Consider the following 55,013-nt stretch of genomic DNA (forward strand, 5'->3'; position numbering starts at 1 on the left):
CTGCTGCTGCCCATGGTGACCACGCCGAACTCGGTGTCACTCACCCAACCGACGACCGGTTCGCCGTCGAGCAGGTCGGGATCCGGCCCCGTCCACCCCTCGGGCATCCCTCTCACCACGCGCTCCGCCTGCGAGCCGTCGCCGAAGGGGCCGCCGCCCGGTGAGCGGGGTGCGCAGCCCGCCAAGACGAACAGCCCTGCGATCGCCAGGCCGGCCGCCGCCACCCGCGTCGCCCGTCGCCTGCCACCGCGATCCGATGTCCTCATGTCGTGATTGTGTCCTGACGAGGGTGTCCCTCGACAGCGGGGGTCGGTTCGTGACCGACTCGATGCGAACAGCCCGCCGCACGTCATGATCCGCCCCGCGTGCGTCTCCTCGACGGGAGGCAGCATGTTTTCGAAGATCAGCGCCGCGGTTCACGGGACGTTCGGCGGTCGCCGGCGCTCCGAAGAGGCCGACGCGCACGTTCCGAACGAGCGCGAGGAAGAGTTCTGGCGCCTCGTGCACGGCGGCCCGCCCCAGGACGGACCGCCTCGGCACGCGGACGCATCGCTCGCGTCAGGCGCGCTCGACGCCTGACGTCATCTGGACCCCGCCAGCGCCGCCTCGATCCCCGCCGCGAGGTCGTCGTAGGCCTCGAGCTGCAGCATCTCGTCGTTCACGAAGAAGGTCGGCGTCGACTGCACGCCGAGCGAGACGCCGTCGATGCGGTCGGACTCGACGCGCTCGAGCGTCGCGGGGTCGGCGACGGATGCGTCATACGCCTCGAGGTCGAGCCCGAGCTCCTCGGCGAACTCGCGGAAGAGTGGCGCCCGCGACTCGCGCTGCTCCCCCCATTCGGCCTGCGTCTCGAACAGCTTGGCGTACATCGGCTCGAACGCGCCCTGCTGGGCGGCGGCCTCTGCGGCGACGGCGGCATTGCGCGAGTTCAGGTGCCCGTCGAGCGGGAAGTAGCGCGTGACGAAGGTCACCTCGCCGGCATAGTCCTCGCGCAGCTGTTCGACGAGCGGGAAGAACGCCCCGCACGCCTCGCACTCGAAGTCGAGGAACTCGACGACGGTCACCCCGCTCGCTCCGGGTTCTCCGAGTACGTGGCTGTCGGCGCGCACGGTCGGGGCCGAGGCATCCGACGACGAAGACGACGACGACGACGAAGATGACGAGTCGCCGACCGCCGGCGGCGCCGTCTGCGGCCTGAGCAGGGCGAAGGCGAGCGCGACGATCGCGATGAACGCGGCGATGAGGGCGACGTTCGTCCAGACGATCCGCTTGCGGCGGGATGCCTCGGTGACGCTCCCGCTCGTCGGGGGCTTCGGGTCGGGCGTGGTCATGGGAGTGTTCTCCAAGTTCGGTGCGAGGTGAGGTCGGGTCTGCGCGGCGCGCGAGGGGTGCGGCGCGCCGCTATCCGCGCGGGCTCGCGCCGAGCAGCTCCTGCATCAGCGCGATCTCGTCGGACTGGGTGGCGACGATGCGTTCGGCCATCGCGACCGCATCGGGGTGCGCACCGTCGGCGATCTCGGCCTCGGCCATCGCGACGGCGCCCTCGTGGTGCACGATCATCTGCTCGAGGTAGAGCCGCTCGGCCTCGGCGCCGGCAGCCGCTTCGAGCGCGGCGAGATCGTCCTCGCTCATCATGCCGTCGCCGTGATCCATGCCGCCCATGCCGACCTCCTCCTGGCCCCACTCGGCGAGCCAGTCGCGCAGCTGGTCGATCTCGGGCTGCTGGGCCGCCATGACGCCCTCGGCGAGCGCGCGCACCGGCTCGCCGAGCTCGGGCTCGGCGAGCAGCAGCTCGCTCATCTCGACGGCCTGCTCGTGGTGCGGGATCATCATCGTCGCGAAAGCGACATCGGCGCCGTTCGCCCCGGCCGCCGACGCGGCCGAGTCGGTCGCGGGCGTCGAGGCCCCCTCGCCGTGGTCCATGCCCGCCATCGAGGTGTCGGCGCAGCCGGCGAGGGCGAGGGCGGTGGCCGCCGCCGCGGCGGCCGTGATCAGGAGCTTTCGTGCAGTTCGCATCAGTGTTCTTCCGTTCGTCGGGGTCGATCAGGTGACTCCCCGCGGGCATGGCGAAGCCACGCCCGCGGGGTGGGCGCCGGGTTCGGCCTAGGTCCGGCTGATGGAGAGAACGGTGAGATCGGGTCGATGCAGGTGCAGCGGGATGACCCGGAGGAAGGTCGTGACGCGCGCGGCGCCGCGGTCGAGCAGTCGACGGAACACGGCCGGCCCGCCGGCGATGAGCGCGAACGCGATGAGCACGAGCAGCATCACGCAGCCCACCACCATGAGCGCGCAGTCGCGCAGCGCACTCATGCAGTCCTCGTCGCAGGCGACGGCACCGCCGACCGGGGCGATGAGAGCCGGGATCTCGGGATGCTCCGCCGTCGACGCAGAGACGAGAGAGGCATGCGAGGCATGCGTCTCGACCTCGTCACCGGCGCTCGTGGCGGGCGCGGCATGCGGCCCGTGCGAGACCGCTGCGGCGGTGCCGTGCTCGGCGACCGACCCGGCGGTGTGCATCGCGAGCAGGCCTACGAGCACTGCGGCCACGCCGAGCAGTGCGACGACGGCGCGACGCACGGCGCCGATGCGGGAACGGCCGGATGCGCGGGCCGTGCTCGACGACATCGCACCTCCTGGCAGGTCACTCGCTGGTCGCGCGGCAGTACCGCGGACGAATACCCCCCGAGCGTACTCCAGCTCCCTCGACTGCGGGCTGGGAATCCCCCGGATGCCAGGCCCGCGCCGCCCGCGCTACTCGGCGTTCGCGAGGAAGGGCTCGTGCCGGTACTGGCCCTGCTCGAGGATCGCGACCGTCGCCTCGGGCACCTCGACGAAGGCGCCCGGCAGATCGCTGAGCGGCTCCGACACGATGACCCGCGCGTTCTTTCCGAACCCCCGCAGCCGCGCCTGCTCGGGATACATCTCCTGCAGCGTCGCCATGGCGATCGAGTGGAACAGTGTTCGCGTCCGCCCCTGCGAGGAGTAGCGGAACGCCCAGACCATCGCACCGTCGGAGACCGCGACCGTGCCCTGCATCGGGAACTCCACGCCGTGCGCGTGACCGACCTCCTCGACCTTGCGGATCGCCGCAGCCATGCCCGCGACCGGATCGTCGCGGAGGCCCAGGGTGAGCGCGAGGTAGAAGAGCACCTCGGAGTCGGTCGTGCCCCGGATGAGCGGGTAGAACTCGGGGGCCACGGCGAGCGCGAGGTCGCGCCGCACGAGGTTCATGCCGGCGAGGCTGCCGTTGTGCATGAACAACCAGTTCTCGTGACGGAACGGATGGCAGTTCGTCTGCTGGATGGGCGGCCCGGCCGCCGCGCGCACGTGCGCGAAGAAGAGCGGGCTCTCGATCGCGTGCGTGATCTCGCGCAGGTTCTCGTCGTGCCAGGCCGGTTCGATGCTGTGGAAGAACGCCGGAGGAGTTCCGTCCACGGCATCCTTCGGATACCAGCCGACGCCGAAACCGTCGCCGTTGACCGTCTCGGCGCCGAGCGGAGAGTTCAGCGATTGCGCGACGAGCGAGTTCTGCGTGTCGAGGATGAGTTTGGACAGTTGGATCGGCTCACCCGAATACGCCAGCCAGCGACACATGGTGCTCCCTCCCCAGGAGGTTACGGATGCCTCTGGGTCGAGAGTACGCCGATTCGCCGCCGCACGGCAGGGCTGTCCAGAGGTCCGTCGTTCGCTAGCCTGTCGGCATGGCCGACGGCGACGCACCCGAGTACTTCCAGCCCGAGTCCCGCGAGGCGTGGCGCGCGTGGCTGCTCGCACACCACGCACGGGCCGAGGGCGTCTGGTTCGTCTCCTGGCGCACGGCCACGGGGCGACCGCGCATCCCCTACGAGGACGCCGTGATGGAGGCGCTCGCCGTCGGCTGGATCGACGGCCAGGCGAAGACCCTCGACGACGAACGGCACGGCCAGTGGTTCGCCCCGCGCAAGCCGCGCAGCCCGTGGGCGGCGACCAACAAGGCGCGCGTCGAGCTCATCGAGGCCGAGGGCTACATGCAGCCCGCCGGTCGCGCCGCGATCGAGGCCGCCAAGGCGAACGGCATGTGGAGCGTGTTCGACGACGCCGACCGGCTCATCGAGCCCCAGGAGCTGACCGCCCTCCTCGACGCCCACCCCGCCACTCGGGCCAACTGGCAGTCGTTCCCGGCATCGGTGCGGCGCTGGGCGCTCTCGCAGATCGCCCTCGCGCAGCGACCCGAGACGCGAACCAAGCGGATCGAGGAGATCGCCCGCAAGACCGCAGCCGGCGAGCGCCCCGGCCCGCGCTGACGGTCTGGCATCCACGGCGCCGGATCACCCGGCTCCGGCCTATCCCTCGGCCGGCTCCTCGCCCGCGGGCTCCGCTCCCTCGGGGGTGATCGGGCAGACCGCGAGCTCCTGCATCTTCGTCGTCGCCTGCTCGAGCGACCACGGCAGCTCCACGAGCGGCTGCTCGCGACCGTCGAACGCTTTCGCCTTCGACCCGATCGAGGCGAGGGCGAACGCCGTCTCGCGCACGAACGCCGCGCCGGAGGTCGAGTTGTTGAGCGCGACGACGACCGTGAGGCCGGTCTCGGGATCGGTGAAGGCGGCGGTCAGCGAGCCGGCCGACTCGCCGGCGGTGCCGCGCATCGGGCCGTACTGCGCGCCACCGAGGCCGAACTGCTCCCAGACCGGCGCGTCTCCCCCGAGGTGCTCGGTCGTCCAGAGCTCGCGGGCGCTGCGCTCCCCCACGAGCGCGCCCGTTGCGAAGGCCTCGCTCAGCCTCCGGGCGTCGTCGAGGTCGGAGATCGCGCCCGCCGCAGCGGCGCCGATCGAACTCGACTGGGCGGAATCGTCATGGACCACCGTGCAGTCGGTCTTGCCGTCGCCGCCGGTTCCCGCCGCATAGGCGCCGAGCGCGCCCTCGTGGCCGGTGTCGGCGGGCGCCGGGATCTCGGTGTCGTCGAGGCCCAGGGGCTCGAGCACGTACTCCTCGGCGAGTTGGTTCCAATCGCGGCCGGTCGCCTCCTCCAGGGCGCGGGCGAGCAGCAGCACACCCGTGCGCGAGTAGGACCAGGCTTCGCCGGGCTGGCCCGTGCGCGTGGTCGCGAGGCCGCCGGCGAGAAGCTCGTTCGGCGACCAGACGCGCTCGGGGTTCGCGACGAAATGCGCCTCGAGCGCCGGGTAGTAGTCGGCGATGCCGGAGGTGTGGCGGCACAACTGCTCGAGAGTGATGCCGTCGAGTCCCGGCACCCTGTCGACGTATTCTGCGACGGAATCGTCGAGCGCGACGGTGCCCGCATCGACGAGCTCAAGGAGGATGAGGCACGTGATCTCGGAGGTCACCGTCGTGAGGTGGAACTCGGTCTCGTCGGTCACCGGGCGGGACTTCTCGCGGAAGTCGACGGTGCCGGATGCCCCGGTCCAGCCGCCGGCCCACGGCGCCCACACTCCGGCGACGCCGCCGCTCGATCCGCTGAGCGCGATGGCCTGTTCGAGCACCTGGTCGAGCTGCTCCACGACCTCGTCCCCGTACGCGGCATCGACGGGATCGAATCGGCTCGCCGGGTCGACGGTCCCCCCGGTGCATCCGGCGAGCGCGAGCACGGCGATGATCGCCGCGAGTGCCGAAGCTGCTCGCCGCCTGCCCCCAGAACGGTCAGCCACCGTGCCCCCTCAGCCGTGTGTCCGCTGAAATTGTAACCCGCGATGCGGGATTCACCCGGCCGGCAGGCGGCGACGGAGCAGCGGAGACGCCCCCTCAGATGGTTAATGTCCGGACGCGCCCGAAAGGTTCCCGAATCATCGGCCCGCGCGCGCCGCAGCCCGACCGCCCGCCGGCCGGGGTCGCGAGGAGGCGGGCGCTCAGCGGGCGGCGGTGCCGATCTCGCGGGCGGCACCCGCCATGAAGCGCTCGACGTTGCGGTCGACGATGATGTCGCTCGGCCGCAGCGGCCGCTGCAGGTAGAGCCCCTCGAGCGAGGTGAGCCGACTCAACGCCACGTACGTCTGCCCGGGACTGAACACGCGCGGCCCGAGGTCGACGATCGCGGTGTCGTAGCTCGCGCCCTGAGACTTGTGGATCGTCACCGCCCAGGCGAGCCGGAGCGGGAACTGGGTGAACTCGGCGACGATCTCCTTCTCGAGCTTCTTGCGCGCCGCGTGCCAGGTGTAGCGGTACTTCTCCCAGGTGACGGGTTCGATCTCGTGCTCCTCGCCGTCGATCTCCACCCGCACCTCGCGCTTCAACGAGGTGATCGTGCCGATCGTGCCGTTCACCCAGCGCTGCCCGTCGGGCCCGATCGCCGTGTCGTTGCGGAGGAACATCACCTGCGCCCCGACCTTGAGCTCGAGCCGCTCGTCGGCCGGGAACGCCCGCCCGCCGAAGTCGCCGTTCACCTCGGCCGCGTTCGCCTTCGACTTGCCGGGCAGGCGCGCCAACTGCGTCGCGTTGATGCGGTTGACGGTGCTGTTCGTGGTCGCGAGCGTGATCGCACCCTGCTCGGGCAGCGGGCGCCTGGCGCCCACCCCGTTGAGCACGCCCGCCATCTCGGCCGTCACCCGCCCGTGCCGCACGGCGTTCAGCAGCTGCTTGAACTGGTCGTCGTGCTGGCGGTGGATCTCGCCGAGCTCGAAGATCTTGAGGTCGGCCTCGCGCCAGACCTTCGCGTCGAAGAACCACATCGAGTCGTAGGTGTCGGCGAAGTAGGCGCGCTCGTCGGCGTCGCCCGGTACGGGTGCGAGCTGGTACGGGTCGCCGAAGAGCACCACCTGGGCGCCGCCGAACGGCTCGAGCGGGCGCTGCCTCGCCTGCCGGAGCGAGCGGTCCATCGCGTCCATCAGGTCGGCGTTCACCATCGAGACCTCGTCGATGACGAGGGTGTCCATCGCGTTCAGGATCTTGCGGACCGCGTCGTTCTGGTCGATGTCGTGATCGGCGATGACGCCGATCGGCAGGCGGAAGAGCGAGTGGATGGTCTGCCCGCCGACGTTCAGCGCCGCGACCCCGGTCGGCGCGCAGATCACGATCTGCTTCTTCGTCTGCCAGTTGAGGTGGTTCAGCAGCGTCGACTTGCCGGTGCCCGCGCGACCCGTCACGAAGACGTGCTCGCGGGTCTCCTCGATCGCCTGGAACACCGCGGCCTGTTCGCGGGAGAGGGTCACGTTCTGCACGGCGGTCTTTCGATGGGCGGATGTCTCGGGGCCGGCGCCGCACCTGGGTGGGCGCCGCGCGGCGGCGCTCCCACTGTAACCGCGTACGGGGGCGACCCGGGGCCGCGGCGCCGACTCCGTGGCATCCGAGACGCCCGTACCGGCTGTGGAGATCCTCAGCTTCCCGCCGTCGCGAAACATAGACTGTGCGGGTGGGGAACGCAGGCGAGGTGCAGAGGCGGGTCTCGCTGCTGGCCGTCGCCGGGTGGGCCGGGCTCGCCACGCTCCTCATCGCCGCCTTCCTCGCCGCGCTCGGCGGGCTGAACCAGTCGATCTACGGCGCATCGAGCTTCGTGAAGGGCTACCTCGAGGCCATCGCCGACGACGACATCGCGACCGCGTCGACGACGCCAGGGGTCGCGCTCGACGACGCCACCCTCGAGGAGCTCGGGCTGCCCGCCGACATCTCGACGGCGATGCTGCGCTCGGGCGTCGTCGCGTCGGCGCCCGAAGACATCAGCATCGTCGACGACGTCACGCACTCCGACGGCAGCCACTCGGTGACGGCGAGCTACCGCCTCGGCACCGAGATCGCCGAATCGACCTTCGAGGTGCGCCCCATCGAGGCGCTCTACGGCGTGCTCGCCCGGTGGCAGTTCTCCGACAGCCCGCTCGCCGTGATCGACGTCACCGCGGCGCACAACCCGCTCTTCACCGTCGGCTCACTGACCCTCGACACCCGCGCGACGAAGACCGGCGACGAGCTCGCCGCGTTCACGCAGGTCGCCCCGTACCTCGCGATCGCCCCGGCGGTGTACGAGTTCTCGTACGACTCGCCGCTGCTCGCCGCCCCGCACGTCACCGTGCCGGCGAGCGCCGCCGAGCAGGTCGCCGTCACCGTCGACGCCCAGCCGACTCCGGCGTTCGTCGAACGCGTGCAGACGAAGGTCGACGAGTACCTCGCCGCGTGCGCCGCGCAGCCCGTGCTGCAACCGGCCGACTGCCCCTTCGGCATCGAGATCGACGACCGGGTCACGAGCGAACCCGTGTGGACCATCGTGACGACCCCCCAGGTGACCCTGACCGCCGGCGAGGACTCGTTCGACATGCCGCCCACCGAAGGCGTCGCGCACATCTCGGTCGAACTGCAGGATCTCTTCGACGGCCACTACTACACCCGTGAAGAAGACCGCCCGTTCACGCTGGCGCTCGCCGCGACGATCCGCCCCGACGGCTCGATCGCCATCCAGCTGCAGTAGGCATCCGCACCCTGCTGCTCAGCTCTGCTGCTCAGCTCTGCTGCTTGTGCAGGAATTTGGGCGCCATGGTGCCCTGGGAGCCGGGATAGGGCCCATTTTCCTGCAGAAGCAGCGTGAACGGTCGGGATGCCGCGGGTGGATCAGCGTTCGCTGTCGCGCGCGGCGATCGCGGCGAGCCGGGCGTTGTACTCCTCGAGCTCGGCGTCACCGGTGCGGTCGGCATGGCGATCGCGGCGCTTCGACTCCTTCTCGTCGCTGCGCGACCACTGGAACGCGACGGTGATCGCGAGCGCCACGGTGGGGATCTCACCGATCGACCAGGCGATGCCGCCGCCGAGCTGCTGGTCGGCGAGCGCGTCGGTGCCCCAGCCCATCGCGCCGTACCAGTCGGCGAGCAGCAGCCCCGTGCCGGTCATGATCGCGAGGCCGAAGAACGCGTGGAACGCCATCGTGCCGAGCAGCAGCAGCAGCCGGAACGGGTACGGCAGGCGGTACGGCACCGGGTCGATCCCGATGAGCGACTGCACGAACAGGTAGCCCGTGATGAGGAAGTGCACGATCATCCACTCGTGGCCGATGTGGTCGAACATCGTCCAGCGGAAGAGCGGCGAGTAGTAGAACACCCAGAGCGAGCCGGCGAAGAGCACGGCGGCGACGATCGGGTTCGCGATGATGCCGGCGAACTTCGAGTGCACCGCGAGCATGATCCACTCGCGCCCGCCGCGGCTGCCGTCTTTGCGCGGCCTGATCGCCCGGGCTGCGAGCGTGACCGGTGCACCCGGCACGAGCAGCACGGGCACCGCCATGGTCAGCACCATGTGCGCGAGCATGTGCGCCGAGAACAGGTACTGCTCGTAGACGTTCACGCCGCCGTTGGTGACGTAGGCGAGCAGCAGCAGGCCCGACACCCAGAGCACCGTGCGGTAGACGGGCCACTTGTCGCCGCGCTTGCGGAGACGGCGGGCACCGGCGAGGTAGAAGAAGATGCCGAAGCCGCAGGCGAGCAGCCAGATGAGGTCGGGGTTCCACTCGGTGAAGTAGCGGAACGTCTCGGGCCACGGCGGCAGCGGCTCGCCCGTGAGGATCTCGGCGGGCGTGCGCGCGAGCTCCCCCGCCTCCTCGGAGACCGGGGTCGCCGTGCGTGCGAGCGCCGCCGCGACGCCCGAGGCGAGCCCCATGAACGCGAGCTCCGCGACGACGAGCCACCAGAAGTAGGTCTTCGCCGGTCGAGGAGCGCCCGACGAAGGAGAACGCGACTCGAGACCCGCACCCCGCGACATCCGCCCGATCAGCCACCGCCGCTGCGCGGCGCCGAACAGCCCGAGCGCGATCAGCGCCGCGACCTTCACGACGACGAGCGCGCCGTACGGCGTCGCGAGCTGGTCGAGGGTGCCGATGCGCAGGGCCGCGCTCGCGTACCCCGAGACCGCGACGACGATGAAGCAGATGAGCGCGACCGTCGAGTAGCGGGCGAGCACGACCGGCAGCCGCTTCGCGCCGAGCTCGCGCTGCAGCAGCACGATCGTGACGAGGCCGCCGAGCCAGACGGCCGCGAAGACGAGGTGCAGGCCGAGCCCGGTGACGGCGGCGGCGTGGCCCGCGGCGCCGGCCGCGTGGCCCTGCTGCGCCATCGGCACGAGCGAGGCGACCGCGAGCACCGTCACGAACACGAGCGCCGTGTGGTTGCGCACCGCGAAGCAGAGCACCGTGACGGCGGCCGCGACGAGCGTCGTGATGAGCCACGACTGCCCGAGCTCGATCGTCGTGACGAACTGGCCGAGCTTCTGCCCGAACGCGTCGCTGAGATCGAACGGCACCGCCGTGACGAGGATGAAGGTGAACAGCCCGGTCGCGGCGCTCGCGACCGTCATCACCGCGGCCGAGGCGGCGGCGACGTCGAGAGCGAGGTCGAACTCGCGCTTCTTCGGGCTCAGCGCCCAGACGGCGAGCACGAGTGCGCCGATCATGCCGGCGGCGCCGAGGTTCACGAAGAGCTTCGACACAGGCACGCCGTAGCGGGCCAGCGGCCCCGGGTCCTGGATCAGCTGTTCGGCGGCGCCCCCGCCGAACGAGAGTGCGGCGAAGGTCGCCAGAAGGGCGACGGCGGTGAGCACGGCAGGACCGAGCACTCGGACGGAGCGGGGCACCGAACCAGCCTAGACGGCACAGGCTGGATGCCTCGTGGGCGCCCTCGCGCACGGGGCACTCCGCAGCATCCCCATCGCGTTTCAGGAATTCGCACGCACGTCAGGTCGACTCCGCCCGAATCGTCCTGATCAGCGTGCGTTGTCCTGAATCCCTCGCAGGAACGGCGAAGGGGCGCACGGCTCGCGCCGCACGCCCCTTCGGAAGACTCTGGTTACTTGGCAGCAGCCTTGAGCTTCGAACCGGCCGAGACCTTGACCGAGTAGCCGGCCGGGATCTCGATGGTGGCACCCGTCTGCGGGTTGCGGCCGGTGCGCGCAGCGCGGTGCGTGCGCTCGACGGCGAGCCAGCCCGGGATGGAGACCTTGGTGCCCGAGCCCACGGACTCGGCGAGCGCCTCGAACAGACCGCCGAGCACGGCGTCGACGGTGGCCTGGCTCTGGCCGGTCGACGCAGCGATCTTCGCGACGAGCTCGGTCTTGTTCAGCGACTTGTCAGCCATTGAATGTCCTCCTCGGACGTTCGCTGTATGTACAGCACTTTGTTGAAGATTCGGGAACGAGCTTGCGCCGCCCCCGTGGCCGTTGAGGCCGCCTCGAATGTAACAGAGATCCGCGGAATCTCGCGGATTTCCGGGCCTTTCGCGCACCTTGCCCCGGCGTGTCGCGCGTCGGGAGACCCCGAAACGGGCCGCAAGCGGCCAGGAGACGGCGAAAGGGGCGCCCCGGAGTGATCCGGGGCGCCCCTCTCGTGAAGCGTGAAGCTACTGCTTACCAGCTCGACTTGGTGATGCCGGGCAGTTCGCCACGGTGCGCCATGTCGCGGAAGCGGACACGCGAGACACCGAACTTCGTGAGCACGCCACGGGGGCGGCCGTCGATGGCGTCGCGCGAACGCACGCGGATGGGCGAGGCGTTGCGGGGCAGCTTCTGCAGGCCCACGCGAGCGGCCTCGCGGCTCTCGTCGGTGCCGTTCGGGTCGACGAGCGCCTTCTTCAGCTCGAGACGCTTCTCGGCGTAGCGGTCGACGATCACCTTGCGCTGCTCGTTGCGAGCGATCTTGCTCTTCTTCGCCATGATTTAGCGCTCCTCTCGGAAGTCGACGTGCTTGCGGATCACCGGGTCGTACTTCTTGAGCACGAGACGGTCGGGGTTGTTGCGACGGTTCTTGCGGGTCACGTAGGTGAACCCGGTGCCGGCCGTCGAACGGAGCTTGATGATGGGACGGACGTCCTGCTGCTTCGCCATTAGAACTTCACCCCACGAGCCTGCATGTCACGAACGACCGCCTCGATGCCGCGAGCATCGATGACCTTGATGCCCTTGGCGGACACGTTGATCGTGATGTTGCGACGGAGCGACGGAACGAAGTACGTCTTCTTCTGCACGTTCGGGTCGAAGCGGCGCTTCGTCCGGCGGTGCGAGTGCGAGATGTTGTGCCCGAAGCCGGGAACGGCTCCAGTCACCTGGCACACTGCTGCCATTGGTTTCCTCCAATACCGAGGGGCGGATGCCCCTCCCAAGGTCTCTTGTCTGCTGACGTTCCCACGCCGAATCCCGCGATTTCTCGCGGAGCAACGAAGGGGATTGTCGCGGTCTGGGCAGTGGATGTACCCAGCCAACGAGCCAGTTTAGCAGAGTGGCCGGTCGCAGCCGAATCGAGCGGATGCCGCGAGTGGAGGCCGCTCGGTCGACTCCCCCGGCCGACGGCGGCCCCGAGACATCCGAACCGGACTCAGGTGGCCGACGCCGACGCCGACGCCCGCTGCTCGCGGAGCACCGACCGCCGCGAGAGCACCGCCGCGACGAAGAAGCAGGCCGCGCCGATCACCGTGCCGAGGTTCGCCCACTGCTCGCTCAGGAGTTCGCCGGAGCTGCTCACCGGGTATGCGCCGATCGCCGAGACGCCGAAGGCGATCGAGCCGAGCAGATTCAGTCCGGTCCCGTGCCAGGTGCGTGCGTCGCGGTCCCACAGCGCGCCACGATCCTTCGTCGCGATGACCGCAAGCGCGCTCGAGACGAGGAAGGCGATCGAGCCGAACGCGTCGGGCCGCCAGCCCGCGCCGACGGAGTCCGGCTCCCGGATCGCGGCGACGAGCGCCTGCGCGGTGCTCACGTTGAAGAACAGGGTGCCGGCGAACTGCACGGCCGCGGCGAACCAGTCGGCCCGGTCGACCGGGTTCATGCCCTTCCTCGGCGGGCGGCGCCCGCTCAGGCTGAGCTGGATGAACCCGGCGGTCGTGAACAGCAGCGACCCGATGAAGAAGGTCGCACCGACCCCGATCGCGCCCGCCCACGCCGCGTAGGCGGGCAGCGGCCCGACGAAGAAGCAGATCGAGCCGAGCGCGAAGCCCCACGCCTCACGGCGCAGCCGACGATCGGCGACCGGTTCCGACATCCGCTTCCCTTCTCGGCTGGAGACTAGTGGTGGAACCCGGGCCGGGCGCCCTCTGCCGGCATCGGCGTCTCGAGCGCGTCGAGGTACTCCGTCTCGGATCGGATGTCGCGGAGCAGATCTTCGGCGAGATCCATGCTGAGCCCGTTGCGCACCACGATGCGTTGCACGATGCGATCGCTCAGGTCATCGGGCATGGGGTAGGCGGGAACGAGCCACCCCTTCTGCCGGAGGCGGTCCTGCAGGTGGAAGAGGTTCCACTTGTCGGTGTGGCCCGCCTTCAGCCGCCAGGCGAAGACCGGGATGTCGCTGCCGTCGCTCACGAGCTCGAAGGCATCGATCTCGGAGATGGCCTTCGAGAGATACAGCGCGACGTCCTGCGAGGCCTGCTGCACCGCCGTGTAGCCGGCGACGCCGAGTCGCAGGAAGAGGAAGTACTGCAGCAGCACCTGCGCCCCCGGCCGCGAGAAGTTGAGGGCGAGCGTCGGCATCGAGCCGCCGAGATAGCTCACGCGGAAGACGAGTTCCTCCGGAAGGACCTCCTCGCTGCGCCAGACGACCCAGCCGAGACCCGGGTAGACGAGGCCGTACTTGTGGCCCGAGGTGTTGATCGAGACCACGCGCGGCAGCCGGAAGTCCCACTCGAGCTCGGGCTGCAGCACCTTCCAATGGGAGCGCGCGCGGTGATCGACTACGTGATCGAGCTCGACGACGACGTCTGGATCGGCGTCCCGCCCGGCTTCCCCTACGCGCAATGGGACGACGCGGCCTCGTGGGCGGCCGACCTCGCCGCGGCGACCGTGCCCGACGTCGCCGAACGGCGCGCGCGCTTCGAGGCCGCCGCGCTCGACGTGGCGGGCGTTCACCCGCCCGGCGTCGACCACGTGCTGTGGTTCGCCCCGACCGACGGCAGCACGATGGGCATCGCGTTCCTCACGGTCGCCGATGCGGCCGGCGAGACGGTCGACCTCGAAGCACTCGCCAGGCACGAGCTCGACTCGCAGACGCCTCCGCAGTTGACGCGGCATCCCTCGCAGGTGTTCGGCACCGTCGTGCAGTCGGCGACGACGATCCGGCTCGCCGACGTCGCCACCGGCGGCGACGGTGCAGACCGACTCGGCCCCGAGGCGGGAAACGTCTCCGGGGTCGCGGGAAGCATCCGTACCGTCGCCGCCGCGCACGACGCCGTCTTCATGCTCAACGCCGTCGATGAAGATCTGACGACCCTCGGCATCATTCAGCCCGAGTTGGTCGCCCTCTTCGAGCGGATCCGCCTGCTCGACGGCCCCGACGAGATCGCGAGCGCGGTGCGTCGGCTCATGGGGCGACGACTGAGCGCAGGGCGTCCGCGAGCGCGAGAAGCCCTCGCGCGCCTGCAGCCGAGACGCAGCGACGGCGGGTGCCGGAGGCCACGAGGCATCCGTCACCCGCCGTCTGCGAACCCGCGGCGGTCCGCTCTCCTACTCGGTGAGCGAGTCCACGTACTCCCGGTTCTCGTCGATCCAGGCCTCGACGACGGGGCCGTAGTCATCGGTGTCGGCCTCGTTGAACATCGCGTTCTCGAGAGAGAAGAGCAGCTCGGAGTCCATCTCGAAGTCGGCGAGCCACATCGCGAGGGTCGGGAAGCGCTCCGCGAACGTCTTGCCGCCGAATGCGTGGATGCCCTCGGCGTCGCCGAGCGCGCCCTCGGGGTCGGCGAGGTCCTTGAGCGGGAACGCGTCGTACGCCCAGTGCGGGCGCCACAGCGTGACCGCGATGTTCTCGCCGTTCTTCGTCGCCGCCGTCAGCTCGGAGAGCATCGCCGGGGTGGAGCTCGTGAGGTACTCCATGCCCTCGAGGCCGTAGCTCGGGATGACCTCCTCCGTCGTCACGCGGTTGAGGCCCGAGCCGGGCTCGATGCCGACGAGCTTGTTGCCGAAGGCGTCGGCGTTCGCGGCCAGCTCGTCGAGCGAGTCGATCGGGGCGTCCTCGTTCACGGCGATCGTGAGCTTCGCGTCCTCGTTCCACGCTCCGAGGTCGACGAGGTCGTCGCCGTACTGCTCGATGTAGTCGGCGTGCGTGATCGGCAGCCAGGTGTCGAGCGTGACGTCGTAGTCGTCGGTCGTGAGGCCCGAGTAGACGGGTGCGGGGTCGGCGTACTCGAGGGTCACATCGTAGCCCTGCTCGGTGAGCACGGCCTTCCAGAGTTCGCTCGCGGCGATGCCCTCGTCCCAGCCGTTGAACACGGCGATCGTGAGGTCCTTCTGGTCGCCGTTGTCGAGCGTCTCGGCACCGGCGCCGGCGGCGCAGCCGCCGAGTGCGAGTACCGAGACCGTGCCGAGTGCGAGTGCTCCGGTGAGCGTGCGCTTCTTCATGTGTTCCTTTCCTCCCGTGTGCTGTGGCACGGGTGTTGGGGAGCGCCGCGCGATTCCGCGCGACGAGTCGGGTGCCCGGTTCGGGCGGTCATTGGGCGACGGATGCCACGGGGCCGGCCTCGTTCGCAGCGGGCGCGGCGGCGGGGCCGGACGTGGGGCCGGTCGCGGGCGGGGTCTGCTGCGGGGCGCGCCCCGCGGCATCCGCTCGCCTGACCCGCTTCGCACGGCGCCCGCGCAGGCCGCCCAGCGCGCCGGTGAGCCGATCGAGGATGATCGCGAGGATCACGACGGAGAGACCTGCCTCGAAGCCGAGGCCCACGTCGATCCGGGTGAGCGACTGCACCACCTGGCCGCCGAGACCGCCCGCGCCGACCATGCCGGCGATGACGACCATCGAGAGCGAGAGCATGATGACCTGGTTGACGCCCGCCATGATGCTCGGCATCGCGAGCGGCAGCTGGATCTGGCGGAGGATGCGCGACGGCGAGGAGCCGAAGGCGTGGCCCGCCTCGACCACCTCCTTGTCGACCCCGCGGATGCCGAGCTCGGTCAGCCGGACGCCCGGCGCCATGGCGAAGACGATCGTGGCGACGATGCCGGGCACGACGCCGACGCGGAACAGGATGAGCGCCGGGATGAGGTAGACGAAGGCGGGCATCGTCTGCATGAAGTCGAGGATCGGGCGGATGATCTTCGACGCCGTGTCGGAGCGGGCCGCGAGGATGCCGATCGGCACGGCGACCGCGATGGCGATCGCACTGGCGACGAGCACCAGCGCGAGCGTGTCCATGGCGTTCTCCCACTGGTCGACGCCGACGATGACGAGCAGGCCGAGTACCGTGCCGACGGCGAGTTTCCACCCCCGTAGGAAGAAGGCGAGCGCCGCGAAGACGGCGATGATCACGCCGAACGGCGGTGCGGAGAGCAGGAGGTCGACCGCGTCGTAGAGCCCGGCGAAGATGGCGCGGACGACGGCGAAGAAGCCGCCGAAGACGTCGGTCACGACCTCGATGACGGACTCGGCGAGCTCGCCGAGGGGCAGGCGGAAGTCGTTCATGCCGGGCTCCTCTCCCCCGCGGCCGGCGCGGGTGTTGCGTCGGCCGCCGCGGCTTCGGCCGCCGCCGTGCGGTGCAGCGTCGCCGTGATGACATCGACCGGGATGGTCGCGGGGGTCGCGATGATCGCCTGCTCGGCGGTGTCGGTCGGCACATTGCCGAGCGCGGCGAGCAGCGTGACCCTCGGCACGGCGCCGAGGAGCCGGCCCTGGTCGTCGACGACGGCGAGCGGGAGCTGGCTCTCGACGGCGCTGCCGAAGAGCTCGGAGAGGTGCTCGTCGACGCCGACGACGGGATGGTCGTCGCTGATGACGCCCGCGAGATCGCGCTCACCCCGCTGCACGAGCCGCAGCACGTCGCGGTCGTGGGCGACGCCCAGGAGCCGCCGGCCGTTGCCGACGACGAACACCATGGAGGTCTGCAGGTCGCGCATGGACCGCAGCGCGGCGCGCGGGCCCGCCGACGCGGTCACCACGGCGCGCGGCGCCTCCATGACGTTGCCCGCGGTGAGCACGCGCGCGCGGTCGACGTCCTGCACGAACTGGGCGACGTAGTCGTCGGCGGGGTCGGTCAGGATCTCCTCGGCCGTGCCGAGCTGCACGATGCGCCCGTCGCGCATGACGGCGATGCGATCGCCGAGGAACATGGCCTCGTTGAGGTCGTGCGTGATGAAGACGATCGTCTTGCCGAGCTCCTGCTGCAGCTCGACGAGCTGCTCCTGCATCTCGCGGCGGATCAGCGGGTCGAGCGCCGAGAAGGCCTCGTCCATCAGCAGGATGTCGGTGTCCGAGGCGAGGGCGCGCGCGAGGCCCACGCGCTGCTGCATGCCGCCCGAGAGCTCGGCCGGCATCTTGTCGCCCCAGCCGCCCAGGCCGACGCGGTCGAGGATCCGATCGGCGCGCGCACGACGCTCGGCGAGCGGCACGCCCTGGATCTCGAGGCCGTAGGCGGCGTTCTCGCGCACCGTGCGGTGCGGCAGCAGCGCGAAGTGCTGGAACACCATCGACACCCGTCGGCGTCGCACCGCGCGCAGGCGCTTCGGCGCGACATCCGTGATCTGCTCCCCCATCACCGTCACCGTGCCGTCGGTCGGCTCGACGAGGCCGTTCAGCATGCGGATCAGGGTGGACTTGCCCGAGCCCGAGAGGCCCATGACGACGAAGATCTCACCGCGGCGCACGTCGAAGTCGGCGTCGATGACGGCGGCGGTGCCGAGGGAGGCGACCTCGTCGCGACCGGCGCCCTGCGTGAGGCGCTCGAGCGCCTCGCGCGGCCTGCGGCCGAAGAACTTGGTGAGGTGACGCACCTCGAGCGCGGTCGTCTCCGGCAGCTGCTGGCCGGGGTTCGGGTTGTCTGGCATGGATCGGGCTCCCTGAGGGCGCGCCGAACACCGCGCAGGTGAAGGGTTGCGCGGTCGGTTCGGGTGCGCCGAACTCGTGGGTCACGGCCGGGTTGGCGGTGAATCGGATGCCCCGCGCTCAAGCCCGGCGCGTGGTGCGATCGTCGGGCGAAACAGGGCGTCGTCGCGTCCGGCCATCGGGGCCGGATGCCTCACCGCCGAACCATACGCTCCGATGCTCGCGTTCGGGACTGTTCCCGTTTCGAGAGTGGCGGACCGCGGACTGGGCGATCGGTCTTGCAGGACCGTCGTCCACGCTATCGATGATTCGCGGAAGAACCCAATCGAGCCGCGTTATTCCGCTCTGATCTCGGATTCAACCTCGCGCTACTTCGGCGTCGCCGCTGCCCCGGGTTCACGGGCGGCGAGCTGCGTGCAATTCGCGCAGAGCCCGAAGACGTCGACGACATGGGCCGCCTGCGTGAAGCCGTGCTCGGCTGCGATGCCCTTCGCCCATGCCTCGACCTCGTCGGCCGCGATCTCGACCGTCAGCCCGCAGTTGCGGCAGATGAGGTGATGGTGATGCCCGGTCGTCGAACAGGCTCGGTACAGCGCCTCGCCCTCGGGCGACTGCAGCGAATCCGCCTCCCCGCTCGTCGCGAGATCGCCGAGCGCCCGGTAGACCGTCGCGAGCCCGATCGGCGAGCCGCTCGCGTGCAGCGCGGAGTGCAGCGCCTGCGCGCTGATGAATCCCTCGGTCGTGTCGAGAGCCTCGCGAACGGCCTCGCGCTGCCAGGTGTTGCGTTTCATGCGATTCGTGCGCCCTCCGCGGTCTCGACGGGAATGTCGGTCCGCCTCCACGCTAGCCCTCGAAGCTTGGAGAGTCCCAGCGCGAGGAGGAAGAAGGCCGTCGCGGCGAGGGCGATCGACGGGCCGGCCGCGATCGCGAACGCGCGTGAGGCGAGCACGCCGAGCACGCCCGACGCCGCACCGATCAGGGGGGCGACGACGAGCACCCCGCGGAACGAGCCGACCACGAGCCGCGCCGCCGCTGCGGGAGCCGCGATGAGGGCGATCGCGAGGATCGCGCCGACCGCCGGAAGCGAGCTGACGACCGAGGCCGCGGTGAGCCCGAGCACGAGCAGCTCGATCGGCCACTCCCGATAGCCCATGGCGCGGAAGCCGGCCGGGTCGAAGGTCGAGAGCGCGATCTCCTTACCGAACAGCGCGACGAGCGCGACGGCCAGCAGCGCGACGCATGCCGCGAGCAGAATGTCTCCGTCGCTGACCGTCAGGATCGAGCCGACCAGCAGGCTCTCGGCCCGCACAGGCAGGCCCGGGATGAGCGCCTGCAGCAGCGCGCCGGCCGCGAAACCGCCGGTGAGCACGATGCCCGCGGCGACCTGGGCGCCCTGCCGGCGCACGCGCGCGATACCCCACATGATCACGACGAGCACGACCGATGCCGCCGCGGCCCCCGCCGGCACGCTCACGCCGAGCGCCGCAGCGGCGACCGCCCCCGGGTACGTGCCGTGGGTGAGCGCCTGCGCGAAGAACGTGCGCTTGCGCAGCACCACGAGCGCGCCGACGAACCCGGCACCGACGCCGATCACGATGGCCGCGAGCAGCGCGCGTTCGAAGTAGCCCATCAGCGCCCCTCCCCCGCCCCCGTTGCCGCTGCGGTGCCCGCGGCGCGTGCTGCGGTGCCCGCGGCGCGTGCTGCACTCGTCGCAGCGCCTCCCGCGCGACGCGGCGAACGGGGGGCGCGGGAGGCGCGTGAGGCGCGTCCGCTGAGCGCGGAGACGCCCAGCACGAGGGCGTATCCCACTACGAAGACCGCCACGATCGTCGCTCCGGCGGGCAGGTCGACACCCGCCCCCACCGACACGGCGAACCCGGCGGCGAGACCCAGCCACGCGCCGATCGCCGCGAACCCGGCCGCGACCGGGAACAGCCACCAGAGCCGCCCGGTCACGAGCCGCGCGACCGCGCCCGGCACGATGAGCAGCGCGAGCACGAGCAGCGTGCCGACCGTGCTCGCCGCCGCGACGACCACGAGCGCGATCGCGCAGTTCAGCACGAGGTCGAGGGCGAGCCCCGAGTCGCCGGCCGCTCGGCTGCCCCGCGCGTCGAACGCGCGGAAGAGCTGCTGCTTGAGGGTGAGCACGACGGCGAGCAGGGCGATGAGGCTCACGACGACGAGCGGCACGACCTGCTCGGGCGGAATGGTCAGCACGCGCCCGAAGAGCAGTGCCTCGAGCTCGCCTGCGTAGTCGTCGCTCTTGGAGACGACGATGACGCCGACGCTGAACGTCGCGGTGAGCACGATCGCGATCGCGGCGTCGGAGGTGATGCCGGCGCGATCGAGCCACGTCAGTGCGAGTGCGCCCGCGAGCGCGGCGATCGCCGCACCGGGCAGGAGTCCGCTCGTTCCGCCGACGGCGAGGCCGATCGCCAGTCCGGGGAAGACGGCGTGCGTGAGTCCGTCGCTGATGAACTCGAGGCCGCGCAGGTTCACGAGCACCCCGACGATCCCGGCGACGACCGCGAGCACGAGCATCACGACGAGTGCGCGCGCCATGAACGGAATCGAGAACGCGGTGAAGAGCGCGTCGATCAGCGACATGCCCTGCCCCTCCCCCGCGGCCAGCGCCACCTATATGCGTCACACGGCATTCAGTGGCCCTCGTGCCCGGGAACGACGAGCGTGTGCTCGTCGATCTCGACCTCGACGCCCTCGAAGCACTCCTGGACGTTGCCGAGGGTGAGCACCTCGTCGACCGGGCCGAAGGCCAGTTGCGTGCCGTTGACCAGCACGACCGCGTCGCAGACCAGTCGGGCGAGCTCGAGGTCGTGCGTCGAGACGAGCACCGCGACGCCGCGGGCCTTGAGCTCGCGCAGCGTGTCGACGAGGGCATCGCGGTTGGGCTGGTCGAGGCCGTTGAACGGCTCGTCGAGCAGCAGGAGCGCGGGGTCGGACGCGAGGGCGCGTGCGAGCAGCCCGCGCTGGCGCTGGCCGCCCGAGAGTTCGCCGAAGGGGCGCTTCGCGAGCGCGGAGAGACCCACCGTCTCGAGCGCACGCGCGACGGCGGCGCGGTCGCCCCGGCCCGGCCATCTGAGCAGCCCGAGGCCGCGATAGCGACCCTGCATGACGACCTGCTCGAGGCTGATCGGGAAGTCGGGATCGAGATCGGCCGACTGGGGGAGGAACGCCAACATTCCGTTCGCGGAATGCGATGCACGGCCGGTGCCGATCGGGACGCCGCCGAGCGCGACCTCGCCGGCTGTGCGCGGCACGAGCCCGAGCACGCCCTTCAGCAGCGTCGACTTGCCGGCGCCGTTCGGACCGATGAGGGCGACCGCCTCGCCGGGCGCGATCTCGAGCTCGAGCCCGGAGACGCCCGAACCCCCCGGGTGCGTGAAGGCCGCACCGGCGAGGCGGAGTACGGGCGAGTCGCTCATACGAGTCATCCTTGCAGGGCGGCCGGGAGCGCGGTAGGTACGACGCCCCACGACTCGAGGATCAGTCGCGCGTTGTGCAGCTGGCTGCCGAGGTAGGTCTCGCCCTCGCTGCCGGCCTCGCCCAGCGAGTCGCCGTAGAGCGCGTCGGGCCCCGAGTACACCGTGACGCCCGATTCAGCGGCGATCGTCTCCGCGGCCTTCGGCGAGAGGGATGCCTCTGAGAACACCGCCGAGACGCCCGTCGACTCGATCTTCGCGACGAGCTCGTCGATCTCGGCCGCACTCGGCTCGGCGTTGTCGTCGAAGCTCGGGATGATGCTGCCGACGAAGGTCACATCGTAGGCGTCGACGAAGTACGTGAAGGCGTCGTGGTTGGTCACGAGCAGCCGCTCGGCCGGCGGCACCTGCTCGACGTTCTCGTCGATCCACTCGTCGAGCGCGTCGAGCTTCGCGAGGTACGCGGTCTCGTTCGCCTCGAGGCTCGCGGCGTCGAGGCCGTCGATGGTCGCGAGGCCGTCTGCGATGTTCTCGACCATGCGCTCGGCGAGCTCGGGATCCGTCCAGATGTGCGGGTTGCCGTCGCCGTGGTCATGGCCCTCGTGCTCGTCGTCGGCCGCGTCGTCATGCGCGTCGTCGGCCGCGTCGTCGTGCTCGTCGTGCGCGTCGTCGTGCTCGTCCTCCGAGGCATCCGCCTCGTCGTCGTGAGCATGGTCGTCGGTGCCGAACAGCTCGATGCCGGTGCTCGCGTCGATGAGCACACCGTCGAAGCCCGAGGCCTCGACCGCGTCGTCGAGCCAGCTCTCGAGGCCGCCGCCGTTGACCACGAGCGCATCGGCGTTCGTGAGCGCCAGCAGCTGCGCCGCCGACGGGTCGAAGCCGTGCGCGCTCTGGCCGGGGGAGAGGAGCTGGGTGATCTCTGCATCGCCGCCGAGCAGTTCGCGGGTGAAGTCGCCCACCTGGGTCGTCGTCGCGACGATCTGCGGGCCGTCGGCGTTGGTGGATGCCCCGGGGCTCGCGCAGCCCGCGAGGGCGATGACGCCGGCCGCAATCACGCCGCCCGCACCGATCAGGGTGAGGGGTCGGCGGGTAACGGTTCGGGTTCGCGTGTCCATGCTTCGAAACTACGCTTATTGATAATGATTGTCAAAACCACTAGCGACCTCTTGCGCCCGAGGGCGGCTCGCTACTGACGCAACCCGAAGATTTCACCGGGCATTCCACGTCATCCTGTGCACAACACTTGGCGCCTGTCAGCGGCGCATGCAAGAGTGAAGTACGTGGATACGACGACGGCCCCGATCACGCTGCACCGATTCACCGTCGCCGACGCCGAGCGCGTGCTGTCCGGCGCGGTCGATCCGCACGACGGGTGGGAGGGCGCCTACGCCTTCACCGACGAGCCCGAGCTCCTCGCCGAGTACGTGCGCGCGGTACGGCAGAACGGCGACCCCATTCCCTTCGGCCCCTACCTGGTGCGCCGCGGCGAAGACGGGCCCGCCATCGGGGGAGTGAACCTGTTCGGCCCGCCTGACGCCGATGGCGCCGTCGAGTTCGACTTCGGGCTCGTGCCCGCCGTGCGCGGCCAAGGGCTCGCGTTCCACACCGTACTGGCCGCCGTCGAGCTCGCGCGGTCGACCGGGCTCGCGCGCATCGTGCGCGCCTCGGCCGAGGTCTCGAACCTGCCCGCGCGCCGCACCCTCGAGCGCGTCGGCTTCGTCGAGGCGAGCCGCACGCCCGACACGATCACGAGCGAGTTCCGCCTGTAGCGCGATCAGCTCGACAGTCCCCGCTCCGGGGGTCGTTTCCCGCCATCTCGTGCGCAGGCGCGCTCGGAGATGGCGAAAATTGACCCCCGGAATGCGGTACCGCGAACGGCGGCTGCGCGCGAGCGCGCAGGCCGGTGCCGATACGATGCCCCGCTGCTTCAGCAGCAGGGGTGCGAGACCCCCGCTACTCGAGCAGCAGCGCCGGCTCCTCGATGATCGACGCGACGTCGGCGACGAAGCGCGAGACGACGTCGCCGTCGACGACGCGGTGGTCGAACGAGCCGCCGATCGTCGTCACGAAGCGCGGGCGCACCTCGCCGTCGACGACCCACGGTTTCTGCTTGATCGTGCCGAGCGCGACGATGCCGACCTCGCCCGGGTTGAGGATCGGGGTGCCGGTGTCCATGCCGAAGACTCCGATGTTCGTGATGGTGATCGTGCCGCCCTGCATCTCGGCTGGCTGCGTCTTGCCCTCGCGGGCGGTGAGCGTCAGTTGCTCGAGCGCGGCCGCGAGCTCGACCATCGACATGGCCTGCGCGTTCTTCACGTTCGGCACGATGAGCCCTCGGGGCGTGGCCGCGGCGATGCCGAGGTTCACGTAGTGCTTGACGATGATCTCGTCGTCGGTCCACTGGGCGTTGACGGTCGGGTTGCGGCGCACGGCCCAGAGCATCGCCTTCGCCATGATGAGCAGCGGCGAGATCTTGATGCCGGCGTAGTCGGGCGAGGCCTTGAGCCGCTTGAGGTACTCCATCGTGCGAGTCGCGTCGACATCGACGAACACCGACACATGCGGCGCCGAGTATGCACTCTGCACCATGGCGTTCGCGATCGCCTTGCGCACGCCCTTCACGGGAATGCGGGTCTCGCGATCAGCCGGTGCCTCTGGCGTCTGGATGTTGCGGAAGACGCTCGCCTGGCTCGCCTCGCGGATGACGTCGTCGCGCGTGATGTCGCCGATCGGCCCGGTCGGCGCGACCCGCGAGAGGTCGACGCCGAGGTCCTTCGCGAGCTTGCGGATCGGCGGCTTCGCGATGACGGGCACGCGCGACTCGCCGCGCGAGCCCGCGGCCGATGCAGGGGCGGATGCCACGGGGCCGGCGCCGCGGTCGGCCGCGACAGGTGCGGGGGCCGGCGCCGCGGGAGCGACGATCGGGGGAGCAGGCGGTGTCGAGAGCTTCTCGTGCGCCCCGCCGGGCGAGGGGTGCCGGCGTCGACGCGTCGCGGTGGGCCCCGAGGTGCCGTGGCCGACCAGCACGGCGCCGCCGCCCTCCTCGGCCGCCGCGGGAGCGGGAGCAGCAGCAGCAGCAGCGGGAGCCGCAGCAGCAGACGCTGCGGGAGCCGCAGCAGCACCGGCCCCGACGCCACCCGCATCAGCGGCAGGCGACGCCCCCGCGGCATCCGTCTGGATCACCAGGATGGGCGTGCCGACGTCGACCGTGCTGCCCTCGTCGACCAGGAGCTCGGCGACGACGCCCTCGAACGCGCTCGGCAGCTCGACGAGCGACTTCGCCGTCTCGATCTCGACGAAGACCTGGTCGAGCGCGATGCGATCGCCGGGCGCGACGCGCCACTGCACGATCTCGGCCTCGGTGAGGCCCTCGCCGACATCGGGAAGTGGGAATCGGATCTCGCTCATCAGTCTTACCCTCGCAGTCGAGTCATGCCATCAGCGACATGTCTGGGTCGTGTCGTGTCAGTAGGCCAGTGCGCGGTCCACGGCTTCGAGCACCCGGTCGGGGCTCGGCAGGTACTCGGTCTCGAGCGAGGCGGGCGGGAACGGGGTGTCGAAGCCCGACACGCGCAGCACCGGCGCCTCGAGTGAGTAGAACGCCCGCTCGGCGACGGTCGCGGCGATCTCGGAGCCGACCGAGACGTGGCCGTACGCCTCTTGGGCGACGACGAGCCGGCCGGTGCGGTGCACCGACTCGAGCAGCGGGCCGTAGTCGATGGGGGAGAGGGAGCGCAGGTCGACGACCTCGATGCTCGTGCCCTCTTCTGCGGCGACGTCGGCGGCCTGCAGCAGGGTCGACACCATCGCGCCGTGGCCGACCACCGTGATGTCGGCGCCCTGGCGCACCACGCGACTCGCGTGCAGCGGCAGTCCGGCGTGGTCGAGGTCGACCGGGCCCTTGGGCCAGTAGCGGCTCTTCGGCTCGAAGAACAGCACGGGGTCGCGCGACTCGATCGCCTCGCGGATCATCCAGTACGCGTCGTGCGGGTTCGACGGGCTCACCACGCGCAGGCCCGGGGTGTGCGCGAAGTACGCCTCGGGGCTCTCCTGGTGGTGCTCGATCGAGCCGATGTGCCCGCCGTACGGCACGCGGATGACGATGGGCATCGTGACCGTGCCCTCGTGCCGCAGCGTCTGCCGGGCGAGCTGGGTCGTGATCTGGTCGAACGCCGGGAAGATGAATCCGTCGAACTGGATCTCGCACACCGGCCGGTAGCCGCGCATCGCGAGGCCGATGGCGGTGCCGACGATGCCCGACTCGGCGAGCGGGGTGTCGAGCACCCGCTTCTCGCCGAACTCGGCCGACAGACCCTCGGTGACGCGGAACACGCCGCCGAGCGGCCCGATGTCCTCACCCATGAGCAGCACCTTCTCGTCGGCGCGCATGGCGTCGCGGAGGCCCGCGGTGATGGCCTTCGCCATCGACAGGGTCTGCACGCCGCGCATGTCGCCGGCGGGCTGTTCGGGGGCGGCGGCGGGCGCGGGCACCGGGGTGGCCGAAGCGGTGGATGCCTCGGGCGTCGTGTCGCTCGTCACGCGAACCTCCTCGTCGATCCGGCCGGTCATGCCGCGTCTCCGTCGAACGAGTTCTCGAACTCGTCGAGCCACGCGTGCTGCTCGGTCATGAGCGGGTGCGGCTCGCTGTAGACGTGCTCGAAGATCGAGGCGCGGCTCGGCCCGGTCAGTTCGAGTGCGCGTCGGCGCACATCGGCGGCGACGTCGGATGCCTCCTGGTCGACCTCGTCGAAGAACGCGGCCGAGGCGCCGCGGCTCTCGAGCCACGTGCGGTACCGGGCGATCGGGTCGCGCTCGGCCCAGTAGGCCACCTCGTCGTCGGTGCGGTACTTCGTCGGGTCGTCGGCGGTCGTGTGCGCGCCCATGCGGTAGGTGAGCGCCTCGATGAGGCTCGGCCCCTGCCCCGCGCGCGCCTCTTCGAGCGACTGGCGGGTGACCGCGTAGCTCGCGAGCACGTCGTTGCCGTCGACCCGCACGCCCGGCATGCCGAAGCCGCCGCCGCGCAGCGCGAGCGGGCTGCGCGACTGCCGCGAGACCGGCACCGAGATCGCCCACTGGTTGTTCTGGATGAAGAAGACCTGCGGCGTCTCGTAGCTCGAGGCGAAGACGAGCGCCTCGTTCGCGTCGCCCTGCGAGGTCGAGCCGTCGCCGTAGTAGACGAGCACCGCGGCATCGGTCTCGGGGTCGCCCGTCGCGGTCGCGCCGTCGAACTGCAGGCCCATCGCGTAGCCCGTGGCGTGCAGCGTCTGCGAGGCGAGCACGAGCGTGTAGAGGTGGAAGTTGCCGTTCTCCTCGGGGTTCCAGCCGCCCTGGGTGATGCCGCGCAGCAGCGCGAGGATGCGCACGGGGTCGAGGCCGCGGATCATGCCGACGATGTGCTCGCGGTACGAGGGGAAGAGGTGGTCCTGCGGGCGGGCCGCGTGGGCCGAGCCGACCTGCGCGGCCTCCTGGCCCGAGCTCGGCACCCACAGCGCCAGCTGACCCTGCCTCTGCAGGTTCGCGCCGGCGACGTCGAGCCGCCGCGAGACGGTCATGTCGCGGTAGAAGCGCTGCAGCGTCGCGTCGTCGAGTGCCTCGACGAGCGGCAGGTAGGGCTCTGCTTCGGGGCTCGGGCGCAAGGCGCCCTCAGGGGTCAGGAGCTGAACCGTCGGCGCGGTGAAGTCTCTCTCGCTGGCTGCCACCGTTCCACGCTACCCGCTATGCGGGATGCCCTTCTTGTGAAGCCGGTACAAGCTCACCCAGAATCCGGAGGAGGGAATCGACAGACTCCTCCTCGCCGATCGACACGCGGATGCCCGCGGGCGGGAACGCGCGCGTCACGAGTCCGGCGTCGAAGAGCCGCTCGGCGACCTCGGCCGTCGCCTCGCCCGCCGGCACCCAGATGAAGTTGCCCTGGGCGACCGGGATGCGCCATCCCTGCTCGAGCAGCGCTTCGCGCACGCGGTCGCGGCGTTCGGCGATGACCCCGACGCGTTCGAGCAGCTCGGCCTCGGCGACCGGCTCGAGCGAGGCGAGGGCCGCAGCGGTCGAGGCGGCGGTCACGCTGAGCGGGGTGATGGTCGCCCGGGCCGCATCGAGGATCGGGCCGGGACCGATCGCGTAGCCGACCCGGAGGCCGGCGAGGCCGTAGGCCTTCGAGAAGGTGCGTAGGACGACGAGGTTCGGATACCGCCCGAGCAGGGTCGCGCCGTCGACGGATGCCTCGTCGCGGACGAACTCGATGTATGCCTCGTCGAGCAGCACGAGCAGATCGGCGGGGACCTTCGCCATGAACGCCTCGAACGCGGCGGCCGTGACGACCGCACCGGTCGGGTTGTTCGGCGAGCAGACCATGACGACGCGGGTGCGGTCGGTGATCGCCGCGGCCATCGCCTCGAGGTCGTGCCCGTGATCGGGACGGTTCGGCACCTGCACGCTGGTCGCGCCCGACACGGTCACGAGGCCCGGGTAGGCCTCGAAGGAGCGCCACGAGTAGACGACCTCGTCACCGGGAGCGGCGGCGGCCTGGATCAGCGCGGCGAGCAGCGCCACCGAACCGGCGCCGACGAGCACCTCGTCGGCGGTGACCCCGTACCGCTCGGCGAGCCGCTCGCGCAGCGCGAGCGCCGTGGCGTCGGGGTAGCGGTTGATCGTCGAGGCCGCGGCGGCGACCGCATCGACGACCGAGGGCAGCGGCTCGAACGGGTTCTCGTTGCTCGACAGCTTGAACCCGTCGGCGGGGGCGGGGCGGCCCTGGCGATACGGCGGGAGTGCGGCGATCTCGGGGCGCAGGCGAACGCCTGCCCCTCGCGGTTCCGGTGCGTTCACGCGATCCACCGTACCCCTTCGCCTCCGCTGCGCCGTCTGACAGAGTGGAGGCATGCGGTTCATCCTCAAGGTCATCGTCGTCGCCCTCGCACTGTGGCTGACGACGCTCATCGTCTCGGGTGTCAGCGTGGTGCCGTACGACGACACCGAGCTCGCGACCGTGCTCACCTACCTCCTCGTCGCCGTGATCTTCGGCCTCGTCAACGCGATCGTCGGCACCTTCATCAGGATCGTCGCGTTCCCGATCTACGTCATCACGCTCGGCCTCATCTCGTTCATCGTCAACGGCCTGCTGCTGCTGCTCGTCGACTGGATCAGCGGGCTCATGGGCTTCGGACTCGTCGTCGAGAGCTTCTGGTGGGGCGTGCTCGGCGCGCTCGTGCTCGGGTTGATCAGCTGGCTCATCGGCCTCGTGGTGCGTCCGTCGCGCGACTGAGCGGCGCGGCGACGGCTGGCGCGGGCGACGGCTCGAGTGCCGGCTCGGCCGCACCCGCCGGGTCGCGTTCGGCGATCCACTCGCTGACTGCACCGGTGCCGCCGCCCGTGAACGCGATCAGCTCGCGGAGCTCGACGAGCTTCGTCGCCTCAGAGGCGTCGATGAGTGCCGCCGTGTCGCGGTAGCTCTCGAGCGAATGCGCCGGAAGCACGCCTTCGTAGCCGTGTCCGTCGCCGAGCACGCTGCGCGTGACGGTCGTGCGCTCAGGCGACGACCGACCGGCGCCGCCGACCGCCGGAACCAGATCCTCGTCGTGGGCGACGTCGAGCACCGGCACCCCGTCGCGTGTCGGCGCCGAGTCGCCCGGGCCGCCGAGATTCACGCCGCCGATCGCATTGAGCTCGGGATCCTTCACGAGTTCGTGCACGATGATGCCGCCGCCCGAATGACCGGCGAAGTAGACCGGGTCGCCCGGCGCCATTCCGGCGGCCAGCATCGCGTCGCGGACGGCCCGCTCACCCGCCCCCGACTCGGCGCCGGCGAGGCGGAGCGCGTCGAGCGGCGAGTCGTCGGCGACGCCGTGCAGGTTCGAGACCATGTCGAAGGGCTGCTCGCCCGCGACGATCGCGGGATCGACGGTGCCGCTGATGTAGACCACCCAGCGCGGATCACCGGGTTCGCCATAGCGCTCGATGCGGATCTGCGGCCCTTCGCCGCCGGGGATGCGCGCCGCGAGGTCGGCGAAGCCGCCCGGAGCTCGCACGCTGCGCTCGGGCCCCGCGCTCGGGTGCCCCGCGGGCGCGGCCCCGTCGCCTGCGCGGTCGCCGCCCTCGGCTCGGCGCACCGAGACGGGCCCGTCGACCAGGGCCCGCGAGCCGACGAGTGCGGCGACCCCCAGCAGCATCGACGCGCTCTCGGGGGCGTTCACGAGATCGCCGAACGCCGCGGCGAGCCCGCTACCGCCGGGGAGGCGCGCAGCGCCGACCGCGAACTCGTCGACCGAGTCGACCGCGGCACGCACCGCACGCACGAACAACGGGTCGGAGAGGAGCCCCCGGTTCGCGGCGAGCCAGTCGCCGAGCGGGGTGCTGCCCCACGCCTTCGCGGCGGCCGCATCGAGGCCCGCCGTCAGGGCGACCCCGCCCGCGAAGAGCAGCCCGGCCGGCGTCGTGAGCGCCGACCCGAGCAGGTAGGCGACGACACCGCCGCCGAACTGCCAGAGTCCGTCGACGGCGCGCTCCGTCCACCCGTATCGTTCTGCGCTCGCGAGGAGTGCGGCGCGGAGCTCCTCGCCGTCGGCCTCACAACGGCGCAGCTCCATTTCGAGTTCGCGCAGCAGGGCGGCCGGTCGCGGCTCGGCCCAGCCGGTGCCGTGATCGGCACCGATCGCGTCGAGCTCGTGGCCGAGCGCGCCGGCCTGCGCTCGCGCCGCAGACACGGCGGTCGCCGCACCGCCGAGGCGGGCGGCGTCGGCGAACAGCTCATCGGTCGCGACCGCGGTCGAGCCGCCGCCCGAGATCGTGATGGTGTCGCTCATCGCCGGGCCCCCGCGACGATGGAGCGCTCCTCCGCGCGGCGCGCGAGCCGCGCCTCCTCGGCGAGCGCGGCCTCCCGATCAGCCTGCACTCGTGCCTCGGCGTCGCGCTGGGCCTGCTCGTACTCGGCGAGCTCGGTCTGCATGCGGCGGATGCGCTCGTCGAGCTCGGCGGCGGCGGCATCGAGGCGCTCCACGCCGCCGAGCAGGCGCGACCGCAGCTCGTGCAGCCGTTCGGCGTAGCGATCGGCCGCTTCTGAGCGCCACCGCCCGCCGTCTGGCGGCAGCATCGCCGCAGCCTGTCCGAGGTCGGTGCGCAGCACGGCGAGGCGCCCGCGCACGGCGACGGCGGACTCGATGCGCTCGGCGGTGGCCGTGCGGCCCGTGAGGGCGGCGACGAGGGCGTCTGGGGCATCCATTCGGCCAGACTGCCGACCGCGGCGGCGTGCGCCGGCGCTCGGAACCGAACCGTGCGCAGACCGCGCCGCATCCCCCATGTGGAGGAGCGATCGGCTGCGTCGACCTCAGTCGACGAGCACCTGTTCGAGCGCGTGGCGGCCGAGGCGTGCGATCGGGCCCGGACCCGCGCCGTCGAGCGTGTCGACGACCGAGCTGCCCCAGACGACGGCCCACCCTCGGGCGCGGCGCCAGGTCGCGGCATCGACCGGCCTGCGCCGTTCGACGTCGCGCACGAAGGCGGCCCGGCCGGCGGCGTCGAAACTCAGCCACGCCGTCGCGAGGTCGGTCGCCGGGTCGCCCGCGGTCAGGTCGCCGAAGTCGATCACGGCGGCGAGAGCACCGAACGCCTCGAGCACGAGGTTGCCCGGATGCAGGTCGCCGTGCAGCCACGTCGGAGTTCCGGACCAGACCGGTGCGGCGAGCGCGTCCTCCCAGACCTCGCGGAGGCGCTCGGCGCGGTCGCCGAGGACGGCGTCGAGCCGCCCGCCCGCGAAGCGTTGGCGCACCGAATCATCGCGCGCCGCGAGCGGCACGCCGCGGAAGGGGTTGTGCGGCGCGTCGGCGGGGGCCGGCAGGTGCAGCGCGTCGATGAAGGCGGCGAGGGCCGGCGCGAGGGCGGCGCGGTCTGCGGGGGTGCGGGTCGCCCCGTTCACGCCGTCGAACCAGGGCACGATGCTCCACGGGGCGTCGAAGCCGAGTTCTGGAGCCGGGCGACCCGATCGAACCGGCGCCGGCACCGCGACGGGCAAGCGCTCGGCGAGCACGGGCAGCCAGCGCTGTTCGTGCTCGATGAGCGGAGCGGCGATCCGGCGGCGAGGGAGGCGCACCGCATACGCGGCATGCCGCGCGTCGAGCCGGTACATGGCGTTGTCCCAGCCGTTCGCAGCGAACTCGACCGGCCCGGCCAGCTCGGGGTACTGGGTCTCGACCAGCCGCGCCACGAGTTCGGCGTCGACGTGCAGCTCGGGCGCAGGGGCATCCGCCATCTCGTCACCTTTCGCCGTCTCGGCAGGGCCCGTGAGTCCGTACCCATTCCTGAAAAGGGCATTCTCCTCCACAATGGATGCCATGACGCGAGCGGAACCCGCGGGGGACGCCGCGCAGCCCTTCCGAGTCTCGTTCGTGTGCACCGGCAACATCTGCCGGTCTCCGATGGCGGAGGTGGTGCTGCGCTCCCTCGCCGACCAGGCGGGGCTCGCCGGCGCGCTCGCGATCGAGTCGGCCGCGACCGGCGACTGGCACGTGGGTGAACCCGCCGACCAGCGCACCGTCGAGGCGCTCGCGCGGGCCGGCTACGACGGCACGCACCACCGCGCGCGGCAGTTCGACGCCGGCGACTTCCCCGAGCTCGACCTCGTGGTCGCCTTCGACCGTGGACAGGCGCGGATCCTGCGCAACTGGGCGACCGGCGCGGCCGAGCAGCACAAGGTGCGCCTGCTGCTCGAGTTCGAGCCCGAACTCGCGGGCCTGCAGGACGTCCCCGACCCCTATTACTCCGATGCGGGAATGTTCGATCGAGTCCTTGAGATGATTGAACGGTCGACCCAGGCGCTCTTCCGCCAACTCGCACCCGCTCTCAGACAAGGAATCCGATGACTTCGCTGCCTCCCCAGCCGCTCAGCCCCCTCGACGGCCGGTACCGTTCGGCGGTCGGCGAGCTCGGCGAGCACCTCTCCGAGGCGGGCCTCAACCGGGCGCGCGTGCACGTCGAGGTCGAGTGGCTCATCGCCCAGACCGACCGCGGCTTCTTCGGCTCCGCCCCGCTCTCGGAGCACCAGAAGGCGAGCCTGCGCCAGGTCGTCGCCGACTTCGGCCAGCCCGACATCGACGAGCTCGCGACCCTCGAGGCGACGACGCGTCACGACGTCAAGGCCGTCGAGTACTACGTGCGCCGTCGCCTCTCCGACCTCGGTCTCGACGCGATCGCCGAGCTCACCCACTTCGCCTGCACGAGTGAAGACATCAACAACCTCTCGTACGCCGTCACCGTGCGCGACGCCGTGCAGCAGGTCTGGCTGCCGAAGTACCGCGCCGTCATCGCGACGCTGCAGGCGCTCGCCATCGAGCACCGGGATGCCGCGATGCTCAGCCGCACGCACGGCCAGCCCGCGACCCCGTCGACCATGGGCAAGGAGCTCGCGGTCTTCGTGCACCGCCTGGGCCGCATCGCGGCGCAGGTCGAGGCGACCGAGTACCTCGGCAAGTTCTCGGGCGCCACCGGCACCTTCTCGGCCCACGTCGTCGCAGCACCGGATGTCTCGTGGCCGACCGTGTCGCAGGAGTTCGTCGAGTCGCTCGGCCTCACCTGGAACCCGCTCACCACGCAGATCGAGTCGCACGACTGGCAGGCCGAGCTGTACGGTCGCGTGTCGCATGCCAACCGCGTGCTGCACAACCTCGCGACCGACATCTGGACCTACATCTCGCTCGGCTACTTCCGCCAGATCCCGGCCGCCGGCGCGACCGGTTCGTCGACGATGCCGCACAAGGTGAACCCGATCCGCTTCGAGAACGCCGAGGCGAACCTCGAGCTGAGCTCGGCCGTGCTCGACTCGCTCGCGGCGACGCTCGTCACCTCGCGCCTGCAGCGCGACCTCACCGACTCGTCGGCCCAGCGCAACATCGGCGTCGGCTTCGGCCATTCGATGCTCGCGCTCGACAACATCCAGCGCGGCCTCGGCGAGATCGACCTCGATCGGGCGCTGCTGCTCGCCGACCTCGACGGCAACTGGGAGGTGCTCGGCGAGGCGATCCAGACGGTGATCCGCGCCGAGGTCGTCGCCGGCCGCTCGACGATCGCCGACCCCTACGCGCTGCTCAAGGAGCTCACCCGCGGCAAGCGGGTCGGGGCCGCCGACCTGGCCGAGTTCGTGTCGTCGCTCGAGATCGGCGACGAGGCCAAGGCGCGCCTGCTGGCGCTCACCCCGGCGTCGTACGTCGGCATCGCCGACGAGCTCGTCGACCGGCTGCCGTAGTAGCCCGCCGAGGGGACCGCACCCGCACCGTTTCAGGAGAACGCACGCTGTTCAGGACGATCTTGCCGAGATCGTCCTGAACAGCGGCCCGAGTCCTGAACGAGTGTCGTCCGGTACGCTGACGGGGTGGATGCCGGGCGCCAGTCGAGGGACTCCCTCCTCGACGATGTCGATCGGGAGATCATCGACCAGCTCCGGGTCGACGGCCGCCGCTCGTTCTCCGAGATCGGGCGCCGTATCGGCTACTCCGAGCCGACGGTGCGCCAGCGCTACAATCGGCTCGTCTCGCTCGGTGTGATCTACGTCGCCGGCATGTATGACGAGACGAAGATCGGCGGCATCGCAGCGCACGTCGGTATCCGGGTGTCCGAAGTGCCGGTCGCGAAGGTCGCCGAGCAGCTCGCCGAGCACCCCCAGATCAAGTACGTCGCGTGCACCCTCGGGTACTACGACATCATCCTCGACATCGCGGCACCCGATGCCCAGGCCCTCGGAAAGATCGTGCTGCAGGACCTGCGCCGAATCCGCGGCATCTCCGACCTCGAGACGCTCACCGTGCTCGAGGTCATGAAGGACACCTATCTCTGGCAGGGATTCCGCGAACCGTCGCCGCTCTCGCGCCCGGCCGAGTGATCAGCGGTTCGGGTCGCTGACGATCTGGCCGCGCGCGTCCCGGAGGCCGCCACCGCTGTAGTCCTTCGCGAGCGAGGTCACGATGATCGGCTGGATCGATGCGACCCCCGGCTGCCTGCGGACCTCGTCGAGCAGCGCGATGAGCTGCGGCTGGTCTCGACAGGTCGCCTCGAGGTAGAGGTCGTGCGAACCTGCGACGAGCGCGACGTGGTTGATCTGGTTGATCCCGACGAGTCCGTCGGCGACCGCGCGCGGCGTGAGGTTACGCACGCGGAGCAGCAGGCGCACGACCTGGTGGCCGAGCAGCAGCGCGTTGCAGAGGGCGACGATCATGACGACGTCGTCGTCCTGCAGCTTCGCGACACGGGCTCGCACCGTCGACTGCGAGACGCCGAGTTCCTCGGCGAGCGATGCGAAGGGGCGGCGGCCATCGCGCGCGAGCAGTTCGATGAGCTTGCGATCGAGTTCGTCAATCATTGCGCCAGTCGCCTCCCTCGAACCGAGGGTATCGCCTCTCGGGACTGACGACTCCGGCGACCCCGAATGCCTCACACGAGGGTGCGGGCGCGTTCGAGTTCTCGTACCGCGCTGACGAGTTCGGCGTTGTCGACCGGCATTCGGCCATCGGGCAGCAGCACGCCGTCCTCGAAGCCGATGCGGGTCTCGCAACCATCGGCGATGGCCGCCTCGACGACCGGCCAGACCGTGGCGTCGTAGCCGTGGTAGAGGATCGGGGCGGTGACGCCCGCCCCGCGCACGGCCGCGGAGATCTCGCGGCACTGGGCGACGGCCTCGACCGGGTCCTCCGTCTCGGGTTCGATGAGGATGCGCACATTACGGTGCAGCGTCGGGGAAGCGAGCAGCGCCGGGACATCCGCCATCGACCACACCGCCGACTCGAGCACCATGCCGCGTTCGAGTACGAGCTCGGCCGCTTCGGCCGCTCCCTCCTCGCAGAATGCCACCGACGCGAAGTCGGGCAGCGCGTCGGCGGGCCAGGCGGCGACGTGCGCCATCCGCTGGGCGTGCGACTCGACCGTCCAGAGGCCCGTCGTCGTGCCGATCACGATCGACGCGTCGGCCGCGCGCATCGCGCTCACCCATGCGCCGACTGCGTCGGGATGGATCGTCTGCGCACCTTCGGCGGTGAGCACGTGCGCGTGCACGACGTCGGCCCCCGCGGCGATCGCGGCGCGACTGGCCTCGACGATCTGCTCGGTGGTGCGCGGCACAGCGGGGTGTTCGGAGAGCGGTCGCCCGCCGTTGATCGCGGCTTTGAGAAGCATTTCGAAGGGCCTTTCGCGGATGAACAAGGTGGAACGGGGTGAAGCTGATGCTGATGCGATGGCGCGACGGATCACCGCCGGCGAGGGTTCTCGCCGATCGGAGGTGTGCGCCGCGGGGTTACTGCGGAGTCGTGCTCGTTACGAGGGTCGCCACGATGTCGCTCGCGCCGGTCAGGCTGCCGAGCGGGGCGCCGGCGCGGAGTTCTTCGATCAGCTCGGGCTCCTCCGCGTCGTCCTGCAGCGCGAGGTCGACCAGCCGCTCGATGACATCGAGCGCGACCACGAGCACTCCATTGGCGTCGGCGAGCACGACATCCCCGGGATGCACGACCGCGCCCCCGCACGTGATGGGGATGTTCACGCCGCCGGCGTCGATCCCATGCAACTTCGTGGTGAGCATGCTCGTGCCCCGCGCGTGCACGGTGAGCCCGAGCCCGTCGATCTCATCGACGTCGGTGACGACGCCGTCGACGACGGCGCCGGCTGCGCCTCGCGCGACGAGCTGCGCAGCGACGACCTCGCCGAGCGGGGCGTGACGACGGTCGCCGCCCGTGTCGAGCACGAGCACCTGGCCGGGCTCGATGAGGCCGGCCGCGTGGTGCAGCGCAGTCGAGTCGGTTGCGGTCGTGCGCACGGTGAACGCGGTGCCGATCACGCGACCCCCCGCTGCGACCACGCGGCGCACCTCGGGGTCGACGAAACCCTCCTCGAGATAGTGGCCGAGAGTGGGGAAGCTCAGTCGCTCGAGCTTCTCGCGGAGCTCGGCGGGGAGCGGAGCGGGCAGGTCGCCGGTGTTGAAGAACATTGGTCGCTTCCTCTGTCAGTTCACGTGGTACGCGAGGTCGATGCGGCGGTTCTCGAGCGCCGGCAGCATCCGGCGTGCGGCCGCGGTGCGCTCGGCGTCGAGTTCTGCGAACGCGATCCCCTCGTCATGCGCGTCGAGCCCCGAGACGACGACGCCGAGCGGATCGATGACGCGGCTCAGTCCCGCCGAGTCGGGGCCGACAGTCGCCGAGGCGAGGAACCAGCTCACGTTCTCGATCGCTCGGGCCCGCGTGAGCACCGACCAGTGCTCCTCCTTGCCCTTGCCCGATACCCAGGCGGCCGACAATGCGATCGCATCGACGCCGCGATCGGCGAGGCTGCGGAACAGCTCGGGGAACCGGACGTCGTAGCAGTTCGCGATTCCGATCCGCCAACCCTCGACCTCGATGATCGGCGGCAGCACGTCGCCCCGCGTCACGTACGCCGATTCCCGGTAGGCGAACGCGTCGTAGGTATGGATCTTGTGGTATCTCGCGAGTTCACCGCCGTCGGGGCCGACCGCGAGGATCGTGTTGAACGGGGTGCCCGCAGGGTTCGGCTCGTAGCCGGCCGCGATGATCGTCAGGCCGTGTTCGCGGGCGAGCTCGCGCACGAGCTCCTCGAATCGCGGCCAGATCGAGGGCAGCAGCTCGGGGAAGTCGGGCTTGTTCTCGTCGTCGGCGAGCAGCATCGCCTCTTCGGGGAAGACGACGAGTCGGGCACCCCCCGCAGCCGCCTCGGCCGTGTAGCTGCTGATGGTGGCGAAGTTCGCCTCGGGCTCGATGCCCGGGGAGGTCTGGACGACGGCTACGCGCATGCGAGGCTCCTCGATTCTGGTTCTGGTTCTGGTTCGGTCGGTACGGGGGTGTCAGCGGATCACGATCCGGGCGTCCTGCGGGCGCCACGAGAGCCGAAGAGTGTCGCCCATCGACAGCCCGGGCAGGTCGCGCTCCTTCGCAAGGCTCGAGAGGGACGCCTTCACGGTCAGCCCTCCGACGAGGAGGTGCAAGTGCCACTCCTCGCCGAGGAAGGTCAGGGTCTCGACGACACCCGCGATGCCCGCCGCCCCCGGGGCGTCCGGCCGCACCTCGATCCGCTCGGGGCGCACGAGCAGGGTGCCGGGGCGCTCGGAGGTGACCGTCTCGCCGAGCACGCCGCGCACGGTGCCCGCTCCATCGACGACGACCTCGACCTCATCACCGGCGGCCCCTTCGGGCACGGTGGTGTCGAGCAGGTTGCAGCTGCCGATGAAGCCCGCGACGAATCGTGTCTCGGGACGGTTGTAGATGTCCTCCGGTCCTGCAACCTGCTGCACGACGCCCTCCGACATCACCGCGATGCGGTCCGACATCGTCAGCGCCTCCTCCTGGTCGTGCGTCACGTAGATGAAGGTGATCCCGACTTCGCGCTGCATGCGCTTGAGTTCGTACTGCATCTCCTTGCGCAACTGCTGGTCGAGCGCACCGAGCGGTTCGTCGAGCAGCACGACCTTCGGGCGCGACACGACCGCACGGGCGAGCGCGACCCGCTGCCGCTGCCCGCCCGAGAGCTGGTCGGGCTTGCGGTCACCGAGGTGTCCGAGTCGCACGAGCTCGAGCGCCTCCCGGGTTCGGCGGTTCGCCTCATCCTTGGCGACCCGCCGAACCCGGAGCTCGAAGGCGACGTTCTCGAACACCGTGAGGTGGGGAAACAGCGCGTAGCTCTGGAACAGCATGTTGAGATCACGGTTGCGCGTGGGGACTGCCGTGACATCCGCGCCGCCGAGCAGGACGCGCCCGGAACTCGGCGCCTCGAAACCGGTGATCATCCGCATCAGCGTGGTCTTGCCGCAGCCCGACGGGCCGAGGATCGAGAAGAACTCGTTGTCCCCGATGGTCAGGTCGAGCGGCTGCACCGCGAGATGGCCGGCGAACTCCTTCGAGAGGCCCTGGATCTCGACCGCCGGGGCGATGGTCGACGTGGTCTGCGTGTTCATGATCCCAATCGCTGTTCGCTGGAACTGAGGTGCTCGGAGCCGGCCGGAGCCCGGCCTCAGGAGGCCTTCACCCGGGTCCAGCCGTCCTGGTAGAACTTCATCGCCGCTCCGGGGTCGACGATGAAATCGGCGTTCTCGACCTGCTCGTCCGAGGCGTACACCGCGGCGTTGCTCAGCAGGCCCTGGTCGGAGACGTGCTCCGCGGCGGCGGCGTTCGCACTCGCGAGGCCGCCGTCGTTCGTCGCCATCGCGGCGATCTCGGGACGCAGCAGGAAGTTGATGAACTCGTACGCCGCATCCTGGTGCGGCGCGCCCTTCGCGATCGACAGGCCGTCCACCCAAAGGCTGCCGCCCTCTTCGGGGAGCACGTAGTGCACGTCGGGGTTCTGCTCGACGATCTTCGCGGTGCTGGTGCCGCCCCACGCCTCCGAGATGCAGACATCGCCGCTCGCGACGAGCTCGCCGTAGTTCGTGGAGTTGTAACCCGCAAGGATCGACTTCTGCTCGATGAGCGACTCGGTCGCCGCTTCGATCTCCGCCTCGTCGGTGCTGTCGGCGTCGTAGCCGTTGACCTGCAGGCCGGCGATGTACGCGGCGAGCATGTTGTCGAGCATGTTCACCTTGCCCTTCCACTTCTCGTCGAAGAGCGAGTCCCAGCTCGTGATCTCCTCACCGCCCGTGCAGGCCGAGTTGTAGAGGATGCCGGTCGTGCCCCACACCCACGGCACCGAGTATTCGAGGCCCGGGTCGTAGCTCGGGTCGGCGAACTTCGGGGCGAGGTTCTCGATGCCCTCGATCTTCGACTTGTCGAGCGGCTCGATGAGTTCCTGGCCGACGAGCTGCTGCACGGCGTACTGGCTCGGTTCGACGATGTCGTAGCCCGAGTTGCCGGCGGCGAGCTTCGAGATCATGGTCTCGTTGCTGTCGAAGTTGTCGACGTTGACCTTGATGCCGGTCTCCTCGGTGAAGGCGTCGAACACCGTCTGGGGGATCTCGTCGGCCCACGCGTAGACGTTGAGCTCTGTCGATGTGCCATCGCCCGATCCGCCGGCGCTGCACGAGGTCAGGGCGAGTGCGGCGACGATGCCGACGGCCGCTGCCGTGGTGATCTTCTTCATTGCAGGGGGTTCCTTTCGGTGGGGGAGTGCAGGAAGGTCGCGGGTCGCGCTCACGAGCGCGATTCGACGAGGATGCGCCGCATCTGCGACACCCCGACGAGCAGCACGATGACGAGCGTCAGCAGGATGAGCAGGGCGCCGAGGGCGTTGATGCTCGGCGTGAGCCCGGTCTTCAGGCTCGAGTAGATCTTGAGCGGCAGAGTCGTCGACCCCACGCCGCTGAGGAAGGTCGACATGACGATGTTGCTGAACGAGGTGGTGAAGCTCAGCAGCCAGGCGGCCACGACCGCGGGGCGCAGCAACGGGAAGTACACCCGCGTGAAGGTCTGCCAGGGCGTGCAGCCCAGGTCGGTGGCCGCCTCGGGCAGGCTCGGGTCGAGCATCGCCGCAGAGCTCATGAGCACGAGGGTCGCGAGCGGGAGCGAGACGATCAGGTGCCCGAGCACGAGGGTGAGGATGCCGAGGGGGATCTTCGTCGCGCTGAAGACACTCAGCATCGCGACACCGAGCACGATCTCGGGCACGATCAGTGGAAGCGCGATCAATGCCAGGAGGCTCGCCCGGCCCCGCCCCCGGTAGCGGGCGAGACCGAGTGCGAACATGATGCCGATCGCCGTCGCGACGGTCGCGGTGATGACGGCGACGATCGCGCTGGTCTGCAGGGTCTGCATGAGCGCGGCGTCTTGGAACAGCTCGACGTACCACTGCAGTGTGAGGCCCTCGAAGCGAGTGTTCGTGCCCGCCGCGTTGAACGAGTAGACGATCACCGCGGCGATCGGAATGTAGAGGAAGACGAAGACGCCCCGGGCGATGCCGTTCACGACGCGATCCACGGTCACGCCCCCTTCTCGGTCGACGAGCGCTTGGTCCTGGATGACGATCCCTTCGTCGCCGAGCGCTGCAGCAGCAGGCCGACGAGCACCATCGAGATCAGCATCAGGATGAGCAGCAGCATCGAGGCTGCGGCTCCCATCGGCTGGTTGCGGAACTCGGTGTACAGGGTCACGATCAGGTTGCCGACCAGAGGGTCCTTGCCGCCGCCGAGCAGCACGGGGATCACGAAGACGCCCATGGTCGGGATGAAGGTGAGCAGCGCTGCGCCCAGCAGACCGGGGCGGGTGAGCGGCAGGATGACCCGGCGTTGCACGCCCCACCACCCGCAACCGAGATCCGTGGCAGCTTCCTTCAGCGAACCGTCGATCGAGCGCATCGATGCGTAGATCGGGAAGATGGCAGTCGGCAGGAACGAGTAGAGCAGGCCCAGCACGACCGCGACGTTGCTCGGGATGAGCGAGAACCCGGCGATGCCGAAGATTCCGAGCACTCCGGCGATCGGCCCGCCCGAACCGAGGATGGTGATCCACGCGAAGGTGCGGACGAGGAAGTCGGTCCAGAACGGGATGATGACGAGCAGGAGCAGGAAGCCCTGCTTGCCGGCCGGCCTCGACACGATGTAGTACGAGGTGATGTACCCGATCACGAGGCACACGGCGGTGTTCAGCAGGCCCAGCCCCAGTGAGTAGAGCAGGGTCTTCGAGTAGACGGGGTCGAGCAGCTTGGCGTAGTTGTCGAGCGTGAGCCCGTCGGTGATGCCGCCGTAGTTGTCGGCGACGGCGAAGCTGTTGCGTGCCACGATGAACAGGGGCAGGATCCCCAGCAGCACGACCGAGGCGATGCCCGGAATGAGCAGCAGGAGGGAGCCCCGCTTGGGCTTCTCCTTGCGACCCAACTGGATCGCACGTGTCATCGACGTCACTTTGCTCCTTCGCACTTCACCGCCCGGCTCGGCGGTTCACCCATCTTGATACGCGGTACTGACGAACCGCCCGGGATCGCGTCGCGGAATCCGTGGATGTGGGCGTCAATAGCGACGGAGTCCGCGATTCGCGGCAGCGGTGATCAGCGCACCTTTCAGGAAGACGCACGCGATTCAGGAAGTTTCAGCGGGAAACATCCTGACGAGCGGGTGTTTTCCTGAAACCGTTGCGCGGTGACGGCAGGGCGTTGCACGGCGCCGCCCGGCCCAGGGCGGGCATGTGGCAGGGCAGCCGTGCGCGGCTCAGTGGCGCGTCGGGCCCTGCGGAGCGGGCGGCTCGCCGGGGTTCTCGCCCTCGCCCTCGCCCTCGCCGAGCTCGGCCCGCTCGTCGGCGTTCGGCTTGATCGCCATCTGCAGAAGCGCGAGCACGACGAGCACGACGATGAAGACGCCGCCGGCGCCGACGAGGGTGATCGTCCAGTCGCGGGTCGCGACGAGGCAGATCACGCCGACGAAGATCGCGGCGATCGCGGCGCCGCCGACGTACTCGGCCGGACGCAGCCTGTCTTGCCGGCTCGGCTGGTACTCACCGGGGGACTGGGTCACGACTGCTGCTCCGCTCCTGCCGCGGCGGGGCCGTCGGCGGTCTGGTTCGCGGCCCACTTGAGCGAGAGGCCGCCGATCACGAGGAACACCCCGAGAATCACGAGATAGCCGCCGAGCAGGCCGACCGCGGTGACGGCGTCGGGCGGGAGGAGCAGGAACACGATCGCGAGGACCGCGGTGAAGGCGCCGACGAAGATCCAGTCGCGGGCCGCGGCGGTGCGGCCGCGGGAACGCAGTCCGGCGTAGAGCTCGACGAAGCCGGTGACGGCCGCCCAGACGCTCACGAGGTAGAGCAGGAACGCCAGCCCGCCCGGCACCGAGAGGGCGAGGAGGCCGGCGACGACGGTGACGACGGCGTTGATCGCGAAGAGCGAGCGGATGCCGCGGCCGACCAGCAGGCGAAGCGCCAGCGCCCCGACGACGAGGCCGGAGACGACCGCCCAGATGCCGAACACGAGCAGCCCGAGTTCGGGCGAGTGGTTCGGCGAGAAGGTGATGACCACGGCGGGGACGACCGCGAGGAGTCCGCGGACGACCGGGACGACCCAGTACTGCGGGCGCTCCGGGGATGCATCGCGGGCGGTGGCCACGGCGACCTCTTTCACATCGGAGGGGGTTACCGATCCATCCTACGCGGGCGCCGCCGCTGCCGGGTCCGCCGCCCGCTCGCCCACCCGCCTCGTTCCGCCCCTGGCCGCCGTGTCGGTCCCACCCCGCCACGTCCCGTCCCAACACCGCGCCGAATCGCCAGAAGATGCTCCATATTCACGACCGGAGAGCGGTTTCTGGCGACTCGCTTCAGTGGTGGGGGGCGGGGCCCCGGCGGGCGAGTCAGGCCGGGCCGGGCCGGCCGTGCGAGCCGAGCCGGCCGTGCGGGACGGGTGGGCCGGGCGACCCCGCCCGACCCCGTCCGGGCCCCGCCCGACCCCGCCGCTCACAGCACCCGCAGCAGGTCCTCCACCCGCTGCTTCGCGTCGCCGAAGAGCATCTGCGCGTTGTCGCGGGTGAACAGGGGGTTCGCGACACCGGCATAGCCGGAAGCCATCGAGCGCTTGAAGACGACGACGTTCTTCGCCTCCCACACCTTCAGCACGGGCATGCCGGCGATGGGGCTGCCCGGGTCCTCGGCGGCGGCTGGGTTCACGGTGTCGTTCGCCCCGATCACCAGCACGACCGTCGTCTCGGGGAAGTCGTCGTTGATCTCGTCCATCTCTTCGACGATGTCGTACGGCACCTTCGCCTCGGCGAGCAGCACGTTCATGTGCCCGGGCAGTCGGCCGGCCACGGGGTGGATGCCGAACCGCACCCGCACCCCGCGCTCGCGCAGCCGGCTCGTGAGCTCGGCGACCGGGTACTGCGCCTGCGCCACCGCCATGCCGTAGCCCGGGGTGATGATGACCGACGAGGCGTCGCGCAGCAGCTCGGCGGCATCCTCGACCGTGATCTCGCGCGACTCGCCCTCGACCTCGCCCGACGAGGTGGGCGCGGCGATGCCGAAGCCGCCCGCGATCACCGAGATGAACGAGCGGTTCATCGCCTTGCACATGATGTACGAGAGGTAGGCACCCGACGAGCCGACGAGCGCACCGGTGACGATGAGCAGGTCGTTGTTGAGCAGGAATCCCGCGGCGGCGGCCGCCCAGCCCGAGTAGCTGTTGAGCATCGAGATGACGACCGGCATGTCGCCGCCGCCGATGGATGCCACGAGGTGCCAGCCGAGCGCGAGGGCGAGTGCCGTGACGACGACGAGCAACCACAGCTCGGGCGTGATCACGTACCAGACGGTGAGCACGACGAAGGCGACGAGCGCACCGAGGTTCAGCGCGTTCTTGCCGGGCAGCATGAGCGGTGCCGACTTCATGCGCGCCGAGAGCTTCAGGAACGCGACGATCGAGCCGGTGAAGGTGACGGCGCCGATGAAGACGCCGATGAAGACCTCGGCGTGGTGGATGTCGAGGAGGGCACCGGTCATGCCGGTTTCCTCGAGGGCGCCGTTCCAGCCGACCAGCACGGCGGCGAGTCCGACGAAGCTGTGCAGCAGGGCGATCAGCTCGGGCATGCCCGTCATGGCGACGACGCGGGCCCGCCAGAGTCCGATCGCGCCGCCGACGAGCACGGCCACGACGAGCAGCACGAGCGCCGTCGTCACGTGCGGTTCACCCCACGCCCCGGCGAAGGTGGCGGAGACGGTCGCGACGAGCGCGATGACCATACCGGCGATGCCGTAGCTGACACCGGCCTTGGCGGTGTCGTGTCGGCTGAGCCCCGCGAGGCTCATGATGAACAGCAGTGCCGCGACGATGTAGGCGGCGCCGGCGATCGACGCCGGGGTCAACAGGGCGGTCGTCTCAGCCACGGTCGGCTCCAGTCCTGCCCGCCGAGAACATCGCGAGCATTCGTCGGGTCACGGCGAAACCGCCGAAGATGTTGATGCTGGCCAGCAGCACGGCGATCGCGGCGAGGATCTGCACCACGAGCACGTCGCTCGTGATCTGAACCATCGCGCCGACCACGATGATGCCCGAGATCGCGTTGGTCACGCTCATGAGCGGCGTGTGCAGCGCGTGAGCCACCTTGCCGATCACGTAGAAGCCGACGACGACCGAGAGCACGAGCACCGTGAAGTGCTGCGGCAGCGGCGGCGGCGCGATCGCGTTCACAGCGAAGAGGGCCGCGATGCCCGCAGCGACGAGCACCACCTTCTTCACGGGCGACATGGGTCGCTTGGGTTCGGGGGCGGGCGCGGCATCCTGCGCCGTCGCAGCGGATGCCGCGGCCGCGGGTGCGGCGGAGACCTGCACCGGCGGCGGCGGCCAGGTGACCGAGCCGTCGCGGGCGACCGTGACCGAGCGCTGCACGATGTCGTCGAAGTCGAGCACGAGCTCGCCGTCCTTGCCGGGCGTGAGCAGCTTCACGAGGTTCACCACGTTCGTGCCGTAGAGCTGCGAGGCCTGCGTCGGCAGGCGTGAGGCGAGGTCGGTGTAACCGAGGATCGTGACGCCGTTCGGCGTGACGATCTTCTCGCCCGCGACCGATCCCTCGACGTTGCCGCCCATGCCGGCGGCCATGTCGACGATGACGCTGCCCGACTTCATGCTCGCGACATCGGCCGCGGTGATGAGCTTCGGGGCCGGGCGCCCCGGGATGAGCGCGGTCGTGATGATGATGTCGACGTCGGCCGCCTGCTCCGAGTAGATCTCGGCGGCACGACGGTCGTAGGCCTCGCTCGTCGCCTTCGCGTAGCCGTCGGTCGACTGCTCGACCTCCACCTCGACCTTGAGGTACTCGCCGCCGATCGACTTCACCTGGTCGGCGACCTCGGGGCGCGGGTCTGTCGCGCGCACGATCGCGCCGAGGCTCGAGGCCGCTCCGATGGCGGCGAGCCCGGCGACGCCGGCCCCCGCCACGAGCACCTTCGCCGGCGGCACCTTGCCCGCGGCCGTGACCTGCCCGGTGAAGAAGCGCCCGAACGAGTGGGCCGCCTCGACGACCGCGCGATAGCCCGCGATGTTCGTCATCGAGCTCAGCACGTCCATCGACTGTGCGCGAGAGATGCGGGGCACGGCGTCCATCGCGAGGGCCGTGACGCCGCGCGCGGCGAGGGCCTCGAGCAGCTCGGGCTTGAACGCCGGGGCGAGCAGGCCGACGACCACCGCCCCGGGCTCGAGCCCGGCGATCTCGTTCTCGGTGGGCGCGTTCACCTTGAGCACGAGGCCGCTCGCGAGCGCCTCGGCGCCGTCGACGATCGTCGCCCCCGCCTCGCGGTACGCGTCGTCGGCGAACGCCGACGCGTGACCCGCGCCGGCCTCGACCACGACCTCGTACCCCAGGGTGATCAACTGCCTCACCGTCGCGGGCGTCGCAGCGACCCTGGTCTCGGGTGGCTGCTCGGTGACGACACCGATGCGCGTCATGCGGCTCTCCTTCTTCGTCGAAGCGTCCGCGTCGAGCGCGGAACTCAGCGTGCAGCACCGTCATCGCGGTGCCGGCTGAGCCGCTGCGGCGACGGTGCTGCAAATCGGCACCACGTCGGGGTGGTGCTGGCCTCAGCGTAGAGCGCTCCGGCGAACGTCGGCACGAATATCTCGCCGAATCGCCGCGAAGGAATCGCGGATCTTTCGCGTCGCGGAACTTCGCACCTGCGGCGATCGGGGCATCCTGTCGTCGACGAGCACCGGATGCCCCGCGCGCGCTCACTCGATCGCGTCGTCGACCCGATCACGCACCACCGTGCCGCCGTGCTCGGGGATGAGCTTGAAATCGGTCAGCAGCTCGCCCACCTGGGTGCCGTCCAGCCGCGTGAACAGGCGCTCGCGCAGGAACTTCGGCCCGGGCAGCCCGACCTCCTCGCCGTCGCGCAGCCGGCTCGTCGCCTTCAGCAGGTGCCGCACGTCGTAGGTCGAGCCGAACACCTCGGGCACCCCGCGGTCGATGCCGAGCAGCCGGTAGGCGGCCTCCATGCCCGTGCGCACCGAGTACTCCGTGGTGAAGATGCAGTCGCGGGTCGTCTCGGCGAACTGGCCGATGAAGGCGAAGTTCTGCGCCCCCACAGGCACCACGTCGGGTCGGTCGCCCGCCTTGCGCGGCATGAAGAAGCTCGTGACGTACGGCATCATCACCGGCACCGCGGTCGCCGCGTTCGCCGCGAGCTCGTCGATCCGGTCGACCGGGACACCGAGGTGGTAGAGCCACTCGCGGGTGATCTCCTCGCCCGTCGACTCCTGCAGCGTCTTGCCCGTGTAGTCGCCGGGCACGTCGACGAAGAGCCCGTACACCCACACCACGATCTGGTCGGCGGGCTGCTGCTTGAAGTGCGGCTGGCGGTTCACCGTCCAGCTCATGAGCCACGACGAGTCGCGTGCGGTGACGATGCCGCCGGTGACGACCTTGCCGCTGAACGGGTCGCGCTGCGCGATCTTCTCGATGTACGCGGGGATGCGCGCGTCGAGGGTCGTCACCGTGGCCGACTCCCACTTGGTCTTCTCGATGTCGCCGCAGAAGACCTCAGGCCGGCCGAACGAGGGATGCTTCGCCGCGATGCGCTGCCAGAGCGCCCACCCCGCCGCGGGCGACTCGTCGAGCTTCGCCGGGGTGTGCTGGTCGCCCTCGTCGGAGTTCTCGGTGAGGCCGCCGATGGTCGCGAGCACGAGATCGTCGGGTCCGAGATCGACCCCGCCCTCGACCCCGCCCTGCACCCAGTGGATGCGCGTCGCCCGCTTCGTGACATCCGAACCCTGCCCGTCGACACTCGCGAACGAGAAGTCGATGTCGGTGACCTGGGTGTCGAAGTGGAAGGTGACGCCCTGGTCGAGCAGCCACTTGTACAGCGGCAGCACGAGCGACTCGTACTGGTTGTACTTCGTGAACTTCAGGGCCGACAGGTCGGGCAGACCGCCGATGTGGTGCACGAATCGGTGGATGTAGAGCTTCATCTCGAGGGCCGAGTGCCACTCCTCGAAGGCGAACATCGTGCGCCAGTAGAGCCAGAAGTTGCTCTCCAGGAAGTCCTTCGAGAAGACCTCGTCGATACGCTTGTCCTCCATCTCCTCGCGCGTCGCGAGGAACACCCGCACGATGTCCTTCTGCGCGGAGTCGCTGAGGCCGAACAGGTTGTTCGTGTGCGCGTCGTGCCCCTGCTGCTCGGTCACGCGGCAGAGCGAGAAGTTCGGGTCGTCCTTGTTGAGCCAGTAGAACTCGTCGAGCACGCTCGCGCCCTCGATCTCGAGCGAGGGCACGGTGCGGAAGGCGTCCCACAGGCACTCCATGTGGTCCTCCATCTCACGGCCGCCGCGGATGACGAAGCCCTTCTCGGGCCGCTTGATGCCGTCGAGGGCACCGCCCGGCAACGGCAACCGTTCGAGGATCGTGATGCGATCGCCCGGCAGCTGCCCGTCGCGGATCATGAAGAGCGCCGACGACATCGATGCGAGCCCCGCACCGACGAACCACGCCGACTTGCCGTCGACCCCCTCGGGCTTGCGCGGACGCGCGAACGCCTCGTAGTTGCCACTGCTGTAGTACATGCTTCCCCCTTCGTCGCGCTGCGACGATGCGCAGCGCACCGCTTTCGACGCTACCTGCGGATGCCTCGCGGTGCACCCGCACGGATGTGCAGCCTCGGCGAACGCCGAGTCGTCGCGTCGAGGGGCATTCGTACAGCGAACGCGGCGTCCTAGTATCGAACGAGCGGCTCGGGAGACTCCGACCGGAGGATGCACGGGAGGTCGGCCGATGGCGGAGAGCACGGGTGCCGGATCGCAGACGCTGAGCCGGGGCATCCGCATCCTCGAGATCCTGGCCGACGCCGACCGCGCCCTCTCGATCGACGAGGTCGCGGGCGAACTCGGGGTGCACCGCTCGGTCGCCTACCGACTGCTGCGCACGCTCGAGCACCACGGGCTCGCCTCGCGCGACGCCGCCGGACGCATCGGCCTCGGCGCCGGGCTCGCCGCCCTCGCCGCCGGCGTGCAGCGCGACCTGCAGCAGCTCGCGCTGCCCGAGCTCTCGGAGGTCGCGGAGGACCTCGGCATGACGTGCCTGCTCGCGGTGCTGCTCGACGGCGATGAGGCCGTCACGCTCGTGAGCGCGTCACCCCGCCGCACCGCCGCGGTGTCGTACCGGCCGGGCCACCGGCATCCGATCACCCGCGGCGGGCCGGGCAAGGCGATCCTCATGGGCCTGCCCGAGTCGCGCTGGCCCGACGTGTCCGAGGCGCTGCGCGCCGAGATCGCCGAGAGCCGCGCGCGCGGGTACACCGTGAGCCACGACGAGGTCGTGCCGTCGCTGCGCTCGGTCGCCGTGCCCCTCACCCTGCCCGGTCAGCCCCCGGCCGCGATCGCGGTGATCCACGTGTCGTTCCCCCGGCCCGAGGCCGAGCTCGCCGAGCGCCTGCTGCTCGCGTCGGCGAACCTGAGCCGAGCCTCCGGGGTGGGCTGAGCGGCTCGACGGCCCGTGGCGCTCAGCGCGCGAGCATCTGCCCGGCGAAGAACTCGCCGAGCTCCGCGGTCGCGGTGAGCGGCAGGATGTTCGCCACGTAGCCGTCGGGGCGCACGACGACGACTGCGCCGTCGCGAGAGATGCCGCGCTCCTCGAAGATGTCGGTCGGGCACCAGACGCTCGGGCCGGCCGCGAACACCTTCTCCCAGTCCATGAGGCCGAGCGGCCCGGTCTTCGGCCGGAACACCTCGGGCGCGAGCGTGACGTCGATCTCGTCGTGCGACTGCTGGTAGACCACCTTGACGTCGAAGACGGCGTCGGCGTCGGCCCCCTCGGGGGTGAAGCGCGCGAGCGGCGCTTCGGCCGACGACATCCACGCCGCCCACGAGGCGAGCGCCGAGGCATCCGCCGTGCCGGTCGCGGTGCCGGCCGCGGCGTCGGCGAACGCGTAGACGCGCCACCGGCCGTCGGCCTTGGCGTGGTGGCCGAGGTGCACGACGTTGCCGTCGCAGACGAACGACACCTGCGACGACTTGAAGCGCTTGCCCATCGGGAAGCCCGTGGCGAGCGCCTGGTGCTCGCCCGAGCCGACGATCATCGAGGGGCCGTACTGCGTCATGAAGCCCGAGGGGAACTCGGCGGTGCCGAGGTAGAAGGTCGCGAGCTCCTGCGGGTCGGAGATCTCCTCGGGCTTGCGCGCCATGAGCGACGACCACTCGCGGTCGAAGTCGATGAGCTGCTGCGCGACGGGCTGCCGCTCGGCCGAGTAGGTCGAGAGGAGCGACTCGGGCGCGAGGCCCGAGACGACCGAGCCGAGCTTCCAACCGAGATTGAAGCCGTCCTGCATGGAGACGTTCATGCCCTGCCCGGCCTTCGCGCTGTGGGTGTGGCAGGCGTCGCCGGTGAGGAAGACGCGGGGCGCGGCATCCTCGTCGTCGGCGGCACGGTCGTCGAAGTGGTCGGTCACGCGGTGGCCCACCTCGTAGACGCTGAACCAGGCGACCTCGCGCACGTCGAGCGTGTACGGGTGCAGGATGTCGTTGGCCTTCGCGATGATCGCCTCGATGGGCGTCTTGCGCACCTCGTGGTTGTCGTCCTGCGCGACTTCGCCGAGGTCGATGTACATCCGGCTGAGGTACCCGCCCTCGCGCGGGATGTGCAGGATGTTGCCCGCCTCGGAGTTGATCGCGCACTTCGTGCGCCAGTCGGGGAAGTCGGTGTTCACGACGACGTCCATGACGCCCCACGCGTGCGCCGAGATGCCGCCGAGGTGCTTGCGGCCGATGGCCTCGCGCACGCCGCTGCGGGCGCCGTCGCACCCGGCGACGTACTTGGCGCGCACCGTGCGCTCCTCGCCGGCGCGCTCGCCCGCGGTGTACCGCACGCGAACCTCGACGGGATGGTCGCCGGCCTCGGCGGAGCCCGCCTCGTGCACGGTGAGCCCGACGAACTCGATGCCGTAGTCGGGCGTGATGCGGCCCGGCCCGTGCGCGGCGGCCTCGGCGAAGTAGTCGAGCACCCGCGCCTGGTTGACGATGAGGTGCGGGAACTCGCTGATCTTGTACCCGTAGTCCTCGGTGCGCGAGGTGCGGACGATGTTCTGCGGCTCGGCGGGGTCGGGGCCCCAGAAGTTCATGTAGCCGATGTTGTAGGCCTCGGCGATGATGCGCTCGGCGAAGCCGAACAGCTGGAACGTCTCGACGCTGCGCGGCTGGATGCCGTCGGCCTGGCCGAGCACCAGACGGCCGTCGCGTCGCTCGATGATGCGGGTGACGACGTCGGGATACTGCGAGAGCTGGGCCGAGAGCAGCATGCCGGCGGGGCCCGAGCCCACGATGAGCACGTCCATCTCGTCGGGCAGCTCCTCGGGGCGGTCGACGCCGACTCCCGCAGCGGGCTGCACCCGCGGGTCGCCGGACACGTAGCCGTGGTGGTGGAACTGCACGGGATGGCTCCTCACATCGTCGTGACGGGGCATCCCTTGGCTGATGGGTATGGATGCCTCGTGCTGTTCGATAATCGAACGCTACATTCGTTTATCGCGCGAGGCAATGGTAGATCGCGTGGGCGCGCCGCACAAGTCACGCGCTGGATGCTGCGGAGCGCGGCCTCATCCGCGGCGCCGGCTCCCTCCGCGGTGGGCGCCGAAGAAGAGCGGCGCAGCGATGCGGTCGCGCCGTCGTGCCGCCGGTCAGCGCGCGCGGTTGAACCGGCTCGCGCCGATGATCGCCGCGAGGCCGGCGCCGATCGCCGCCACGAGCGGCACCGCGACCGCGACGAGGGCGATCGTGTTGGGGCGGAATCGCAAGCCGTCGGGTCCGCCGATGTACGCGCCGATCGGCACGGCGTAGCCCGCGCCACCACCGCCGCTGCCCTCGCCCCGGCCGCCGGGGTTCTTGTCGGACTCCGGCATGTCGCCGGAGCCCTCGCCCCCGCCGAACCCGAAGGCCACGAACGCGACCGGAACGAACTCTCGTCCGTCGATCGCCGACTTCTCGCCGTATGCCACCTTCGCGCCCCACGCGGGCACCGATTCCGCCAGGTTCTCGATGAGCTTCGTCATGGGCTCGACGGTACGCGCGTTGTCTGCATGCGGCTAGACCCGCCGTGACAGCCGGACGGCGTTCGGAGCGCAAGCTGCACGACCGGCGCAGCGAGCCGATCGCGCTCGTCGGCCGCGCTCGTCAGCCGCGCTCGACGCTCGGCTCGAGGTCGGGGTCGGGGTCGGGGTCCTGATCATCGTCGGCCGACGCAGCCACGGGCGCGGCCGCCGCAATCGGCCGTTGCGCCGGCACCGAGCCGGTCACGACGGCGTCCACGGTCATCGAACCGTCTACCGGCCCGATGACGGCGATCGGCGTGGTCGGGGTCGGGGCGAGCGGTTCGACCGGCAGCCGCCCGAGCCGACGGTGCTCGCGCACGTAGGCGGGAACGAGGATCACCACCGCCCCGAGCCAGGCGAGCGGGTTGCTGAGCACGACCCCGACGAAGCCGAACATCGAGCCGAGCACGATCGCGGCCCCGACGCGCATCACGAGCTCGATCACGCCCGACACCGTCGGCACGGCGGTGTACCCGAGGCCCTGCAGCACTCCGCGCAGCACGAACAGCACGCCGAGCAGCGAGTAGGTGAAGCCGTCGATGCTGAGCATGAGGGCGGCGTCGGCGACCACGTCGGCCGAGCCCTCGCCGACGAAGAGCTGCACGAGCCGATCGCCGAAGAGGATGAGCAGGGCGCCGACCGCCACCGCCGCCCCGATCGACATCCACGTCGCCTGCACGACCCCGCGACGAACGCGGTCGGGGCGTCTGCCGCCGAGGTTCTGCGCGGCGTACATCGACGCGGCCAGGCCGATCGACGAGAGCAGTGCGATCGCGATCGACTCGACTCTCGACCCCATCGTGAAGGCGGCGACGGCGTCGGCGCCGAGCTCGTTGAGCGCGACCTGCACGGTGAGCGTGCCGATCGCGATGATCGAGGTCTGCACGCCCATGGCCATGCCGACGCGCAGGTGCTCGCGCAGCTCGCCGCGCGACACCCGCCAGTCGGTGCGGCGAAGGTGCAGCACGGGCAGGCGGCGGCGCACGTACCCGAGGCAGAGGGCGACCGAGACGGCCTGCGCGACGACCGTCGCCCACGCCGCTCCCGCCACGCCCCAGCCGAGCGGGCCGACCATGAGCACGACGAGGCCGACGTTCAGCACGCACGCGATCGTGAGGAAGACGAGCGGCGTGCGCGAGTCGCCGAGCGACCGGATCACCGCGGAGAGGTAATTGAAGAACATCACCGCGGAGGCACCGAGGAAGCTGACCTGCGTGAACACGGTCGCCTCGACGAGCAGCTCTTCGGGGGTCTGCAGCAGTCGCAGGATCGGCTCGGCGAGGAACGGGGCGCCGATCGTGAGGCATGCGCTCATCGCCGCGGTGAGCGCCGTGCCCGTCGCGACCGAGCGGCGCACCGCGTCGTGGTCACCGGCGCCGAAGGCCTGCGCCGTCGGGATGGCGAAGCCCGAGGTCACCCCCCACGCGAATCCCAGCAGCAGGAACAGCAGCGACCCGGTCGCGCCGACCGCGGCCAGCGAGTCGATGCCGAGGTATCGCCCCACGACGATCGCGTCGGCGACCTGGTAGAGCTGCTGCACGATGTTGCCGATGAGCAGCGGCGTCGCGAAGACGAGGATGACGCGCCAGGGCGCGCCCGTGGTGAGGGAGGTGGTCATGTGAACTCTCGGCGGGTCTCTGCGGAGGGGCATCAGATGTTTGCGTTGCCAACGAGCCTATCGAACCGATTCGATGACCGCAGCCCCATTCGTCGCACCAACCCCGCCAGTCCGTCACTCCAGAGCCGCAGCACCGGGCAGGGTCGGCACCCAGCACCGCACCGCCTCGCGGTACCGGCGGAACTCCTCACCGAACCGCGCCTCCAGCTCGGCCTCCTCGAGCGGGCGCACCACGAAGTTCCAGAACAGCCCACCCGCGACCGCGTACACGACGACCAGCCACGAGCCGAGCATGAGCCCGACCGCGACGCCCTGGGTGATCCCGGCCACCGCCATCGGGTTGCGCACGAAACGATACGGGCCCGCGACGACCAAGCGGTTCGCGGTCGCTGCAGGAAGCGGCGTGCCGACGCCCCGGGTCGCCATCGCGATCGCCGACCAGATGCCGAGGGCGCTCGCGAGCGCGAACACGACGGCACCGAACGGGAGGAGCCAGGTCGGCGCATCGACGGCCAGGCCCCAGCGCCGCTCGAGCCAGGCGATCACGACCGGCACGACGCCGAGCAGCACTCCCCAGAAGACGGTGATCTGCGCGGCGGTCGCCGCCAGGTGAGCGCCCGTCTTCGCCGTCGCATCCGCACGGCGGAAGGCGAAGGGGCCGACGAGCATCCACTCGGTCGGCACGCGTCCGAGCACCATCAGGCTGAGCGCCACCACGGATGCCACGGTCGCCGCCCCCATGAGCAGCACGCCCCAGCCCGCCTCGCCGGTCACCGTCGCGTACACCGCCAGCAGCCCGGTGACGATCAGGGTCCACCCCGTCGCGACGAACGCCGCCGCCCGCACGCCGAACGCGGCGATCGCCGAGGCGCCGACGAAGAGCGGGACATCGAGCACGGCGACGAGCACCGCGTCGAGCCCGCCGAGCGTGGCCTCCCGCACGAACGGCACCGTGAACACGGCGATCCACCAAGTCAAGCCGGCGACCGCCTGCATCCCGAAGTAGACCCGGCCGAGCCGTTCAGTCATCGAAGACGTTCCAGCAGATCGGGCTCCTGCGCAGCTGGTCCTCGAGCACGAGCTCGCGGATCTCGGGCGGCAGCTGCGCGCGCTGCCAGTCGCGCTCCGCGAGACGGGCCGGCTCCGCGGCATCCGCACCGCCCTGCTCGGCCGCCGCCGCGGCCGCGGCCCTGATCGCGTACGCCGCCGCGCCGAGCTCGTGCTCGGCGACGTGCGCGACGGCGACCGCCTGGCCCACCGACAGCGCGGCGAACTTCACCGGCGCGGGCTGATCGCGACCGGCGGCATTCGCGTGGAACGCGGCATGATGCGCCGCGCGCATCGGCACCTCGCCGCGCACCCAGCCGCGCGCGACCTCGAGCACCTCGCGCGGCCTCGGGTCGTCGGGCCGGGCGCACTCGAAGAACGGCAGCACGTGCTCGGAGCAGGCGATCGCCCACTCGGCGAGCCTGCGATGGTCGTCGTCGCTCAGGGTTCCGCCACGACGGATGGTGATGAGCCGGGGGTCGCGTTCTTTCGGAAGGATCGGCACCCTGCCATTCCTACCACCGGGCGGCGTCAGGCGCCGCGCAGTTCGGCGAGCAACTTCTCGACGCGGCGCACCCGGGTGTCGGCGGCCTTCGCCTGATCGATCACCCGCGCATGCTGGCGCCGCCGGCCCAGGGTCAGCGCGTCGAACGCGGCGCGTGCGGCGGGGTCGGCCTCGAGCGCTTCGCTGAGCTCTTCGGGTTCCTCGAACGCGATCGGCTCGGTGTCGAGTTCGAGGTCGATCTCGACCTCGTCGCCGACCTGCGCGCCGGTGGCGGCGCGGTTCGCGTTACTGAAGCCGATCAGGTCGCGCCCCCGCATGATCGCGATGCGGGTGCGCCACGAATGGCCGGCGATCGTGACGACGACGCGCGGGCGCTTGCCGCCCCCGAGCGCCTCGACGACCTCGGGCGGCACCTCGAGGCCGCGCATCTTCTCGTGCGGTTCGACGATCGCGGTGAACTGCTCTGCCATGGGCCCATCCTGCCGCAGGCGATCCCTCGCGGCATCCGACCCGCCCTCGTAGGCTCGACCGCGTGAGTGAAGACATACGCAACCTCAAGGCCGCCCTCGCCTCGATCGCCGAGCCCTGGCAGCCGCACCGGCTTGCGAGCGTCGACGAGACCGACGTCAAGGTGGTGAAGCTCCAGGGCGAGTTCGTCTGGCACACGCACCCCGATGCCGACGAGTTGTTCCTCGTGCTGAGCGGTCAGCTCACGATCCAGCTGCGCGACCGCGACGTGGTGCTCGGCCCTGACGACATGTTCGTG

At 70.6% G+C, this 55,013-nt stretch carries 57 protein-coding genes (2 of these 57 only partly in view); 9 read left to right on the top strand and 48 right to left on the bottom strand.

Features of this window, described 5'->3' with window-relative positions; all coding sequences use genetic code 11:
• From GQQ93_RS08005 to GQQ93_RS08025, 5 genes are all read right to left on the bottom strand, one after another.
• On the bottom strand, positions 1-266 hold the 5' portion of the coding sequence (locus tag GQQ93_RS08005) for a hypothetical protein (protein ID WP_157423710.1). The gene continues 208 nt to the left of window position 1, outside the view; only the first 266 of its 474 coding nucleotides appear in the window; the start codon lies at positions 264-266; its stop codon lies off the left edge, out of view.
• A 315-nt stretch (positions 267-581) separates the two neighbouring features.
• The gene (locus GQQ93_RS08010) at positions 582-1,331 is read right to left on the bottom strand and encodes a DsbA family protein (RefSeq protein WP_157423711.1); all 750 of its coding nucleotides are present in this window, start codon (positions 1,329-1,331) and stop codon (positions 582-584) included.
• A gap of 70 nt (positions 1,332-1,401) precedes the next feature.
• Positions 1,402-2,016, bottom strand: a complete 615-nt coding sequence (locus GQQ93_RS08015) for a DUF305 domain-containing protein (RefSeq protein WP_157423712.1) — start codon at positions 2,014-2,016, stop codon at positions 1,402-1,404.
• A gap of 87 nt (positions 2,017-2,103) precedes the next feature.
• Positions 2,104-2,625: a hypothetical protein gene (locus tag GQQ93_RS08020; RefSeq protein WP_157423713.1), complete on the bottom strand. Its 522-nt coding sequence runs from the start codon at positions 2,623-2,625 to the stop codon at positions 2,104-2,106.
• A 126-nt stretch (positions 2,626-2,751) separates the two neighbouring features.
• Positions 2,752-3,594, bottom strand: a complete 843-nt coding sequence (locus GQQ93_RS08025) for a class II glutamine amidotransferase (RefSeq protein ID WP_157423714.1) — start codon at positions 3,592-3,594, stop codon at positions 2,752-2,754.
• Positions 3,595-3,701: 107 nt separating this feature from the next.
• Between GQQ93_RS08025 and GQQ93_RS08030 the strand changes: the two genes are divergently transcribed.
• A complete protein-coding gene (locus GQQ93_RS08030) occupies positions 3,702-4,283 on the top strand; it encodes a YdeI/OmpD-associated family protein (RefSeq protein WP_157423715.1) in 582 nt (193 codons plus the stop codon).
• 39 nt (positions 4,284-4,322) lie between these two features.
• Here the strand turns inward: GQQ93_RS08030 and GQQ93_RS08035 are convergent, their stop codons facing one another.
• Together GQQ93_RS08035 and GQQ93_RS08040 are read right to left on the bottom strand one after the other, a co-directional pair.
• On the bottom strand, positions 4,323-5,642 hold the full coding sequence (locus GQQ93_RS08035; RefSeq protein WP_157423716.1) for a serine hydrolase domain-containing protein: 1,320 nt from the start codon (positions 5,640-5,642) through the stop codon (positions 4,323-4,325).
• A 198-nt stretch (positions 5,643-5,840) separates the two neighbouring features.
• Positions 5,841-7,148, bottom strand: a complete 1,308-nt coding sequence (locus GQQ93_RS08040) for an ATP-dependent DNA helicase (RefSeq protein ID WP_157423717.1) — start codon at positions 7,146-7,148, stop codon at positions 5,841-5,843.
• Between the two features lie 191 nt (positions 7,149-7,339).
• Between GQQ93_RS08040 and GQQ93_RS08045 the strand changes: the two genes are divergently transcribed.
• A complete protein-coding gene (locus GQQ93_RS08045) occupies positions 7,340-8,386 on the top strand; it encodes a hypothetical protein (protein ID WP_157423718.1) in 1,047 nt (348 codons plus the stop codon).
• Between the two features lie 140 nt (positions 8,387-8,526).
• Here GQQ93_RS08045 and GQQ93_RS08050 read toward each other — a convergent pair whose 3' ends face one another.
• From GQQ93_RS08050 to GQQ93_RS08120, 15 genes are all read right to left on the bottom strand, one after another.
• Positions 8,527-10,533 carry a bifunctional copper resistance protein CopD/cytochrome c oxidase assembly protein gene (locus GQQ93_RS08050; RefSeq protein WP_212277283.1) on the bottom strand — a complete coding sequence of 669 codons (2,007 nt, stop codon included), beginning with the start codon at positions 10,531-10,533 and terminating at the stop codon, positions 8,527-8,529.
• A gap of 212 nt (positions 10,534-10,745) precedes the next feature.
• Positions 10,746-11,033, bottom strand: a complete 288-nt coding sequence (locus GQQ93_RS08055; RefSeq protein WP_022889039.1) for an HU family DNA-binding protein — start codon at positions 11,031-11,033, stop codon at positions 10,746-10,748.
• Between the two features lie 268 nt (positions 11,034-11,301).
• Positions 11,302-11,607 (bottom strand): 30S ribosomal protein S14, encoded by a 306-nt coding sequence (gene rpsN / locus GQQ93_RS08060; RefSeq protein ID WP_022889040.1) that lies wholly within the window; start codon positions 11,605-11,607, stop codon positions 11,302-11,304.
• Between the two features lie 3 nt (positions 11,608-11,610).
• A complete protein-coding gene (gene rpmG, locus GQQ93_RS08065) occupies positions 11,611-11,778 on the bottom strand; it encodes a 50S ribosomal protein L33 (RefSeq protein WP_157423719.1) in 168 nt (55 codons plus the stop codon).
• A complete protein-coding gene (rpmB, locus tag GQQ93_RS08070; protein ID WP_157423720.1) occupies positions 11,778-12,014 on the bottom strand; it encodes a 50S ribosomal protein L28 in 237 nt (78 codons plus the stop codon). Before rpmB ends, rpmG begins: the two co-directional genes overlap by 1 nt.
• Positions 12,015-12,265: 251 nt before the next feature.
• Positions 12,266-12,928, bottom strand: coding sequence for a hypothetical protein (locus GQQ93_RS08075; RefSeq protein ID WP_157423721.1), 663 nt, complete (start codon positions 12,926-12,928; stop codon positions 12,266-12,268).
• Positions 12,929-12,951: 23 nt separating this feature from the next.
• Complete coding sequence (locus GQQ93_RS08080; protein ID WP_246192188.1) at positions 12,952-14,352, bottom strand: pyridoxal-dependent decarboxylase; 1,401 nt, start codon at positions 14,350-14,352, stop codon at positions 12,952-12,954.
• A gap of 33 nt (positions 14,353-14,385) precedes the next feature.
• The gene (locus GQQ93_RS08085; protein WP_157423722.1) at positions 14,386-15,279 is read right to left on the bottom strand and encodes a glycine betaine ABC transporter substrate-binding protein; all 894 of its coding nucleotides are present in this window, start codon (positions 15,277-15,279) and stop codon (positions 14,386-14,388) included.
• Between the two features lie 88 nt (positions 15,280-15,367).
• Entirely contained in the window at positions 15,368-16,336 is a 969-nt protein-coding gene (locus GQQ93_RS08090) for an ABC transporter permease (RefSeq protein WP_157423723.1), read from the bottom strand.
• Positions 16,333-17,694: a quaternary amine ABC transporter ATP-binding protein gene (locus GQQ93_RS08095; RefSeq protein ID WP_157423724.1), complete on the bottom strand. Its 1,362-nt coding sequence runs from the start codon at positions 17,692-17,694 to the stop codon at positions 16,333-16,335. Before GQQ93_RS08095 ends, GQQ93_RS08090 begins: the two co-directional genes overlap by 4 nt.
• Before the next feature lie 366 nt (positions 17,695-18,060).
• Positions 18,061-18,483, bottom strand: a complete 423-nt coding sequence (locus GQQ93_RS08100; protein WP_157423725.1) for a Fur family transcriptional regulator — start codon at positions 18,481-18,483, stop codon at positions 18,061-18,063.
• Positions 18,480-19,322 (bottom strand): metal ABC transporter permease, encoded by an 843-nt coding sequence (locus GQQ93_RS08105; protein ID WP_157423726.1) that lies wholly within the window; start codon positions 19,320-19,322, stop codon positions 18,480-18,482. Before GQQ93_RS08105 ends, GQQ93_RS08100 begins: the two co-directional genes overlap by 4 nt.
• Positions 19,322-20,299: a metal ABC transporter permease gene (locus GQQ93_RS08110; RefSeq protein WP_157423727.1), complete on the bottom strand. Its 978-nt coding sequence runs from the start codon at positions 20,297-20,299 to the stop codon at positions 19,322-19,324. Before GQQ93_RS08110 ends, GQQ93_RS08105 begins: the two co-directional genes overlap by 1 nt.
• Before the next feature lie 50 nt (positions 20,300-20,349).
• Complete coding sequence (locus tag GQQ93_RS08115; protein WP_157423728.1) at positions 20,350-21,135, bottom strand: metal ABC transporter ATP-binding protein; 786 nt, start codon at positions 21,133-21,135, stop codon at positions 20,350-20,352.
• 5 nt (positions 21,136-21,140) lie between these two features.
• Positions 21,141-22,247: a metal ABC transporter substrate-binding protein gene (locus GQQ93_RS08120; RefSeq protein ID WP_157423729.1), complete on the bottom strand. Its 1,107-nt coding sequence runs from the start codon at positions 22,245-22,247 to the stop codon at positions 21,141-21,143.
• A 165-nt stretch (positions 22,248-22,412) separates the two neighbouring features.
• Between GQQ93_RS08120 and GQQ93_RS08125 the strand changes: the two genes are divergently transcribed.
• On the top strand, positions 22,413-22,901 hold the full coding sequence (locus GQQ93_RS08125) for a GNAT family N-acetyltransferase (RefSeq protein ID WP_170296154.1): 489 nt from the start codon (positions 22,413-22,415) through the stop codon (positions 22,899-22,901).
• 184 nt (positions 22,902-23,085) lie between these two features.
• Here GQQ93_RS08125 and GQQ93_RS08130 read toward each other — a convergent pair whose 3' ends face one another.
• The 4 genes from GQQ93_RS08130 to hisC form a co-directional block, all read right to left on the bottom strand.
• The gene (locus GQQ93_RS08130; RefSeq protein ID WP_157423731.1) at positions 23,086-24,540 is read right to left on the bottom strand and encodes a dihydrolipoamide acetyltransferase family protein; all 1,455 of its coding nucleotides are present in this window, start codon (positions 24,538-24,540) and stop codon (positions 23,086-23,088) included.
• Positions 24,541-24,597: 57 nt separating this feature from the next.
• Positions 24,598-25,581 (bottom strand): alpha-ketoacid dehydrogenase subunit beta, encoded by a 984-nt coding sequence (locus GQQ93_RS08135; RefSeq protein ID WP_157423920.1) that lies wholly within the window; start codon positions 25,579-25,581, stop codon positions 24,598-24,600.
• Positions 25,582-25,697: 116 nt separating this feature from the next.
• Positions 25,698-26,831 (bottom strand): thiamine pyrophosphate-dependent dehydrogenase E1 component subunit alpha, encoded by a 1,134-nt coding sequence (locus GQQ93_RS08140; RefSeq protein WP_157423732.1) that lies wholly within the window; start codon positions 26,829-26,831, stop codon positions 25,698-25,700.
• A gap of 16 nt (positions 26,832-26,847) precedes the next feature.
• On the bottom strand, positions 26,848-27,957 hold the full coding sequence (hisC, locus tag GQQ93_RS08145; protein WP_246192190.1) for a histidinol-phosphate transaminase: 1,110 nt from the start codon (positions 27,955-27,957) through the stop codon (positions 26,848-26,850).
• Positions 27,958-28,009: 52 nt separating this feature from the next.
• Between hisC and GQQ93_RS08150 the strand changes: the two genes are divergently transcribed.
• Positions 28,010-28,393, top strand: coding sequence for a phage holin family protein (locus GQQ93_RS08150; protein WP_157423734.1), 384 nt, complete (start codon positions 28,010-28,012; stop codon positions 28,391-28,393).
• Here the strand turns inward: GQQ93_RS08150 and GQQ93_RS08155 are convergent.
• The 3 genes from GQQ93_RS08155 to GQQ93_RS08165 form a co-directional block, all read right to left on the bottom strand.
• A complete protein-coding gene (locus GQQ93_RS08155) occupies positions 28,359-29,930 on the bottom strand; it encodes a hypothetical protein (RefSeq protein ID WP_157423735.1) in 1,572 nt (523 codons plus the stop codon). The two genes, GQQ93_RS08150 and GQQ93_RS08155, sit on opposite strands and share 35 nt — an antisense overlap.
• Positions 29,927-30,346, bottom strand: coding sequence for a hypothetical protein (locus GQQ93_RS08160; protein ID WP_157423736.1), 420 nt, complete (start codon positions 30,344-30,346; stop codon positions 29,927-29,929). The genes GQQ93_RS08155 and GQQ93_RS08160 overlap by 4 nt, the downstream gene beginning before the upstream one ends.
• 105 nt (positions 30,347-30,451) lie before the next feature.
• Positions 30,452-31,372, bottom strand: coding sequence for an aminoglycoside phosphotransferase family protein (locus GQQ93_RS08165; RefSeq protein ID WP_157423737.1), 921 nt, complete (start codon positions 31,370-31,372; stop codon positions 30,452-30,454).
• Positions 31,373-31,454: 82 nt separating this feature from the next.
• Between GQQ93_RS08165 and GQQ93_RS08170 the strand changes: the two genes are divergently transcribed.
• The 3 genes from GQQ93_RS08170 to GQQ93_RS08180 all read left to right on the top strand — a co-directional run bounded on the left by GQQ93_RS08170 (position 31,455) and on the right by GQQ93_RS08180 (position 33,994).
• Entirely contained in the window at positions 31,455-31,982 is a 528-nt protein-coding gene (locus GQQ93_RS08170; RefSeq protein WP_157423738.1) for a low molecular weight protein-tyrosine-phosphatase, read from the top strand.
• Positions 31,979-33,361, top strand: coding sequence for an adenylosuccinate lyase (purB, locus tag GQQ93_RS08175; RefSeq protein WP_157423739.1), 1,383 nt, complete (start codon positions 31,979-31,981; stop codon positions 33,359-33,361). The genes GQQ93_RS08170 and purB overlap by 4 nt, the downstream gene beginning before the upstream one ends.
• Before the next feature lie 126 nt (positions 33,362-33,487).
• Positions 33,488-33,994, top strand: a complete 507-nt coding sequence (locus tag GQQ93_RS08180; RefSeq protein ID WP_157423740.1) for an Lrp/AsnC family transcriptional regulator — start codon at positions 33,488-33,490, stop codon at positions 33,992-33,994.
• Here the strand turns inward: GQQ93_RS08180 and GQQ93_RS08185 are convergent, their stop codons facing one another.
• From GQQ93_RS08185 to GQQ93_RS08245, 13 genes are all read right to left on the bottom strand, one after another.
• On the bottom strand, positions 33,995-34,471 hold the full coding sequence (locus GQQ93_RS08185; RefSeq protein ID WP_157423741.1) for an Lrp/AsnC family transcriptional regulator: 477 nt from the start codon (positions 34,469-34,471) through the stop codon (positions 33,995-33,997). It abuts the gene before it with no gap.
• Between the two features lie 71 nt (positions 34,472-34,542).
• Positions 34,543-35,280 (bottom strand): 3-keto-5-aminohexanoate cleavage protein, encoded by a 738-nt coding sequence (locus GQQ93_RS08190; RefSeq protein ID WP_157423742.1) that lies wholly within the window; start codon positions 35,278-35,280, stop codon positions 34,543-34,545.
• 118 nt (positions 35,281-35,398) lie between these two features.
• The gene (locus GQQ93_RS08195; RefSeq protein ID WP_157423743.1) at positions 35,399-36,085 is read right to left on the bottom strand and encodes an RraA family protein; all 687 of its coding nucleotides are present in this window, start codon (positions 36,083-36,085) and stop codon (positions 35,399-35,401) included.
• 15 nt (positions 36,086-36,100) lie between these two features.
• Positions 36,101-36,901, bottom strand: a complete 801-nt coding sequence (locus GQQ93_RS08200; RefSeq protein WP_157423744.1) for a carbon-nitrogen hydrolase family protein — start codon at positions 36,899-36,901, stop codon at positions 36,101-36,103.
• A 51-nt stretch (positions 36,902-36,952) separates the two neighbouring features.
• Positions 36,953-38,059, bottom strand: a complete 1,107-nt coding sequence (locus GQQ93_RS08205; RefSeq protein WP_157423745.1) for an ABC transporter ATP-binding protein — start codon at positions 38,057-38,059, stop codon at positions 36,953-36,955.
• 56 nt (positions 38,060-38,115) lie between these two features.
• Entirely contained in the window at positions 38,116-39,177 is a 1,062-nt protein-coding gene (locus GQQ93_RS08210) for an ABC transporter substrate-binding protein (protein WP_157423746.1), read from the bottom strand.
• Between the two features lie 50 nt (positions 39,178-39,227).
• The gene (locus GQQ93_RS08215; protein ID WP_246192192.1) at positions 39,228-40,016 is read right to left on the bottom strand and encodes an ABC transporter permease; all 789 of its coding nucleotides are present in this window, start codon (positions 40,014-40,016) and stop codon (positions 39,228-39,230) included.
• On the bottom strand, positions 40,013-40,924 hold the full coding sequence (locus tag GQQ93_RS08220; RefSeq protein WP_157423747.1) for an ABC transporter permease: 912 nt from the start codon (positions 40,922-40,924) through the stop codon (positions 40,013-40,015). Before GQQ93_RS08220 ends, GQQ93_RS08215 begins: the two co-directional genes overlap by 4 nt.
• Before the next feature lie 312 nt (positions 40,925-41,236).
• The gene (locus GQQ93_RS08225) at positions 41,237-41,539 is read right to left on the bottom strand and encodes a hypothetical protein (RefSeq protein ID WP_157423748.1); all 303 of its coding nucleotides are present in this window, start codon (positions 41,537-41,539) and stop codon (positions 41,237-41,239) included.
• On the bottom strand, positions 41,536-42,129 hold the full coding sequence (locus GQQ93_RS08230) for an HdeD family acid-resistance protein (protein ID WP_157423749.1): 594 nt from the start codon (positions 42,127-42,129) through the stop codon (positions 41,536-41,538). Before GQQ93_RS08230 ends, GQQ93_RS08225 begins: the two co-directional genes overlap by 4 nt.
• Before the next feature lie 344 nt (positions 42,130-42,473).
• Positions 42,474-43,817, bottom strand: coding sequence for a Re/Si-specific NAD(P)(+) transhydrogenase subunit beta (gene pntB, locus GQQ93_RS08235; RefSeq protein ID WP_246192224.1), 1,344 nt, complete (start codon positions 43,815-43,817; stop codon positions 42,474-42,476).
• Positions 43,818-43,887: 70 nt separating this feature from the next.
• Entirely contained in the window at positions 43,888-45,453 is a 1,566-nt protein-coding gene (locus tag GQQ93_RS08240) for a Re/Si-specific NAD(P)(+) transhydrogenase subunit alpha (RefSeq protein ID WP_157423750.1), read from the bottom strand.
• Between the two features lie 279 nt (positions 45,454-45,732).
• Complete coding sequence (locus tag GQQ93_RS08245) at positions 45,733-47,562, bottom strand: oleate hydratase (RefSeq protein ID WP_157423751.1); 1,830 nt, start codon at positions 47,560-47,562, stop codon at positions 45,733-45,735.
• A 208-nt stretch (positions 47,563-47,770) separates the two neighbouring features.
• On the opposite strand from GQQ93_RS08245, the gene GQQ93_RS08250 reads away from it, so the two are divergent.
• Complete coding sequence (locus tag GQQ93_RS08250; RefSeq protein ID WP_157423752.1) at positions 47,771-48,475, top strand: IclR family transcriptional regulator; 705 nt, start codon at positions 47,771-47,773, stop codon at positions 48,473-48,475.
• A gap of 22 nt (positions 48,476-48,497) precedes the next feature.
• Here GQQ93_RS08250 and GQQ93_RS08255 read toward each other — a convergent pair whose 3' ends face one another.
• From GQQ93_RS08255 to GQQ93_RS08280, 6 genes are all read right to left on the bottom strand, one after another.
• Positions 48,498-50,420 (bottom strand): FAD-dependent monooxygenase, encoded by a 1,923-nt coding sequence (locus GQQ93_RS08255; RefSeq protein WP_157423753.1) that lies wholly within the window; start codon positions 50,418-50,420, stop codon positions 48,498-48,500.
• 246 nt (positions 50,421-50,666) lie between these two features.
• Positions 50,667-51,038: a hypothetical protein gene (locus tag GQQ93_RS08260; protein WP_157423754.1), complete on the bottom strand. Its 372-nt coding sequence runs from the start codon at positions 51,036-51,038 to the stop codon at positions 50,667-50,669.
• 121 nt (positions 51,039-51,159) lie between these two features.
• Positions 51,160-52,695: an MATE family efflux transporter gene (locus tag GQQ93_RS08265; protein WP_157423755.1), complete on the bottom strand. Its 1,536-nt coding sequence runs from the start codon at positions 52,693-52,695 to the stop codon at positions 51,160-51,162.
• Between the two features lie 114 nt (positions 52,696-52,809).
• Positions 52,810-53,724, bottom strand: a complete 915-nt coding sequence (locus tag GQQ93_RS08270; protein ID WP_246192194.1) for a methyltransferase family protein — start codon at positions 53,722-53,724, stop codon at positions 52,810-52,812.
• Complete coding sequence (locus tag GQQ93_RS08275; RefSeq protein WP_157423756.1) at positions 53,717-54,247, bottom strand: putative immunity protein; 531 nt, start codon at positions 54,245-54,247, stop codon at positions 53,717-53,719. The genes GQQ93_RS08270 and GQQ93_RS08275 overlap by 8 nt, the downstream gene beginning before the upstream one ends.
• Positions 54,248-54,273: 26 nt before the next feature.
• Positions 54,274-54,717, bottom strand: coding sequence for a YdeI/OmpD-associated family protein (locus tag GQQ93_RS08280; protein ID WP_157423757.1), 444 nt, complete (start codon positions 54,715-54,717; stop codon positions 54,274-54,276).
• A 62-nt stretch (positions 54,718-54,779) separates the two neighbouring features.
• Here GQQ93_RS08280 and GQQ93_RS08285 point away from each other — a divergent pair, with 62 nt between their 5' ends.
• Positions 54,780-55,013: the 5' portion of a cupin domain-containing protein gene (locus tag GQQ93_RS08285; RefSeq protein WP_157423758.1), read on the top strand. The gene runs 132 nt beyond the window's last position; the window shows 234 of its 366 coding nt (coding positions 1-234); the start codon lies at positions 54,780-54,782; the stop codon falls past the right edge of the window.

It is taken from the genome of Agromyces lapidis, from assembly GCF_009749405.1.
Lineage (GTDB): Bacteria > Actinomycetota > Actinomycetes > Actinomycetales > Microbacteriaceae > Agromyces > Agromyces lapidis.

What these genes read in the sequence shown, in the direction of transcription:
- GQQ93_RS08160 (WP_157423736.1), bottom strand. Translation starts at nt 30,346, where the DNA reads ATGGATGCCCCAGACGCCCTCGTCGCCGCCCTCACGGGCCGCACGGCC.
- GQQ93_RS08110 (WP_157423727.1), bottom strand. Translation starts at nt 20,299, where the DNA reads ATGTCGCTGATCGACGCGCTCTTCACCGCGTTCTCGATTCCGTTCATG.
- rpmG (WP_157423719.1), bottom strand. Translation starts at nt 11,778, where the DNA reads ATGGCGAAGCAGCAGGACGTCCGTCCCATCATCAAGCTCCGTTCGACG.
- GQQ93_RS08165 (WP_157423737.1), bottom strand. Translation starts at nt 31,372, where the DNA reads ATGGCGGATGCCCCTGCGCCCGAGCTGCACGTCGACGCCGAACTCGTG.
- GQQ93_RS08280 (WP_157423757.1), bottom strand. Translation starts at nt 54,717, where the DNA reads ATGGCAGAGCAGTTCACCGCGATCGTCGAACCGCACGAGAAGATGCGC.
- GQQ93_RS08055 (WP_022889039.1), bottom strand. Translation starts at nt 11,033, where the DNA reads ATGGCTGACAAGTCGCTGAACAAGACCGAGCTCGTCGCGAAGATCGCT.
- GQQ93_RS08120 (WP_157423729.1), bottom strand. Translation starts at nt 22,247, where the DNA reads ATGGACACGCGAACCCGAACCGTTACCCGCCGACCCCTCACCCTGATC.
- GQQ93_RS08015 (WP_157423712.1), bottom strand. Translation starts at nt 2,016, where the DNA reads ATGCGAACTGCACGAAAGCTCCTGATCACGGCCGCCGCGGCGGCGGCC.
- GQQ93_RS08210 (WP_157423746.1), bottom strand. Translation starts at nt 39,177, where the DNA reads ATGAAGAAGATCACCACGGCAGCGGCCGTCGGCATCGTCGCCGCACTC.
- GQQ93_RS08245 (WP_157423751.1), bottom strand. Translation starts at nt 47,562, where the DNA reads ATGTACTACAGCAGTGGCAACTACGAGGCGTTCGCGCGTCCGCGCAAG.
- GQQ93_RS08095 (WP_157423724.1), bottom strand. Translation starts at nt 17,694, where the DNA reads ATGCCAGACAACCCGAACCCCGGCCAGCAGCTGCCGGAGACGACCGCG.
- rpmB (WP_157423720.1), bottom strand. Translation starts at nt 12,014, where the DNA reads ATGGCAGCAGTGTGCCAGGTGACTGGAGCCGTTCCCGGCTTCGGGCAC.
- GQQ93_RS08270 (WP_246192194.1), bottom strand. Translation starts at nt 53,724, where the DNA reads ATGACTGAACGGCTCGGCCGGGTCTACTTCGGGATGCAGGCGGTCGCC.
- GQQ93_RS08185 (WP_157423741.1), bottom strand. Translation starts at nt 34,471, where the DNA reads ATGATTGACGAACTCGATCGCAAGCTCATCGAACTGCTCGCGCGCGAT.
- GQQ93_RS08100 (WP_157423725.1), bottom strand. Translation starts at nt 18,483, where the DNA reads ATGAAACGCAACACCTGGCAGCGCGAGGCCGTTCGCGAGGCTCTCGAC.
- GQQ93_RS08085 (WP_157423722.1), bottom strand. Translation starts at nt 15,279, where the DNA reads ATGAAGAAGCGCACGCTCACCGGAGCACTCGCACTCGGCACGGTCTCG.
- GQQ93_RS08025 (WP_157423714.1), bottom strand. Translation starts at nt 3,594, where the DNA reads ATGTGTCGCTGGCTGGCGTATTCGGGTGAGCCGATCCAACTGTCCAAA.
- GQQ93_RS08250 (WP_157423752.1), top strand. Translation starts at nt 47,771, where the DNA reads ATGGCGGAGAGCACGGGTGCCGGATCGCAGACGCTGAGCCGGGGCATC.
- GQQ93_RS08130 (WP_157423731.1), bottom strand. Translation starts at nt 24,540, where the DNA reads ATGAGCGAGATCCGATTCCCACTTCCCGATGTCGGCGAGGGCCTCACC.
- GQQ93_RS08155 (WP_157423735.1), bottom strand. Translation starts at nt 29,930, where the DNA reads ATGAGCGACACCATCACGATCTCGGGCGGCGGCTCGACCGCGGTCGCG.
- GQQ93_RS08020 (WP_157423713.1), bottom strand. Translation starts at nt 2,625, where the DNA reads ATGTCGTCGAGCACGGCCCGCGCATCCGGCCGTTCCCGCATCGGCGCC.
- GQQ93_RS08205 (WP_157423745.1), bottom strand. Translation starts at nt 38,059, where the DNA reads ATGAACACGCAGACCACGTCGACCATCGCCCCGGCGGTCGAGATCCAG.
- pntB (WP_246192224.1), bottom strand. Translation starts at nt 43,817, where the DNA reads ATGAGCCTCGCGGGGCTCAGCCGACACGACACCGCCAAGGCCGGTGTC.
- GQQ93_RS08220 (WP_157423747.1), bottom strand. Translation starts at nt 40,924, where the DNA reads ATGACACGTGCGATCCAGTTGGGTCGCAAGGAGAAGCCCAAGCGGGGC.
- purB (WP_157423739.1), top strand. Translation starts at nt 31,979, where the DNA reads ATGACTTCGCTGCCTCCCCAGCCGCTCAGCCCCCTCGACGGCCGGTAC.
- GQQ93_RS08010 (WP_157423711.1), bottom strand. Translation starts at nt 1,331, where the DNA reads ATGACCACGCCCGACCCGAAGCCCCCGACGAGCGGGAGCGTCACCGAG.
- GQQ93_RS08200 (WP_157423744.1), bottom strand. Translation starts at nt 36,901, where the DNA reads ATGCGCGTAGCCGTCGTCCAGACCTCCCCGGGCATCGAGCCCGAGGCG.
- GQQ93_RS08195 (WP_157423743.1), bottom strand. Translation starts at nt 36,085, where the DNA reads ATGTTCTTCAACACCGGCGACCTGCCCGCTCCGCTCCCCGCCGAGCTC.
- GQQ93_RS08150 (WP_157423734.1), top strand. Translation starts at nt 28,010, where the DNA reads ATGCGGTTCATCCTCAAGGTCATCGTCGTCGCCCTCGCACTGTGGCTG.
- GQQ93_RS08240 (WP_157423750.1), bottom strand. Translation starts at nt 45,453, where the DNA reads ATGACGCGCATCGGTGTCGTCACCGAGCAGCCACCCGAGACCAGGGTC.
- rpsN (WP_022889040.1), bottom strand. Translation starts at nt 11,607, where the DNA reads ATGGCGAAGAAGAGCAAGATCGCTCGCAACGAGCAGCGCAAGGTGATC.
- GQQ93_RS08260 (WP_157423754.1), bottom strand. Translation starts at nt 51,038, where the DNA reads ATGACGAAGCTCATCGAGAACCTGGCGGAATCGGTGCCCGCGTGGGGC.
- GQQ93_RS08090 (WP_157423723.1), bottom strand. Translation starts at nt 16,336, where the DNA reads ATGAACGACTTCCGCCTGCCCCTCGGCGAGCTCGCCGAGTCCGTCATC.
- GQQ93_RS08265 (WP_157423755.1), bottom strand. Translation starts at nt 52,695, where the DNA reads ATGACCACCTCCCTCACCACGGGCGCGCCCTGGCGCGTCATCCTCGTC.
- GQQ93_RS08030 (WP_157423715.1), top strand. Translation starts at nt 3,702, where the DNA reads ATGGCCGACGGCGACGCACCCGAGTACTTCCAGCCCGAGTCCCGCGAG.
- GQQ93_RS08135 (WP_157423920.1), bottom strand. Translation starts at nt 25,581, where the DNA reads ATGCGCGGCGTGCAGACCCTGTCGATGGCGAAGGCCATCACCGCGGGC.
- GQQ93_RS08105 (WP_157423726.1), bottom strand. Translation starts at nt 19,322, where the DNA reads ATGGGCTACTTCGAACGCGCGCTGCTCGCGGCCATCGTGATCGGCGTC.
- GQQ93_RS08075 (WP_157423721.1), bottom strand. Translation starts at nt 12,928, where the DNA reads ATGTCGGAACCGGTCGCCGATCGTCGGCTGCGCCGTGAGGCGTGGGGC.
- GQQ93_RS08190 (WP_157423742.1), bottom strand. Translation starts at nt 35,280, where the DNA reads ATGCTTCTCAAAGCCGCGATCAACGGCGGGCGACCGCTCTCCGAACAC.
- GQQ93_RS08170 (WP_157423738.1), top strand. Translation starts at nt 31,455, where the DNA reads ATGACGCGAGCGGAACCCGCGGGGGACGCCGCGCAGCCCTTCCGAGTC.
- GQQ93_RS08115 (WP_157423728.1), bottom strand. Translation starts at nt 21,135, where the DNA reads ATGAGCGACTCGCCCGTACTCCGCCTCGCCGGTGCGGCCTTCACGCAC.